Consider the following 56,145-nt stretch of genomic DNA (forward strand, 5'->3'; position numbering starts at 1 on the left):
TGCCCTGTCGGGCAAATTCTGCCTCGCCGAAGCGAGAGCCTCACACCCTTGGGAGGGTCCAGAGAACACCTTTCCGTCCGGCTTTTGACCGGCTGCCACTACGGACAGTGGAGAGGAGAGCTCCGGGGAAGCGCCGTCCCGCCATGCGGCGGCGCCCCGTCAGTGATGTGGCTTATAAGGGTGCCCCTCAGACCTGTCAACACCCTTGTTTTTGAGCCCGATCGGATCTGTTGCCGGCTGTGGAAAACTCAGCGCATCCTGCGTCGATTGGGAGGAAAAAAGCTAGAAAATTCAAATTTCTAAGATCATCCACATGGGCACTGGCGCCCAGTCCCTCCCCCGCCGGCTACCCCTTAGGACCGCCGGAGCCGCCTCAAATTCCTTCGCCGAGATCGACGAATTCGGCGATCAGACGCGCATCTGGACGCTGGCGCCGGCTCGCGGGACGGGCCAGTTCCTCGACGAGCTGATGCACCTGCACCGAGATTTCGGGAACCGCCGTCACCTCCCAGAAGGCCGGACGCGACAAGGGGCCGAGCGCGTGCAGCCATGTGGAGGCGTGTCCGTAGCGATCGAGCAGCGCGGTCCCACGGGTCTCAAGGCCCAGCCCCAATGGGTCCGGCCGTATGCGGCCCGTCTCCCGCAGCCCGTCGAATGGTGGAACGGCGAGCCCGTCGAAGTCCGAGCGCGGGCCGGTGCAATTCACCACCCGCGCCACTTCCAGCGAGAGCGCACGGCCCGAATGGCGCCGGCGGAGCGTCGCAGCAACGCCGCCGGGCACAAGGTCGAGGCTGGCGATGCGGCCCGCGATGACCGTGAGTTGCCCGGATTGGACGAGCGCCCCGAAGGTTTCGGCGATGCGCGGCGCCATCCGGTGGCGGTGGATGTCCCACCAGGTGCGCCCGTGACGCAGGAACTGCGCACGGGCTTTCTGCGGCCAGCCGGCCCAGACCGCGGCCAGGGCCGGGCGTGCGGCATCCATCACCCGCTGCCACGGCACCCCGCGCGCGGCAGCCTGCCGGACCTCCGCGCGGATGAGGCGGAGCGCCTGTATCGGGTCGCGCGCCTTGTCCGGATCAAGGAACGGCTCCACGCCACCGAGCTGACCCGCCACATCCGCATGGACATGGGGCACCAGGCCATGGCGCGACACGCTCCAGATCGGCCCGCGATGGCCGCGCGCCTCGAGCATCAGCGCCACGTCCACCATGGTGAGGCCGGAGCCGATGAGGAGCACCGGCGCATCCGGCCCAAGGCTGTCGATGTCCTGCCATCGCCACGGGTCCGGAACGAACAGCGGACTGTCATAGACGCCGCCGTCGCGGGTCCGCGGCGGGCGGGGCGGAAGATTGCCCGTGGCGAGCACCACATGGGTGCCCTCGATGCGCCGCCCATCGGAAAGGGTGACGCTGGGCACCGGGCGATCGGAAACGCGCACGACCTCGCCGCGAATCCGGCGCAGACGCCCGTTGCGGGCCGCGAGGGCGGCTTCCAGCCGCTCCGCGAGGTAGGCGCCGAACAAGGCGCGCGGCACGAAGGCGCGGGCGAGATCCCCGCCCGCCTCCTCGATGGCGGCGGAAAGATCGGCGCCACTCGTCGTCAGCCACTGGGCGAAGCTCGGCTTGAGACCAACCTCCATGCGCGCCACCGGCACGTTGAGCAGGTGGAGCGGATCGCAGGCGCCATAAGCGAGGCCGGGACCGGCCTTCGCCTCCCGCTCCACCAGCACCACGTCGAGCCGTGCGGCCGCTGCCGCCAGTGCGAACAAGGTCCCGCTGAAGCCGCCGCCCACGACCACCACGGTGGTGCGCGCATCCCGCTGCGGTTCCGCGCCCTGCGTTTCCCAGGCATTCAGCATGGCGTTGCTCCTCGCGAGGCGGTCCGGTCAGGAGGCGGAGACGCGGCGCGCCTCGGGAACGATGGCATTGCCGATGATCTCCCCGAACGGACCGCGATGATTGGTGACAACGCCCGGCGCGCCGGTTCCGGCTGCGCGCGGCAGCAGCGGCAGCACGCTTTCGCCGAAGCGATAGGCCTCCTCCAGGTGAGGGTAGCCCGAGAGCACGAAGGTATCGACGCCCACCGCCATGTATTCCTTGAGCCGCTCGGCCACGGTCTCCGGATCGCCCACGAGGGCGGTTCCGGCGCCGCCGCGCACGAGGCCGACGCCGGCCCAGAGGTTGGGCGCCACCTCCAGCCTGTCGCGCCGGCCGCCATGTAGTGCGCTCATGCGGCGCTGGCCTTCGGAATCCATGCGCGAGAACACCTTCTGCGCCTCGGCGATGGTGGTGTCGTCCACGTAGCGGATCAGGTCGTCCGCCGCCGCCCACGCCTGCGCCGCCGTATCGCGGACGATGACATGGAGGCGCACGCCGAACGTCACCTCGCGTCCGAGCGCGGCAGCGCGGGCGCGGATGTCCCGGATCTTCTCCGCGACCTGCGCCGGGGGCTCGCCCCAGGTGAGATATTTCTGCACCTGCCGCGCCGCCACGTCATGGGCCGGAGCGGAGGAGCCGCCGAAGAACAAGGGCGGGTGCGGCTGCTGGACCGGCGGATAAAGCAGCTTGCCGCCCTCTACCCTGAAGTGCTTGCCCTCGAAGTTCACGTCCTCGCCCTTGAGAAGGCGGGTGTAGATGTCGAGGAACTCGGCGGTGATCTCGTAACGCTCCGCATGGTCGGCGAAGAAGCCGTCGCCCTTGTTCTCCACCGGATCGCCGCCGGTGACGACATTGATCAGGGCGCGACCGCCGGAGATGCGATCAAGCGTCGCCGTCATGCGCGCGGCCACCGCCGGGGAGAGCAGACCGGGGCGCACCGCCACCAGAAAGCGCAGGCGTTCGGTGAGGCCCGCAAGGGCCGAAGCCACGATCCAGCTGTCCTCGCAGCTGCGGCCGGTCGGAATGAGCACGCCGAAATAGCCGAGCTGGTCCGCCGCCTGGGCGATCTGCCGGAGATAGCCGAGGCTCACCTCGCGCGCCTTGTGCGACGTGCCGAGATAGTGGCCGTCCCCATGGGTGGGCAGGAACCACAGCACGTTGGCTTCGGTCGCGGCAGGCAGGGTCGGATCGGCGACAGGAGAGGACGGGGCGAGGGTCATGGACAGGCTCCGGATGGGGCCGGGAGCGTCGGGGCCACGCCCTCCGGCATTAATTCAATAAACTTTATAGAATTTATTGACCAGCTTTGATCTGCCTGTCTATTCTTTTCTCCGATCCACCCCCTCCGGTTTCCTCCGGAGGCGCGCTGGACCGTGTCGCCCCGAGGGGCTGAAACGCGGGCATGACCCTTGTTCTCCCGCACGTTCGAAGAAGGCAGATCGATGAACGCGCACGTCTCCGCCGCCCTGAGCCAGCCGGCCCAAATCGCTCCCGCCCCCGCTCCCGAGCTTTCCGCCGCCTCGCTCGCCTTTCGCAGTGCCATGCGCAAGCTGGCCGGCGCCGTGAGCGTGCTCACGGTGGGCCAGGGCGACGAGCGCACTGGCCTCACCGCGACATCGGTCACCTCCCTTTCGGTGGAGCCGCCGACGCTCCTGATCTGCGTGAACCGCGCCACCTCCTCGGTCGTGCCGCTGCTGAAGGAGCGTGCCTTCGCCATCAACGTGCTGCGGCCGCATCACGAGCCGGTGGCGGACCGCTTCGCCGGCAAGGGCGGTCTCAAGGGGCCGGCCCGCTATGATGGCGCCGACTGGACCCGCCTCTCCACCGGCGCGCCCGTGCTCGCCGACGCGCTCGCCGCCTTCGACTGCGAGCTGGAAGACGCCATCGAGCGGCACTCGCATCTCATCGTCATCGGCCGGGTGGTCGCCTCCCGCATCACCGAGAGCGCCGAGCCCCTCCTCTACTGGGCCGGCAGCTATCGCGGCCTCTCCCTCTGATCCCCATTCAAAGGACCTCCGACATGAGCACGGGCATCACGCGCCGACACTTCGCCGTCCTCGCCTCCGGCCTCGCGGGGGCGCTTGCCCTCGGCGCAGCTCCTGCGCGCGCGCAGGAGAAGGTGGTGCGCATCGGCTACCAGAAGTACGGCACCCTCATCCTGCTGAAGAACAAGGGCCTGCTGGAGCCCCTGCTGAAGCCGCTCGGCTACTCCGTGAAATGGGCCGAGTTCCCCGCCGGTCCGCAGTTGCTGGAAGCGCTCAATGCCGGCGCGGTGGACTTCGGCAACACCGGCGAGGCGCCGCCCATCTTCGCCCAGGCGGCCGGCGCGCCGCTCGTCTATGTAGGCTACGAGCCCGCCGCCCCGCAGGGCGAGGCCATCCTCGTGCCCAAGAACAGCCCGCTCAAGACCGTCTCCGACCTCAAGGGCAAGACGGTGGCGCTGAACAAGGGGTCCAACGTCCACTATCTCTTGGTGAAGGCGCTGGAGAAGGCGGGCGTGCCCTATTCCGACATCAAGACCGCCTATCTCACCCCCGCCGACGCCCGCGCCGCCTTCGAGCGCGGCTCGGTGGATGCCTGGGCCATCTGGGACCCCTTCCAGGCGGCGGCGGAGAAGACCATCGACGCGCGCCAGCTCGCCGACGGCACCGGCATCGTCTCCAACTACCAGTTCTATCTCTCCACCCGCGCCTTCGCGGACCAGGCGCCGCAGGTGGTGGACGTGCTGCTCAAGGGCGTCGCCGAGGTCGGCGCATGGGTGAAGGCAAACCCGAAGGCGGCCGCCGCGGAGTTCTCGCCGCTCATCGGCATTCCCGCCCCCATCCTGGAGGTCGCCCTCGCCCGCCAGCAGTATGACGTGAAGCCCATCACCCCCGAGGTGGCGGCGGCACAGCAGCAGGTGGCGGACGCCTTCCTCGCCCTCGGCCTCATCCCCAAGCCCATCCGCATCGCCGACGCCCTACGCGCGCCGAAGTCGTGACCGGGACGCGAGGAGCCATCCATGAGCCCGCCCGCCCACAGTGAGGCCGCCGTTCTTCCGGCGGCTTCCGCATCCCTCGCCGCGGAACCCGCGGAAATCCGCCGCCTCGCCGGCGCCCGTGCCGCCGCGCTGGGCCGCGCGCTCCTGCCATGGGCGCTTCCCCTCGGGGTGCTGGCCCTGTGGCAGGCGGGGGCGAGCCTTGGCCTTCTCTCCTCGCGCGTGCTTCCGGCGCCGAGCGACGTGGCGGTCGCCTTCTGGCGGACGCTGGGCGACGGCTCACTCCTGACCAACGTCGCCGTCTCCACCCGGCGCGCCTTGATCGGCCTCGCCATCGGCGGCTCCATCGGCTTTGCGCTGGGGGTGCTGAACGGCATCGTGCGGCCGGCCGAGACCGCGTTCGATTCCACCATGCAGATGCTGCGCAACGTGCCGCACCTCGCCATCATCCCGCTGGTGATCCTGTGGTTCGGCATCGATGAGGAGGCGAAGATCTTCCTCGTCGCCATCGGCGTCGCCTTCCCCATCTATCTCAACACCTTCCACGGCATCCGCACGGTGGACCGCGGGCTGGTAGAGATGGCGCGGGTCTATGGCCTGTCCAGCACCGCATTGTTCTGGCGCATCGTGCTGCCCGGGGCGCTGCCCTCGGTGCTTGTGGGACTGCGCTATGCGCTCGGCATCATGTGGCTGACGCTGATCGTGGCCGAGACCATCTCCTCCACCGAGGGCATCGGCTACATGACCATGAACGCCCGCGAATTCCTGCAGACCGACGTGGTGGTGCTCGGCGTGCTCGCCTACGCCCTCCTCGGCAAGCTCGCCGACAGCTTTACCCGCGCCATCGAGCGGCGGGCGCTGGCGTGGCATCCCGCCTATCAGAACGGTTCGGAAGGAGCGGCCTGATGGAAATCTTCGCCGCCGCAGACGCCGACGTCGCCGCGAAGGTGCGTGCGGACGAAATCCGCGCCACTTTCGCCCCGCCCGAACCGCGCGCGAACGCCCCGCGCTGGAAGGGCGAGTCGATCCACCTGTCCGCCGTCACCAAAAGCTTCGGCGCCCGGCCCGTGCTGCGGCGGCTGGATCTGGACGTTCCGGCCGGGCAGTTCCTCGCCGTGGTCGGCCGCTCCGGTGGTGGCAAGACGACGCTCATGCGCCTGATCTGCGGGCTCGACCTCGCCACCTCCGGCACCGTGCGGGTGGGGGAAAGCCCCGTCACCGGCCTGATGCCGCAGGTGCGCCTGCTGTTCCAGGATGCGCGCCTCGCGCCGTGGCAGAGGGTGCTCGCCAATGTGGGCATCGCGCGCGGCCCACATTGGCGCGAAGAGGCCCATGCGGCGCTGCGCGACGTGGGCCTCGCCGATCGTGGCCGGGACTGGCCGTCCGTCCTGTCCGGCGGGCAGAAGCAGCGCGTGTCGCTGGCCCGCGCCCTGGTCTCGCGCCCCGGCGTGCTGCTGCTGGACGAACCCTTCGGCGCCCTTGATGCCTTGACCCGCACCGAGATGCACCGCCTCACCGAGCGCATCTGGACCGAGCACGGCTTCACTGTGGTGCTCATCACCCACGATGTGGCCGAAGCGGTGGCGCTGGCGGATCGGGTGGTGGTGCTGCGGCAAGGCGAGATCGCCCTCGACGTGCCGGTGGACCTGCCCCGCCCGCGCAGCGGCATCGCCTCCACCGAGGCGCTCGACCTCCAGCGGCGCATTCTCGCCGCCGTCTGAACGTCCCCCGGCAAACAGAAAGGGCGCCCGGTGATGAGCCGGGCGCCCTTTTCTTTAGCGTTACAACCTCAGCGCTGGAGACCCCAGGCGCGCACCGTGCGCTGCTCCACGAGGCGGAACAGCACCTCAACCAGAAGGCCAATCAGGATCACCGTGACGAGGCCGGCGAACACCCGGTCGGTCAGCAGTTCATTGCGGTTGCGATAGATGAACCAGCCGAGGCCGCCCGAGCGGGAGGAGACGCCGAATACCAGCTCGGCCGCGATCAGCGTGCGCCACGCAAACGCCCACGCGATCTTCAGGCCCGACAGCAGCGAGGGGAGCGCCGCCGGAACGAGGATGAGCGCCACATAGGCCGGCCCCTTCAGCCCGTAGTTGCGGCCGACGAGGCGCTGCGTCTCCGGCACCTGCTCAAAGCCGGTCAGCGCCGCCAGCGCGAACGGCCAGAGCACCGCATGCACCATCACCAGCAGCAGGCTCGCCTCGCCGAGCCCGAGCCACATCATGGCGAGGGGCAGGAGGGCGATGGCCGGCAGCGGGTTGAACATGGCGGTCAGGGTCAGCAGCACCTCCTTCACGAAGGGCACCGCGATGGCCACCGAGACGAACACCAGCGCGAGGGCCAGCGCCAGCACATAGCCCTTCACCAGCACCGTGAGCGAGGCGACCGAGGCGGGGAACAGATCCTCATGGCGCAGCGCCTCCACCAACGCCGAGATGGTGTCGGTGAAGGTGGGAAAGAGCAGCGGACTGTTCTGCCATGTCGCCGCCACCTGCCACAGCACGGCGAGGCCGGCGAGCACCACCAGCCGGCGCACCAAGGTGAAGCGCCACAGCCCGGCGGGCGAGAAGATCCGGCGCGTGGCGGCGCCCGGCGCGCCGGACAGGGAAACGTCAGTCATGGCGGGCTCCATCGGCGAAGAGAAGGTCGCTCACGTCCCGCACCACGCCCTCGAAGGCCGGCGAGCCCCGCTCGGCAAGGCCGAGGCCGGAGGTGTCGAAGCTGGCGATGGTGCGGCCGGGATGGGCGGCCAGCAGATGCAGCCGCGTGCCGATGAGCACCGCCTCGTCGATGGCGTGGGTGACGAACACGAGCGTGAAGCCCTGTTCCTCCGCAAGCCGCAACAGATCTTCCTGAAGCGTGCGCCGGGTGAGCGCATCGAGCGCCGCGAAAGGCTCGTCCATCAGCAGCACGTCCGGCTCGGCGGCGAGCGCCCGGGCGATGGCGGCACGCTGCTTCATGCCGCCGGAAAGGGTGTGCGGATAAGCATCGAACGCGCGCGCGAGGCCCACCTTGGCGAGGGCCGCCCGCGCCCGCTCGCGGGCTTCCTTCAGTGGCACCTTGCGGGCGACGCGCAGCGGGAAGGCCACGTTGTCCGTGATGCTCTTCCACGGCAGCAGCTGGTCGAATTCCTGGAACACCACGAGGCGATCCGGCCCCGGCCCGGTCACCGCCTTGCCGCGCAGGCTCACCGTGCCGGCGGCGGGCTTCAGGAATCCAGCCAGCGCCTTGAGGATGGAGGACTTGCCGCAGCCCGAGGGGCCGAGCAGCACAAGACGCTCACGCGCGTGGACAGTGAAGCTCACATCCTCCACCGCCCGGTGGCGGCCGGCCTGCCCGACATAGTCGAGCGTCAGGCCACACGCCTCCAGCACGGGCGGCGCGGTGTGGACGACGGGAGGCACGGCGGCGGAAACGGGGGCGTGAATGGTCATCGCTTCCCCCTCAGCTGCCCGACGCGGAGTGCAGGTCCTCGAAGGTGAAGTCCTTGAAGCTCGTCGGCTTCGCCTTGATGGCCCCGATGCGGTTCATGAAATCCGCGAACTTCAGCGTGCCCAGGGGAACGAGCGTGTATTGCGTGTCCGGATCGCTCAGCACCTCGGCGACGAAGGCGGGATCGAGCTTGGATTTCTCGACCTTCACATAGATGTCCGCCGCCTCTTTCTTGTTCTGCTCCACCCATTTGGTCGCTTCCTCGAAGGCTTCGAGGAAGGCCTTGTAGGTCTTCGGATTCTCCTGCCGGAACTTGACGGTGGCATAGGCCACGGTGGGCGTCACCGGGCCGCCGAAGATGTCGTAGGAGGAGAACACCTTGTGGATCTTCGGGTCCTTCAGCGCGTGGTTCTGAAACGGCGCATTGGAGAGATAGCCTGTTATCTCGGTGGAGCCGGAGAGGAGGGCCGCCGTGGCGTCCGGATGGGGCAGCGTCACCATCAGCGCGTCGAGTTTCTTCGCATTGCCCGGCCCGAAGGTCTGCTCGGCGGCGAGCTGAAGGATGCGCGCCTGAACCGACACGCCGGCCACCGGCATGGCGATCTTGTCCTTCTCCGTGAAGTCCTTGATGGTTTTCACGTTGGGATTGTTGGTGAGCAGATAGTTGGGCTGCGCCCCGAAGGCGCCGACGATCTTCACCGCGTTGGAGGAGCCGCGCGTCTTGTCCCACAGAGTGAGGAAGGGGCCGATGCCGGCGGAGGCGATGTCGATATTGCCGGCGAGCAGCGCATCGTTCACCGCAGAGCCGCCAGAAAGCTGGATCCACTCCACCTTGATGTCGATGCCCAGCGCCTTGCCGTGCTGCTCGACGAGGCCCTTCTCCTTCATCACGTGGAAGGGCGTGTAGAGGGTGCCGAACTGCTGGGCGATCCGCAGCACGCCCTCCGCCTGGGCGGGCGCGGCAGCCAGCGCCGGCGCAAGGGCGAGAGCGGCGGCAAGACCGAGGACGGTGCGACGGGTTTTCATCTCGAAGACCTCTCGAATGCTCAGGAAACGGCGGCGAGGCGCCGCTCTGCGCTGTGGGAGCCCACGGCGAATTCGTTGACGATGTTGTCGGAAACCTTGCGGCGGCGGCCGTCGATGCCGAGTTCGGGGAACAGCAGCTCCGCCACCCGGTAGGCCTCTTCCAGATGCGGGTATCCCGAGCCGATGAAGGTCTCGATGCCGATCTCCTGATACTCGCGGATGCGGGCGGCGACGCTTTTGGGATCGCCCACCAGCGCGGTGCCGGCACCGCGACGCACGAGGCCGATGCCGGCCCACAGGTTCGGCGCGATCTCCAGCTTGTTGCGGTCGCCCGGCTGGAGCGCCGCCATGCGCGCCTGGCCGACGGAATCCATCTCCACCTTGAAGCGCTTCTGCGCGTTCTCGATCTGCGCGTCGGAGACGCGGGAGATGAGCCTGTCGGCGGCGGCCCAGGCCTCTGCCTCGGTCTCGCGCACGATGAAGTGGATGCGCAGGCCGAATTTCAACTTGCGCCCGCGCTTCGCGGCACGGGCCTGAACGTCGGCGAGCTTGTCCTTCAGGATGTGGGGCGGCTCGCCCCAGGAGAGATAAGTGGTGACATGCTCGGCAGCGACCTCGTGGCCGGCCTCGGAAGAGCCTCCGAACCACAGAGGCGGGTGCGGCTTCTGCACCACCGGGAAATCGAGCCGTCCGTGGGCGACGCGATAATACTTGCCCTCGAAATCCACCGTCCTGCCGGCCACGAGATCCCGCCAGATCGTCAGGAACTCGTCCGCCTGAGCATAGCGTTCGTCATGCTCCAGAAAGATGCCGTCGGCGCCGAGTTCGGCGGGATGGCCGCCGACCACCACGTTCAACAGCAGCCGGCCGTCGCTGAGCCGATCGAGCGCCGCCGCCTGCCGCGCGGCGAAGGCCGGCGAGGTGACGCCCGGACGCAGCGCCACGAGGAATTTCAGGCGCTCGGTGGCGGTGGCGAGACCCGCGGCGGTGATCCAGCTATCCTCGCAGCTCTGGCCGGTGGGCAGCAACACGCCCTTGAAGCCCAGCCGGTCCACCGCCTGCGCGACCTCGCGGAAATAGGCGAATTCCGGCGGCCGCTGCTGCGTCTCCGAGCCGAGATAGGAGCCGTCTCCATGGGTCGGGATGAACCAGAACAGGTCCGGAGGGGCGGCGGGAGACTGGGACGCGCTCATGGGGAACTCCGTTATTCCCCATCAAGGAAGCGGGCTTTAAAATATAAAGTCAATAGAATTTGTTTTAATTCATTCATCGATCATTCGATGTGATTTGGACGGTCGAAACACCGCCGCGTGGCAGGCCACCATCACGACGCGGAAAGCCACGCGAGCGAAAGCCATGCGCACACGCCGATCCTCAAGGTTCCGCTCCAGCTCTCTTGACCAACACACGGTACAACTTTAGGGAATGACCATACGCCAAGGCATCCTAAGGACCGTCTTGGCCACGGTGCGCACGGCCCCCGGCAAGGAGGGCGCGGCTCGCCGAACCCGGCCCCAGTGTCGTAACCAATGCGCGAGGTTGGACGACCGGAACGGATCGGCAGTCTGATGGCACACCCTTCCTGGGATGAAAGTCACAGTCGGCGCGTGCGCGCGATGACGCTGCTCGAAGCCTTCCTGCTGATGGGCTTCGGCTGCCTCTGGTTCGTTGCCCTGATGGCGATCGACCGGCCGCTTCTGGCCGGAATCAATCTCGCCATGGCCGCCTTCGGGGCATGCCTGCTGGTCCTGTTGCGACGGGGGCGGCTGCGTCTCGCGACGATCCTCGCCGCCCACTTGGCCCTTCTGGCGGTCGCCGCGTCATGCCTGTTCGATAATCCTCCAGCCGGCCTGCCGAAGGCCACGCTCCTGTATTTCCTGCCCATCGCCACCGGCAGCTATTTCGTGTTCCAGCGCGACAACCTCTATCTGCGGCTTGTCCTTCCGGCCTTCTACCTCCTGGCCTTTGTCGCCTTCAGCCTCCTGCCGTTGGCGATCAGCGACCCAGCTCTCATCGTCCCGGCCGAGGCGGCGCTCGTGGCGGCGTGGGTGAATACCGTGTCGGCCCTCGCGGCCCTGGTCTTCACCCTCGGATTGATGCACGCCGATCTCTCCGACCGTCGCGGCTGGGAACACGACCTGCGCCGGGCCATCGCGGGAGCCGAGTTCCGCCTCGCCTACCAGCCGCAGGTGGATCACAGTGGCCGTTTGGTGGGCGCGGAGGCGCTCGTTCGCTGGCACAGTCCCCAGCGCGGCGACGTTCCGCCCAGCCAGTTCATTCCGCTGGCGGAGGAAACCGGCCAGATCGTTCCCATCGGGGACTGGGTGTTGCGCGCCGCCTGCGCGCAACTCGCCCAGTGGAACGCGCAGCCCGGCACCGCGCATCTGACGCTGTCGGTCAACATCAGCGTCGCCCAGTTCCTCCAGCCCGACTTCGTCCGCAACGTCACCGACATCGTGACGCGGAGCGGCTGCGACGTGTCGCGGCTGAAGCTGGAGCTGACGGAGAGCATGCTGGCCGAGAACATGCCCGACATGGCCGCCCGGATGCAGGCCCTGTGCGACATCGGCCTCGTCTGGGCGCTGGATGATTTGGGCGCGGGCTACTCGTCGCTTCAGGCCCTCAGCCGGTTTCCCTTCGCCCAGATCAAGCTCGATCAGTCGTTCGTGCGCGGCCTGCCGGCCGACGAATCCAGCCTCCACATCGTGGAGGCCATGATTTCCCTCGCCGATACGCTCTCGCTCGTGTCCGTCGCCGAAGGCGTCGAGACGCAGGAGCAGTTCAGATGCCTGGTGGAGGCCGGGTGTCAGGTGTTCCAGGGCTATCTGTTCGGCCGCCCCATGGACATCGACCGCTTCGACGCGCTCATCGCATCCGCACCGGACGCGCCCGCCGGGAGCGCGGATGGTGGCGACGCGCCCCACAAGCGGTAGGCGCGGGCCGACGTACCGGGGTGCATTTGCCCGCGATCCTGCCTAAATGGGTGCCGTTGAGCCTTCGCTGCAAGGAGCCGCGCGCCGCCCCATGATCCGTTTCCTGCTCCGCTTCACCGGATTCTGGCTGCTTGCCGGCGGCTTCGTCGCGCTCATCGTGGATGGCACGCGCTCCATTGCGGCCTCCGGCCTCGTCTTCACCTCAGCCGGAGATGCCTGGTTCGCCTTGGCGCCGGGCAGCCTGGAGCGGGCGGAGACCTCGGCCAAGGCCGGGATGCCGGCGGTGTGGAACACGGTTCTGCTCCCGCTCCTCTCCATGCCGGCCTTCGCGCTTCTCCTGCTGATCGGGCTGATCCTGATGGGCCTCGGCCGGGTGCGCGAGCGCTCGCGCTTCGAGATCGGCTGATCTGCCAACCCCTCCCCTCGCGCAAGCACGGCCGCATCCCCATATTGGGGATCCAGCGGGGTTTTTCCCCCTGCCCCATCCAACACCATGCCGTGACCGCAGGGTCCGATGCCCTCCGGTTGCGAGACGAGGAGCCCGCCATGTTCTGGCAGAAGAAGTCCCTCGACCTGCCCACCGCCGCCGAGGCCCTGCCCGGCCGCGCCGCTGCCATCCCCACCGCCGAAGTTCATTACGTCAACGGCCACGCCTTGCAGGGGCCCTATCCGAAGGGCTTCGAGACCGCCGTGTTCGCCCTCGGCTGCTTCTGGGGCGCCGAGCGCAAGTTCTGGCAGCAGGACGGCGTGTGGGCGACGGCGGTCGGCTATGTCGCCGGCCATACGCCGAACCCGACCTATGAGGAGGTCTGCTCCGGCCGCACCGGCCATACCGAGGCTGTGCTGGTGGTCTATGATCCGGCCGTGGTGTCCTACGCCGAACTGGTCAAGCTGTTCTTCGAGAGCCACGACCCCACACAGGGGATGCGGCAGGGCAATGACGTCGGAACGCAGTACCGTTCGGGGATCTATGTCGCCGGGCCGGAGCAGCGCGCCGAGGCGGAGGCGGTGAAGGCGGCCTACGAGCCGGCGCTGAAGGCGCGGGGCTTCCCCGCCATCACCACGGAGATTGTCGATCTCGGACCGTTCTATTTCGCCGAGGGCTATCACCAGCAGTATCTGGCGAAGAACCCCAACGGCTATTGCGGGCTCGGTGGCACCGGCGTCTCCTGCCCCATCGGCACCGGCGTCGCCGCGCAGTAGGGCAAACGCGAAGCTGCGCTGACGCCCCTGACCTTGACGGGGTCTGGCGGCGCTGATGCGCCGGGTATCGACGGTTTTGGCGGCGCTGATGCGCCGCCTTGCCAAATCGACACGCGGCGGGCTTGAGTGGGCGCCTCTCATCTGGTCCCCATCATGCCCGCTGCTCCTTCCCGTACCCTCCTCGCGCGCGGCCACGCCCTGCACCTTGGGCCGCGCACCCTCATCATGGGCATCCTCAATGTGACGCCCGATTCCTTCTCGGACGGCGGCCGCAGCGCTGCGCCCGACGACGCTCTGGCCAATGCCCGGCGTCTCGTCGCCGAAGGAGCTGAAATCCTCGACGTGGGCGGCGAATCGACGCGGCCGGGCCATACTCCGGTTGCGGCGGAGGACGAGTGGGCGCGCATCGCCCCCGTCATTCCCGCCCTTGTGGCGGAGATGGGTGTGCCGGTCTCGGTGGACACCTACAAGGCCGAGGTGGCCCGCCGCGCGCTGGAAGCCGGAGCCAGCATCGTCAACGACGTGTGGGGCTTCACCCACGATCCCGACATGGCCAAAGTGGTGGCCGATTACGATGCCGCGGCGGTCGTGATGCACAATCGCGCCGAGGTAGATGAATCCCTCGATATCGTTTCCGAGATGCTGGGCTTCTTCGAGCGGGTGCTGGAAATCGCCGACCGCGCCGGCGTGAAGCGGGAAAAGCTCGTGCTCGACCCCGGCATCGGCTTCGGCAAGAGCTTCCCGCAGAACCTCGCCGCCATCCGCCGCCTGCCGGAGCTGCGTGTGCTGGGCCTGCCGATCCTCCTCGGCACCTCGCGCAAGTCCCTGATCGGCAAAGTGATCCAGACGACGCCGCAGGAGCGGGTGCCCGGCACCATCGCCTCCAACGTCATCGCCATCATGGATGGGGTGGAGATCATCCGGGTCCACGACGTGGCGGCCCATGTGCAGGCGGCCCGTGTCGCCGAGGCGATCCGGGACGCATCATGACCGTTGCCTATCTCTGCCTTGGCTCCAACGTCGGCGATCGCGCGCAGACCATGGCGCAGGCGCTGGCCACCCTGTGCCGCGCCGGCCTCACCCTGCGCCGCAGCTCCTCCTATTACGAGACACCGCCCTGGGGGCCAGTGCCACAGGGGCCCTATCTGAACCAGGTGGTGGAGGTGGACAGCCCCATCGGGCCGAAAAGCCTTCTAGCGCTGGGCCTTGAAGTCGAGCGCATGCTGGGGCGTGACCGGCCCAACGAGGTACGCTTCGGCCCGCGCCGCATCGATATCGATATTCTGCTGTTCGGGGATGAGACCGTGCGGGAGGAGGATCTCGAAATCCCCCATCCCCGCCTCATGGAACGGGCCTTCGCGCTCGTGCCGCTCACCGAGATCGCGCCCGACATCGTGGTCGGCGGCGTGCGCGCATCGGAGGCGCTGGCAAAGCTGGACCAGAGCGGCATCACGCGTCACGAAGACAGCGCGTCCCATACATGAAAATGCCCCGCGCCGAGAGACGCGGGGCCGGGGCGCGAGGCCCGTCCTTGCAGGAGCGTTCGGCTCACATGGTCCGGATGTTGGTGGACCAGGTATCGACCTGGCGCTTCACCTCGTCCTTCGCATAGCCGTAGCGTTCCTGCAGCTTGCCTTCGAGAACCTCGCGGTTCCCGTTGATCTCGGTGAGGTCGTCGTCGGTGAGCTTGCCCCACTGGGCCTTCAGATTGCCCGTGAACTGCTTCCAGTTGCCTTCAACACGATCCCAATTCATCGGCTCGTCCTCCGTAGCAGTGGAAATATGCGACAACAACGTTCACGCTCGGCCGAGAGTTCCGCTAAGTTTTGCGTAATAGGGGAAGATCGATGAGCGCCGCGGTGTACGACGACGAGAAGCTGGCCGCAGGCGTCGCGAGGGGAGAGAGGGCCGCGCTGGCGCGGGCCATCACACTTGTGGAATCCCGTCGCGCGGACCACCGCCGCCGCGCCCAGGCCCTCCTCCAGTCGCTGCTGCCGAAGACCGGCAACGCTTATCGCATTGGCATCACCGGCGTGCCGGGGGTCGGCAAATCCACCACCATCGACGCGCTCGGCACCTATCTGACAGGGCTGGGCCACAGGGTGGCGGTGCTGGCGGTGGACCCCTCCTCCACCCGCACCGGCGGCTCCATCCTCGGCGACAAGACGCGCATGGCCCGCCTTTCGGTGGACCCCGCCGCCTTCATCCGCCCCTCCCCGTCCGGCGGCACGCTGGGCGGCATCGCGGCCAAGACGCGCGAGACCATGCTTTTGTGCGAGGCCGCCGGCTTCGACGTGGTGCTGGTGGAAACGGTGGGCGTCGGCCAGTCGGAAACGGCGGTGGCCGATCTCACCGACACGTTTCTCGTGCTCATGCTGCCCGGCGCGGGCGACGAGCTGCAGGGCATCAAGAAGGGCGTGCTGGAACTCGCCGACATCGTGGCCGTGAACAAGGCCGATGGCGACAACATTCCCCGCGCCCGGGCGGCGGCCGGCGAATATCGCGCCGCGCTGCACCTCCTCGGGGCGCGGGAGGCGCACTGGTCGCCGCCGGTGCTCACCTATTCCGCGCTGACCGGGGACGGGATTCCAGGCGTTTGGGAGCAGGTCGTCCTGCACCGGCAGAAATGCGAGGCGGCCGGCACCTTCGCCGCCACCCGCCGCGCCCAGCAGGTGCGCTGGATGTGGACGCTGCTGAACGAGCGCCTGGCCGAGAAGGTCGCCCACGATCCCGGCGTAAAGGCCCGGCTGCCGGCGCTGGAGCGGGAGGTCGCCGAGGGTGCCCTCTCCCCGGCCCTCGCCGCGGCCGAAATCGCCGGGCTGATCGGGCTGTAAGGCCGTGAACAGGCCGATGCGCATCCTCATCTGCGCCTTCGGCCCGTTTCCGGGCGTGGCGGTGAACCCCTCGCAGCAGCTCGCGTCGGACCTCCTGCGCCTGCGCCGCCCTGCCCTCTGCGGTATCCAGATCGCGCTGGAAATCCTGCCCACCCGCTGGGACGCGCTGGCGCGGCTCGATGCGCGCCTCGCGGCGTTCGATCCGGACGCGGTGCTGCTCCTCGGCGTTGCAGCCCGACGGAGCCGCGTCTCCATCGAGATGCGGGCGGTCAACGCCACGCGCGCCGCGCCCGATGCCGCCCGGCGGCATCCCCCGGCGCGCCATCTCGCGGCTGACGGACCGCCCCTCCTCCGCGCCTGCGTCCCGGCCGGGCCGTTGGCGAATGCCCTACGCCGGACCGGCATCCCTGCTGCCCCCTCGCAGGATGCCGGGCGATATCTGTGCAACGCCAGCTATTTCCACGCCCTCGCCTGGGCTGGGCGGCAGAGCGGGCGCCCGCGGCCGGTGCTGTTCGTTCACCTGCCGCGGCACGAGGGCCGGCCAGCCGGCGTCTCGCGGGCACGGATGGGGCGCGGCCTGTCGCAGATTGTCCTCGCCCTCGCCGCCCAGGCCCGGCGCCCCTCCGCCGCCGTCCGCTCTGACGCCTTTAAGTCGATGGAATAGCTACAGCTTTCGCCTTCGGGCATGAACCGCTATAGGCTCGCCCATCCCCGCGTACCGAAAGCCGGCCCGTGACGATCTATCTGCCCATCGCCGAGCTGCCCGTCGCCATCTTCTCGATCCTCGCGATGGGCCTCGCGGTAGGCTTCATCTCCGGCATGTTCGGGGTGGGCGGCGGCTTCCTGATGACGCCCCTGCTCATCTTCACCGGCGTTCCCCCGGCGGTGGCCGTGGCCAGCGTCTCGCCCTACATGGCGGCCTCGTCCCTCTCTGGAGCCCTGTCCTACTGGCGCAAGGGCATGGTGGATACGACGCTGGCCGGGGTGCTGCTCTCCGGCGGCCTCGTGGGCACCCTGTCGGGCGTTCTGCTCTTCCTCTGGCTGCGCTCCATCGGGCAGGTGGACCTCGCCATCCGCCTTTCCTACATGCTGCTGCTGGGCGCCATCGGATCCCTGATGCTGGTGGAGAGCGTGCGCGCCATCCTGCGGGAACGATCCGGTGCGCCGCGGCCGGTGCGCCGCCCCGGCACACGCCCCCTGTTCATGCGCCTGCCCTTCAAGATGCGCTTCCGTCGCTCGCGCATCTACATCTCGGCCCTGCCGGTGATCGCCATCGGCTATGTCATCGGCCTGCTCGGCGCGGTGCTGGGCGTCGGCGGCGGCTTCATCCTGGTGCCCGCGCTGATCTACCTGCTGCGGGTCCCCACCCAGACTTCGGTGGGCACCTCGCTGGTGCTGACGCTCGTCACCATGGCGGCCGCAACCGTGCTGCACGCGGTCGCCAACGGCACGGTGGATGCCGTGCTGGCGCTGGTGATGATGATCGGCGGCACCGTCGGCGCCCAGTTCGGAGCCCGCACCGGACAGACGCTGAAGGCGGAGAACCTGCGGCTGCTGCTCGGACTTCTGGTGCTGTCGGTGGCGGTGCGGGTGGGCGCCGAACTGGTGACCGCGCCGGCCGATACCTTCGCCGTCACCGTGGTGGAGACGATCCGATGAGCCCCGTCCGCCGCCGCTCCGGAGCGGGACGGGCATGGCTCGCCCGGTTCGCGATCCTCTCCCTGGCGTTGATTGCTGGCGTGATCACCTCGCCGGCGCGTGCGGACCGGCTGGTGCTGTCGGTGTCGCAGCAGATGGTGAGCATCTCCTCCAGCTTCTCCGGTGCCGAGCTCGTCGTGTTCGGCGTTGCCGAGACCACCGATGGCGCCCCGCTTGACGATGCGCCCGACGTGGTCGTCACGGTGCGCGGGCCGGCTGAGGATTTCACCACCTGGCGCAAGGCCCAGGTGCTCGGCCTGTGGGTGAACACCGACAGCCGCACCTTCATCGGCGTGCCGGCCTTTCTCACTGTGCTGTCAAACCGTCCAACGGACGAAATGGCAAGCCTCACGATCCTGCGCCGGGAACAGATCGGCCTCTCCCGCAACATCTTCGTCCAGCGGGTCGGCAGCGACTTCGCCGACGTGGTGCCCACCGATCCGTTCCGGGCCGCCTTCCTCCGCCTGCAATCGGCGCAGGGGCTTTATGAGGAAAACCCGAAGGGCGTCACCTTCCTCGCGCCCCGCGTGTTTCGCGCCGAGGTCCGCATCCCCGGTGCAGCGCCCATCGGTCAGTACCAGATCGAGGTCAAGCTGCTGCGAAACGGGCTGATTTCCGCGACGGAACAGGCCCATTTCGACGTGCGGAAGATCGGCTTCGAGCAACGTGTAGCAGAGTTCGCCCTCAACGATGCGCTGCTATATGGACTGGCCGTGGCCCTAGGCAGTCTGGTTGTCGGCTTCATCGCCAACATATTGTTCCGCAAGGAATGAGCTGTGAAGAGCGGCCGTCGGATGTGATTTGGTATGCAACCGGAACGAAGATCAACAGACGGATGCGAGTACCAGCCCCGAAATTTAGAGCTGTTCGAACATTTTTTCCTTGAACCTGCTTTGATCCCCGTCCACACAGGGGCAGGGATAGTCATAATAATATAATACCTTCCGAAGGGCATTTGCAGCTGTCGCGCAGCCCTGAAGGACGTGCTTCGGGTGCCAAGCCCTGACCGGCGCCCGTAGGGGACGGGACGGCGCGCATGCGCCGTCCCGGACCCCCTTACCGCATCAAGCGCCAGAATGCGGCCCGGTCATTTCACCGCTCTGCCGCGGGAAATCCCGTTTCGGCCCGATGGCGTTGCAATGGGCTCGGCCCGTGCTCTAGGAACATCTCAGCCACCGGCGATCGCCGACTGGCGAGAAGCCGCGCCCGCAAGGAGCGTCGGCGGGGAGCAGGGAGACGACCTTGGCCGGTAGCATCGCCATCACCGTCGAGGGGGGCATCGCCCGCCTTGCGCTGACCAATCCGGAGCGCCGCAACGCCATCTCCAGCACCATGTGGCGTGCACTCTCGGCCTTTGCACAGGAGGCGACCCGCCGCTCGGACATCCGCGTGGCGGTGCTGCGCGGCGCGGGCGACCTCGCATTCTCCGGCGGTGCGGACATCTCGGATTTCGACAGCGCCCGCTCGGATGCCTCCGGTGCGCAGAGCTATGACGATCTGGTGGAGCAGGCGTGCTCGGCCATCGAGGGGCTGGCCTTCCCGACGGTCGCCTTCATCCGCGGCGCCTGCGTCGGCGCGGGAGCCGCGCTGGCGGCGAGTTGCGACATGCGGATCGCCGCCGACGACGCCTTCTTTGCCATTCCCGCGGCGCGCCTCGGCCTTGGCTACGATCCGCGCGGCCTCGGCCGGGTGCTGCGGGCCTTCGGCAGCCAGGGCGCACGGCAGCTGTTTTTCACCGCCGATCGCCTCCCGGCCGAGCGCGCTCACATGGTCGGCGCGGTGGACCTCATCGCGCCAGCCGCCGAGGTGGAGGCGCTGGCCGAGCGCACGCTCCACCGCATTGCCGAGAACGCACCCCTGACGCTCAAGGCTGCCAAGCTCGCCATCCGCGCGGCCGAAAGCGGCAGCCAACCGCTCACCGCCGAGGCGAAGCGCGCCACCGCCCTCGCCAATGCCAGCTCCGACTATCGCGAAGGCCGCCTCGCCTTCACCGAGAAGCGGGCGCCCCGTTTCACGGGCAGCTGACCCGCACGGCACCCGTACCAGCCGACGCCTGAGAGCCGGCTGGACCTGTTCGTATCGCGCCGTCGGCCGGCAAGGCCCGGACGCGATGCGCCCGGGCCAGCGCCATTACTTTCCCTGCGCCTTGAGGCGCGTGTTGCAGGCGCTCCAGTATTTCGGCCAGGTCTGACCGGCGGGAATCTTCCCCGCGGCCTTCGCCGCGCGCCACTCTGCGCCGCAGGCTTCCTGACGCTGGTGCGCAGCCGTCTTCGCAGCCGAGGGCTGCGCACCCGGCTTGACCGCAGTGCCGGCGCCCGTGGCGGCCGGAGCGGTTGCCGCCGGCTTGGCCGTCGAGGCCGCCGGAGCGGTCGGCGCAGGAGTCGTGGTCGCGGCCGCCGGCGGCGTGGTTGCGGCCGGCTTGGTCGTGGCGGGGGCTGTCGTGCTCTGCGCGAAGGCGGGCATGGCGAAGGCGGCAGCGACGGTGAAGGCGAGGATGGCAGTACGTGCACGCATGGGTGCAGGCCTCCAAAGAGGGCCGCGCGAAGCGGCGCGGCGCACGGTCCGGTTTCGGACGCCGCGTCAGCACGCCATGCGACAAAGGCGAAATCGCGGCACAAACACTTGATGACGCTGCGTAATTTATCCCAATGCACAACTGCCGCGCCGCCGTTGTGCCGGGCACATCAACCACCACGCCCGGCATCCTCCATTCGCATCGGCAATCACACGCCGATCCGTGGACATGAGCCCCCCACGCCTATATGTTCCGCCGCCGCGTTGGGGCGTAGCCAAGTGGTAAGGCAGGGGATTTTGATTCCCCCATTCCCTGGTTCGAATCCAGGCGCCCCAGCCACTTTCCAGTTTTCTTTATATTTCAACCACTTAGTAGCGACAGCGCCGCGCATTCTAGTACATCACTCTAGTACAATTCTCACAGAGCGCATGGTAACTTGTGCACCCTTCCTGCGAAGCTAAGCGCACAGGCCTCCGCCGTGAGTCGGCGCGACCGAGCGCGTGGGTACCGATGGGACCAAAAAAACAGGGGTGCGGATCGCCCCGCCCAGCGCAAAAGCGCCACGCGAAGGGTCCACGCCCCGGTTTCGAGTTTCGTTTCACCTAGACGAGGAAACAGGGAAACGGAGGCGCACCCCCCAAATTCCCCTGCTGAAGGGAGCTACGCTCTCCCTCAGCTCCCCAAGGGCCGCTCAATAGTCCTCGGTGCTGGCCTGCTCCTCTTCGACCGTGTCTAGATCGTCCCCGACGCCCTCCTCCCTCAGACGCCGCGCCTTGGCGAAGCATTCCTTCAAATCCTCCCGGCTGATGAGCTTCCGCTCCACGGCGGTGGCGAGATGCTTGCTGACGGTGCCCTTCGCCAAGCCGAGATGCGCGGCGACCTCCGTCTGACTGACGAACTGGAGCGACTTCACGCAGTGCAAGGCAGCGTTGTCGGCATCCAGATCGACCTCTTCACCGATCTCCCATCCGGCCTCCGTCAGCGACCACAGACGCGGAAGCAGCTGCTCACCCTTCTTCTGCCTGAACTTCCCGAAGTGGGGGGAAAAGCAGGCCGCTCCCATCCGTTCGATCTTCGGCTTCCGCAACTCCAGCACGACCTCGAAGGTGACTTCGATGGAGGCGCTACCGCGCAGAGCGTTCCCATCCTTCCGCGCATGGTGGATGAGGAGGGTGGTGAGCCCGGCCTGCTTCGTCTGCAACAGGAACCGCTGGATCTTCTTGAACGCGTGCGCGGCGTTCTCGTCCTCCAACTGCTCGCTCAACGTGGTGAAGTTGTCGAGGATCAGCACATCGGCGCCAAGCGTGTCGCAAGCGTGGAGTATGCTGTCGCGTCCCTCCTCGGTCGTGAGGTCAAAGAAAACCGCATTGCGTGACTGGGCCTGACGGCTGAAGAAGACGAGGTTGGTGTCCAAGAGGTCGGGTGCACCAAGCGTCACGGCGCCGGTGGTCTTCAGCATGTCGACTCGGTCGCGGACATCCTGAAGGTGCATCTCGCCGTCGATATAGACCACCTTGCTCGGCTTCTCGGCCCTCCATCCGCCGACACTGCCGCCCGTCGCCATGGCCATCGCCATGCTCAGGCTCAACATGGTCTTGCCGACACCGGAAGCTGCCCAGATCAGGGCCGTCTCTCCTTCACGAAGCCAAGGATCGACGACAAACCGACGCGGCGGGAACGACTTGAGCAGAAGGGCGCCAGCCGTGATTGCCTCCAGACCGGCGATCTTTCCCAGATGCAAGGGCGGCGGCGGGGAAGGCGGATACCAAGGCACGAGAGCCGTGCAAGAGACGTTGACGGGGATAGCACCAGGTTGGTTATCGAGCATGGGGGTTCACCTGCGCACTGTGTCGGGCTGCCCATGTGCTGGCAAATCCACAACGTGCGCCGTTTGGGTTGACGGGGGCCGCGAGCGGTCGCGCGCGCGATGCTGGGCAGTAGGGTCGACAAAATCTCCGATTGCGCCCAGTCAGCAGCACACGCGACGCGCACATCTGGCAGTAGGAGGCAAAAAACCGCCCGCCCGCGCAGCCCGCCAATCCCGTCGCTCAACCCATGACGGCGCCCTGCCCCTGAACGATGCGGTAGACGCTCCCCCGGCCGATCCCGACAGCCGCAGCGATCTCGGTGGGCGTCTTCCCCTCGCGGTGGAGCTTCAACACCTCTTCCGACTTCGCCCGCGCGGTGGGCTTGCGACCGAGATACTTCCCCTCTGCCTTCGCCTTGGCGATGCCTTCCCTCTGCCGCTCCAGCATCATCTCACGCTCGAACTGGGCGAAGCCCGCGAAGATGGTGAGGATCAAGCGCCCCGTCGCGCTCTTGGTGTCGACCACCTCGCCACCGAGGTTCAGCACCCGCAGACCCACGCCCTTCGCGTCGAGGTCGCGGACGATCTCCCACAGGTGGATGGTGGAGCGGGCAAGCCTGTCGATCTTGGTGATGACGAGGGTGTCGCCTTCCCGCACGAATTCCAGTGCCTGCCTCAGTCTGTCCCGCTCCCCAACCGAGGACACATGCTCGGCAAACACCTTGCCGCAGCCCGCCGCATCAAGGTCGCGTCGCTGGGCTTCAAGCCCTGCTTCCTGTTCGGTGGTGGAGGTCCGCGCGTAACCGACCAGCATCGCCATGTGCCCTGTCTCCCAGCCTTCGGCGTCCAAAAGGTCTAGGGATGAGAGTCGGAACTGTCCAGAATGTGAAGGGCATCCTATTGGACGCAATCGCGAGCGTCACCGGACGCGTCCGCATGGGCAGGGTCTATTGGGCGACAGTGCGCTTTCTTGAACGTCTCTCGCTAGGTTCAGATGTGTCACTTCCATCTGAAGTGCCGTCGACGGGGGGCGCAAGGGGGACTTGGTGACTTCGCGCAGAACCAAGATAGGTCCACAAATCAGCTCACAATTTTCGATCTCCGGCGGAAGCGGACGGTCATCCTTGCCGTGGAGCGTTGGTCCGCGTTGACCCGTAATGCGAAAGCTGGGCTGAAACGATCAGCAAGTGGGCTGCTGGTCCAAAATCGCGGCCCGCGGTTGATTGGCCATCTAACTCGGCTAGATTGTATTCAAAGCTCGGCTCTAGGCTGAGATTCGTGACCTTGGCGCTATACGGGCTCAGAGTTTGGAACCAGAAGTCGCTCACCTGGAGTATGCTGATGAACGCTTCCAAGACGCCACGCGATATTAAGCGGGAGAGTGACAGAGGTTCGCTGTGGCGCAAGTGGGACCTTCATCTGCACGCCCCCGGCACCAAGCTAGCGAATAGTTATGGAAATCCTGATGAGTCTACATGGAAGCGCTTTATAGAAATCCTCCATGCTTCAGATGTGCATGCATTTGGAATAACCGACTACTTTTCGTTTGATTGTTACCACAACACGCTGCAATGGTACAAAAATATCTACCCTGATTTTACTAAATTGTTGATCCCGAACCTGGAACTTCGTCTGACAGAGACCGTCAGCATAGATGGAAAAAACGTCAACACGCACATTCTGATCGACCCGAAAGCCGCCACACGAAATAAATTGGATAAGCTTCTCAACGATCTTGAGACGCATATAAGCGTAGACGGAAAAAAACTTCGCTGCTGTGAACTATCCGCACAAAATTTCAAAGCAGCCACGGTCAGTATTTGGGACGTAAAAACGTCACTCAATGATTGCTTCTCGGCGGAAGAGTATATTATCGTCACGGCAGCAGGAAGCGACGGCCTTCGCGGGGCTGCGAAAACCCAGCGCAGCAAGTCCATATCCGATGAACTGGACAGGAGCAGCAACGCATTTTTTGGAAAGGCGAAGAACACCGAATTCTTTTTGGGCGCTTCCCGATACGATGATGGAAGCCCCTCCGACCCCAAGCCCGTTTACGACGGCAGTGACGCCCATTCTTTTCAGGACCTCGACCGACTGACCGGAGATGAGCCGCACTTCCAATCGACGTGGATAAAAGCCAATCTGAGCTTCCGAGGGCTTCGACAGACTCTCTTCGAGCCGAGGGACCGCGTATTTATTGGCGATCGTCCGCCTGTCCTCATCCGGCTTGAGCGCGAGGCCACGCAATTCATCGATAGGCTGGAAATAACGCCAGTCTCTGGTTACTCCGGCCACAATGGACAGTGGTTTCAGAGCGTCGACATTCCGTTCAATCCTGAGCTTACGGCGGTCATAGGGAACAAGGGAAGTGGAAAGAGCGCTATCGCGGACATTGTCGCGCTGCTCGGAAATACACGACAGGCGAAACATTTTTCATTTCTGGTTGACAGCCCAAACAACCGAAAATTCAAACGGAAGGGGTTCGCCGATAATTTTTTGGGGCGTCTAGTTTGGAAAAGTGGATTCGACTTTGAGCGCCCCCTCAACGCTGACACTGATGAAACCCAACCTGAATCAGTAAAATATCTCCCACAAAACTATTTCGAATCTCTGACCAACGAAATCGAAGTCAAAGATCTACGCCGCGAGATCGAAGACGTTGTTTTTTCCCACGTCGACATCAGCGACAAAATGGATGCCAATAGCTTTCACGATCTTCAGGAAAGGATGACATCCATCAGCCGCCAGGAGGCAAGCCAAATCAAGGCTAAGCTTCGCGAGTTACATATAAATATCGTGGATCTAGAGAGCCGTAGCCAGCCAGAATTTAAGGCAAAGATACAGGCGGACATTGAGGTGCTTCGCAAACAGGTGTCCACGCTCGAAGCGTCGAAACCTCCGGAGGAATCGGCCCCGCCCACGCAGAGTGCAGAGCAGGAAGCGGCGACGGCGAAAGTCGCCTCCCAAACGCAACTGCTAGACGAGCTTGCCCAACGTGAGGAATCCGCCGCCGTCCTGCTAACGCGAAGCAAAAAAGAACTGCAAGACTCTGTTGAATTAAGAGATTCCGTGAACGCGTTGAAAACGCGATTCGATAGCGAAAAATATTCGTTCAAAGCAAAGTATGCGAACCTCGGGTTCGACATTGATCGTATGCTGAACCTCACCATAAATTTGCAGGAGGTTGAGGATATGATTGTGGAATTGAAAAAAAGAATCTCTTATTTAGAAAACGATGGCGCCGTCGATTTCGGTTCAAAGACCGATTTTTCGACGATCGTCAGCATTCCAGATTTACGCGCTGCGAAGCAGCATATCAACAATGGAATTGCCGCTATGCGTGCTGCCCTTTCGGCACCGCATCAACGCTATCAACGCTATCTGCAGGACATTCGTGAAATCAATCAGCAGATCGCCGATATCGAGGGGCAACGAGAGTCACCTAAATTGGGGACCATCGCGGAGTTGGAGGCTCGTATTTTTTGGATCGAGAACGATCTGCCGAAAGAATTGCGTAAAGCGCACGAAGAACGCAAGACGCTATGCCTGAGCCTATTCGAAAGCAAACGTAAAATCAAAACGTTCTACGAGGCGCTTAAATCAAAGGTCGAATCTCGACTTGACGCGATGAGCAGCGTCGACTTTGTCGTATCTATCGACGCATCATTTGTTCAGTCTTCAGAATTTTCCGAAAATTTCTTCAATCATTTGAACCAAAACGTTAGTGGCCCATTCCGCGGCGTAGCGGATGGCACACGAAATTTTCAAAATCGACAATCTTTTGTAGACTGGAACGACTTTGATAGCATATTTGTTTTCATAGAAAACATAGTTCGCGATATGGACATATGGAAAAATTCGCGTCAGGTTAAGGATGTTAAGAAATTTTACGACTTCCTGTACTCTTTGGAGTATTTCGAGGCAGGATACGAGCTTAGACTAGGAGGAAAGAGCCTAAATCAACTGTCACCCGGTGAAAAAGGGCTTCTTCTTCTTGTATTTTATCTACAGCTTGACATGGACAACTCGCCGTTGGTGATCGATCAACCAGAAGACAATCTCGATAACGACAGCATTTTTATGGTGCTTGCAAGGTGCATTCGCGAGGCGAAGAAAGCGCGTCAGGTCATATTGGTTACGCACAATCCAAACCTTGCGGTTGGTGCCGATGCGGAACAGATCGTATATGTGCGCCTCGACAAAATGAACGACTACAAGTTCAGTTACGAGTGCGGCGCGATTGAAAACCCTAGAACCAACGACCATATCGTCAAGGTACTCGAGGGCTCGCGACCAGCCTTCATACAGCGCCGACTCAAGTATCAAATCACTTGATAGCGCACCAGATTCAGAGAGCCATCCCTAACTTCTGTTCACCTTCAAGCTCACAATGGCTCTCCATCTATTCAAACCCTTTGCCCGGCAACCTCAGCAACTCCACCAACCCCTGCTTCTGCTCGATCCTCAGCCCGATCGGCGAATAAACCCCGTAGGTCATGCCAGGCTTCTTGTGGCCGATGATCTGGGCCGCCTCCGTCTCGGCGATGCGGTATCGCTCGAATGCCTGGGCGACGTTCTTGCGGAAGCCGTGGAAGGTGGAGCGCTGCTCGGCCTTCAGTGAACCGGCCTTAACCGCCGCGAGCGTGACCCGCCCGAACTTCTTGCCGATGTTCCAACCGCGTTTCTTATCGGGACCGCCCGGCGCCAGACTGGGGAACAGAAAGCCGGACCGGGGGCAAAGGTCGAGGAAGGGGGCCAAGGCGCTATGGACTGGCACGACACGAACGCTGCTTTCCGTCTTGCCCTCGGGAATGTCGAAATAGGTCACGCCCTCCTCCGTCTGAACGTCCGCCCATTCCAGCGAGCAGATCTCGTTCAGGCGCATTCCCGACAGCAGGGCGATGCGGGGGAGCCAATACAGAGGGTTTGGCTTGCCCTCGCTCCCAGGGCTCGACTGCAAGCTCAGCACCACCTTCAGCGCCTCGTCTGTCCACGGGGCATGGGCGTTTCTCCGCGTTTTCACCTTGGTCCAGTGGCCGGAGAAGGGGTTCTTGCCCGACACCTCCCCCCTGCTGTCCGCCCACTCCCACAACCCGTTCAACGAAGAGACGTAGCGGTTCAGGGTCCGGCTGCTGAGCACCTTGCCGCCCGCCTTCGCATAAAAGGCGAGCAACTGATCGAGGGTCCGCCCTTTCGTGTCCGGCGACCGGCCCCAGTTAGGGTCAAGCCGCTTCACCTTGTCGAAGAAGGCGGCGACCACCTTGCCCTTCACGATGGCTAGGGGCTTGTTGTCGATGTGGTCCCGAAACAGGCGAAAGACGGCTTCCATCTGCGAGATGGTTTGCATGGTGCGACGGTTAGCCGTGTCCCGCTGTATGTCGGTGATGTAGCGTGCGGAAAGATCAGAGAACGGCGCGCGGAACTCCGCAGGTGCCTCGACCTTGCCCGCCCGCGCGGCCTTGATCGCTTCCAGCGCGGCCGCCACCTCGGGATGGACCTCGTCCGGATCGGTCTCGCTCAGTTCGCCCACGCCGAGACGGCGCGCCTCGGGATCGGCATAGCCATCCCAAAGGAGGTCCAGTTGTTCGTCCAGATCGTCGGGATCGCGGAATTTCTGCTTCAGCCAGTTGATGCGCTGGACCACCTCCTCGAAGACGACATGGGGAGGCTGTGTCTCCACCTCCGACGCCCGGAGCAGGTCGAACTCCCGCTTCCAATGAGCCGCCCTCGCAAGCGCCAGATGCTGGGCCAGACGCCTGTCGGCCGTCTTCAAGTTCTCGGCAACGACCTTCTTCCCGACAGCGGATTGCACCGCCGCCGGGACCGCCATCTGAAACCACCAGACGTTCACCCTACCCTTCAGCCAATTGCCCCTCGGCGCCATTCCGTACCACCACGACCCGTCGCTCTAGTACATCGTTCTAGTACATCGATGGACCATAACCAACTGATTTCATTGATATGAAAGGGCAAGAGGGCGCGCTGGCTGGGGATCCAGGCGCCCCAGCCACCGCGCCATGCAGCCTACTCCCAGCCCTCCAGCACGATCTTGCCGATGGACCGCCCGCTCTCCAGCGCGAGATGGGCGCGGCGGAGGTTGTCCGGGGTAATGGGGCCGAAGTGGGCGCCGAGAGTGGTGCGCAGGAGGCCTTCGTCCACCAGTCCCGCGACTTCGGAGAGGATGCGGTGCTGGGTGTCCATGTCCGGGGTCTCGAACATGGAGCGGGTGAACATGGACTCCCAGGCAAGCGCCCCGCTCTTGGGCTTCAGGAGGGTGGCGTCGAGCGCGGCGGGATCGTCGATGACGCAGATGGCGCCCTGGGGCACCAGCGCCTCGACCAGCTGCGGCCAATGCTGGTGGGTGCCGGTGATGCTGAAGATGCGATGCGCGCCGCCAAGGCCGAGCGCCTTCAGCTCGCCCGCGAGCGGCTTGGTGTGGTCGATCACGTGGTCGGCGCCGAGTTCCTTCACCCAGGCGATGCTCTCGGGGCGGGAGGCGGTGCCGACGATGGTGGCGGAGGCGAGCCGGCGCGCCAGTTGCACCGCCATGGAGCCGACGCCTCCGGCGGCCCCGACGATCAGCAGCACCGTCTTGTCGTCGGCGATACCGCGCGGCAGACGCAGGCGGTCGAACAGGCTCTCATAGGCCGTGAGCGCCGTGAGCGGCAGGGCAGCGGCCTCGGCAAAGGAGAGGGTACGCGGCTTGCGCGCGGCGATGCGGGCATCCACCAGATGAAGCTCGGCATTGGTGCCGGGCCGGGTGATGGCACCGGCATAATAGACCTCGTCGCCCACCGCGAACGCTCCGGCGTCGGCACCCACCGCCTCCACCACGCCGGCCGCATCCCAGCCGAGGATCACCGGTGCCTCGGCCGTCCCCTGGCGGCGCATGCGCACCTTCGTATCCACCGGATTGACCGAGATGGCCTTCACCCGCACCAGGAGGTCGCGCGGGCCCGGAACGGGGTTCGGCGCCTCGAAGGCGAACAGGGCATCCGGACTGTCGGCGGGACGGGAGGTAACGTAACCGATGGCCTTCATGACGATCTCTCTCGAAGCTGGCGCGGGGCGCGCCGGTGTCCCCTAATCTTGATTGTCCGGCGTGCGGCGCAAGACGGCACAATCGGGTGGGCTGGTATCAGTCATGATACGTTGTGTGGCGCGGGCGATCGCCCTCCGCCATACTTCGCTGCCATTGCGGTGGTTGGAGGGATGAGCATTGGCAACGCGCCACATGACCTATCCGGGAACGGGATGCCCCGTGGAAGCGACGCTGGCGCTGATCGGCGCCAAGTGGAAGGGCGCGACGCTCCATCACCTCATGGGCGGCGAGCTGCGTTTCTCCGAGCTGCGCCGGAGGATGCCGAACGTCACCCAGCGCATCCTCTCCAAGGCGCTGCGCGAGCTTGAGGCGGACGGGCTGGTGCCGCGCCGGGTCTATCCCACGGTCCCGCCGCAAGTCGGCTACCGGCTCACGCAGAAGGGCGAAGCGTTGCGCGGCGTCGTGGAGGCGCTGGCCGATTTCGGCCGCGGCCATCTGCAGGGCGCGGCCTGCCCGTTTCCCCATGCCGAGCACGCGCTGGCCGCCGAATAGCGCGCCAGCACCACCAAATTCGGCTAGTGTCGGGCCATGCCCCGTCCGTACCATCATGGCCCGCCCTCGGATCATTTCGACGGCACGCGCTTCTTCAATCCTGACCACCCCTCCACCGACAAGAGCCTGAAGGATCTTCTCGCCTGGCGCCGCGCCAAGCGGGGACAGGAGCCCGTGCCCGTCGGTTGGCCGGCCGAGCCACGACTCCCCGCACGGCAGGAGACGCCGCCTCCGCGCGTGACGTCCGGCATCCGCATCACCATGGTCGGGCACGCCAGCGTGCTCATCCAGGTCGCGGGGCTGAACATCCTCACCGACCCGGTCTGGTCGGAGCGCGCAGGCCCGCTCCGGTTTCTGGGGCCTAAGCGGCACACCGCGCCCGGCATCGACTTCGGCGCGCTGCCGCCCATCGATTGGGTGCTGCTCAGCCACAACCACTACGACCACATGGATCTCGCGACGCTGCGTCGCCTCCAGCGCACCCATCGCCCGCGCGTGCTGACGCCGCTCGGCAACGACAAGATCCTGCGCCCGCAGATCAAGGCCCTCGACATCACCACCGGCGACTGGGGAGAACGCTTCGATCTCGGCGCGGGCGTAGAGGCGATCCTCCATCCCGCTAACCACTGGTCGGCGCGCGGCATAAGGGACCGGCGGTTTGCCCTGTGGGCCGGCTTCGTGCTGGCGACGCCCGAGGGGCTGATCTATTTCGCCGGCGATACGGGCTATGGCACCGGCGCCATCTTCCGGTCGGTCAAAAGCGCGTTCGGCGCGCCGCGCGTGGCGCTGATCCCCATCGGCGCCTATGAGCCGCGCTGGTTCATGGCGCCCCAGCACACCAATCCCGCGGAGGCCGTCCGCATCCTGGAGGACACCGGCGCCACGCAGGGCCTGGGCATCCACTGGGGTACGTTCCGCCTCACGGACGAAGCGCAGGATGCGCCGAAGCGGGCGCTGGGCGAGGCTCTCGACGCCGCAGGCATCGCGCGGCACCTTTTCCTGCCGCTTCACCCGGGGCAGGTGTGGGAGGCGCGCGCTTAGCCGAGCGCCGCTTCCAGGCGGTCGGCGATGGTCTTCAGCACCTTCACCCGGCCGTAGCGCTTGTCTTCGGATTCCACCAGCGTCCACGGGGCGACGCGGGTGGAGGTCCGGTCCACCATCTCGGTCACGGCCGCCTCGTAGAGCGGCCATTTCTCGCGGTTGCGCCAGTCCTCGGGGGTCAGCTTGAAGCGCTTGTAGGCGACGGTCTCGCGCTCCTCGAAGCGGCGGGCCTGCTCCTCCTGGCTGATGGCGAGCCAGAACTTCACCACCACATAGTGCGCGGCCGAAAGCTGGGCCTCGAAATCGTTGATCTCGCCATAGGCGCGGCCCCAGTCGTCCGGCCCGCACAGGCCCTCCACGCGCTCCACCAGCACGCGGCCGTACCAGGACCGGTCGAAGATAACCGTGCGCCCATGGGCCGGAATGTGCCGCCAGAAGCGCCAGAGATAGGGCCGCGCCCGCTCCTCGTCGGTCGGGGCGGCGATGGGATGGACGCGGAAGCGGCGCGGATCGAGCGCTCGCCGCAGCCGCATGATGGTGGAGCTCTTGCCCGCCGCATCCGAGCCCTCGAACGCCACCACCAGCCCCGCATCGGCAAAGCGCGGGGAATTGGTGAGGCGGGTGATGCGGCTCTGTTCCTGCGCCAGTTGGCGGTCGTAATCGTCCTCACTGAGCGATTTTGACAGGTCCAGCGTGGAAAGGATGGAGAAGGTCGGCAGCGCCGGGGGCAGCCGCGTGGGGTTGGGCGCGAGCGGCTGGGGCGCCGGCTCAGGCTCAGCGACCAGGGCGCGCAGCTTTTCCAGCAGCAGGCTGCCGGCCATGGCGTCGCGATACTCCTCGTCGGCCGCCGGAACCACATGCCAGGGCGACGTTTCGGTGGAGGTGGCCCGGGCGGCGTCCTCGGAGATGGCGAGTAGCCGTTTGCGCGGGCCGGCGCCTTTCAGCTCCTCCCATTCCCGCACCACGGGGCGCTGCCAGTCGCCTTTGGTGACGCCCTTGAGGCGGACGCGCGCCTCCTCCGCGTCGAGATAGAGCCAGATCTTGAGCAGGCTCACGCCCTCGGCGTGGAGCATCGCCTCGAAGCGCTGGATTTCCTCCAGCGCCGCCATGAAGTTGCCGCGCTTCATCTCGTCCAGTGCCCGCCTGCAGAGGGGCGCGTGGTACCAGGAACCGAGCATGATGCCGATCTGGCCGAAGGGCGGCAGCTCGCGCCAGTATTTCCACATGGCCGGGCGATCTTCCGGCGCGCAGGGCATGTCGAAGGTCAGCGTCTGGAGCTTGCGCACATCCAGCCAGCCATAGAGGCGGTTCAGCACCGCCCCCTTGCCGGCGCCATCGGGGCCATGGATGAGGACGATGAGGCTGCGCCGCTTCTGCTCGATCAGCTGGAACTGCGCGGTGAGCAAATCCTCGCGCAGGCTGGGCTCCATCGCCTTGAAGGCGGCCTTGTCGAGATGATGCGCGAACGTCGCGGATTCGAACATGCCGCCTCTCCTCGTGCCGGGGGAGGCAACGTGGACGACCGCTCAGGCCGATGCAACCTTCTGGGTGGCGGCGGACGGCACCTTCACCCACGCCTCGCCGTCCAGCACCACCTCGCCCTTCACCGTGCAGATGCAGGAGAGCCGCGCGCGGAAGCGCTCGGGGATCAGTTCCACCACGCGCACTTCCACCTCCACCGTGTCGTCGATGCGCACGGGGGCACGGAAGTTCAGCGTCTGGGAGATGTAGACCGCGCCCGGACCCGGAAGGCGGGTGCCGAGAACGGCGGAGATCAGGCTCGCCGTATAAAGGCCATGGGCGATCCGGCCACCGAAGGGCGTGCGCGCGGCGAAATGCTGGGACAGATGGATGGGATTGCGGTCGCCGGTCAGCTCGGCGAAGCCCACGATGTCGGAGGAAGACACCGTCTTCGACATGCGCTCGATGCGCCCAACCGTCAGGTCTTCAAAAAAGAGGTTCTGCAATTCGAGGAACATGGGCGCGCTTCCGTTATGCTTGTCGGGGCGCGCACTCTAGAAGGCAGCCGCACGGGTGGAAAGTCGGCCGAAATGGTAAGCCGGAACGTCGCAGGCAAGCCGGATGGCAGAAGGAGGCGGCCTTAAGCCGCCTCTCCCTTGAGCTTGCGCATCAGCTCTTCCAGCTCCGCGCTCTTCTCCGCCGGCAGCACCACGTTCACCCGTGCCAGCAAGTCGCCGTGGCCCCCTGTCGCATTGGGCAGGCCCTTGCCGCGCAGGCGGAAGGTGCGCCCGCCGGAGGTCCAGGCCGGGATGGCGAGTTCCACCGCGCCGGTGAGCGTCGGCACCCGCACCTTGGCACCGAGCACTGCATCGGCGAGCGGCACGTCCAGAGACTGCCTGAGGTCGTCGCCATCACGCTCGAACAGCGGATGGCTGGCATAGGAAATAGTCACGTAGGCATCGCCGGCCGGGCCGCCCATGGGGCTCGGCTCGCCCTGCCCCTTGAGGCGCATCCGGTGCCCCTCGCGGGTGCCGGGGGCGATCTTGATATCGATCTGCTTGCCGTTGGGCAGCCCGACACGCTTCGACGCCCCCTGCGTCGCCTCCTCGAAGGAGACGGGGAGCGTGATTTCCATGTCGGCGCCCGGCTGGGGCGCGAAACCGCCACCGGCGGACCGGCGCTGCCGACCGAAGCCGAAGATGTCGCCGATATCCTCGAACCCGCCGCCACCGCCACGGGACGTGCGCCGGGCTCCTTCGGGACCGAAGGAGAAGCTCTCGAAAATCGTGTCACCGTCGAAGCCGGAAAAGCCGCCGGGCCCGCGCCGGGGGCCGCCGCCGCCGAAGCCGGTGAATTCCGGAGCGCGCGGCTTGCCCTCCGCGTCGATCTCGCCGCGGTCGAACTGGCCCCGTTTCTCCTTGTCGGAGAGAATCTCGTGCGCCGTGTTCAGCTCGGCGAAGCGGTCCTGGGCCTTGGGATCGGACGCATTGGCATCCGGGTGGAGCTTCTTCGCGAGCTTGCGGTAGGCGCGCTTGATCTCTGCCTCGTCGGCGGTCTTGGAAACACCGAGGACGTCGTAGGGATCACGCATGAATAGTCACCTCGCCGGCCGGCACTCAGGCGGCCAGCCGCAGGGAACATGTGGTTCGCGGCGCAGAAAATGCAACGGCACCGCTCAACCCGATTGCGCTTTTGTGCGCCATGCCCGTTTTCCGCGCCACTCCTCGGGAGAAGGCTCAGGCGCGACCGAGCAGGCGGACCTGGTTGAGCGTTGTGCCGGTGCGGCCCTTGCACGCCTCGCCCTGCACCCAGCGGTCGGCGGACTTGCCGTCCACCAGCGAGATCATGAAGCCGCGGCAACCGGCCTGGGTCGGGCCGACCGGGGTCGCCGTGCCACGGGCGCCGGTCTCCGGATTGTCCCACGGCACCGACACGTCGCCATCCCGGGCGGCGAGCGCCTGGTCGAGGGCGAGCTTGGCCTGCGTCCAGTCGCCGGCGGTGATGCCCTTCGGGGCCGGCCCTTCCGGCACCGGCAGGGAGACCTGCGTCGCCTTGATGGAGCCGGTGACGAGCGAATCGTCGTCATGGAACGGCGCGCTGGCGCAACCGGACAGGAGCGCGGCGAGAAGACACGCGCCTGCCATGGCCGCGAGCCCTTCGCGCGGGCGCCCGACACTTCTATATAGAACGATGAAGCCGCCCGGAGAGGCGTGCGAACGGTCAGACACGAGGGGCTCCACATGACGGCGAGCGACACCATGGAACCCCGTGATCCCTTAACATCCGGTGATTTCACCGAATCTTCTGAGCCTTTCCGTCTTTTTGCCGAATGGCTCGAGGAGGCCGGCAAGTCCGAGCCCAACGATCCGAACGCCATGACCCTCGCCACCGTGGATGAGGACGGGCTGCCGGACGCGCGCATGGTGCTGCTGAAGGGGCTGGACGAACGCGGCTTCGTCTTCTTCACCAACACCGGCAGCGCCAAGGGACGTGAACTGGCGGCCCATCCGAAGGCGGCGCTGGTGTTCCACTGGAAGTCGCTGCGCCGGCAGGTGCGGGTGCGCGGTCCGGTGGAGCAGGTGAGCGACGCGGAGGCGGACGCCTATTTCGCCACCCGCCCCCGCCTCTCGCAGATCGGCGCCTGGGCCTCGACCCAGTCGCGCCCGCTGGAAGGCCGCTTTGCGCTCGAGGCCGCCGTGGCGACGACGACCGCGAAATATGCCCTCGGCACCGTGCCGCGCCCGCCCCACTGGACCGGCTTCCGCATCCTGCCCGTGGCCATCGAGTTCTGGCACGATCGGCCCTTCCGCCTGCACGACCGCGTGGTGTTCCGCCGCGCCGGCGAGGGCGAGGCCTGGACCAAGACGCGGCTCTATCCCTGACCGAAAGGGTTGGCGGCGGGGCTGACGGGACTTGACCCGGACGTGGGCGGATGCTGCATCACGTTCGCCCGCTGTGGCCGAGGCTGACATCATGACATCCGAAACCGAAGACCGGCCGCGCATCATGCTCCTCACCGGGGCCTCGCGCGGCATCGGCCACGCCACGGTGAAGCGCTTCTCCGCCGCCGGCTGGCGCGTCATCTCCTGCTCGCGCCATGCTTTTCCGGAGAAGTGCCCGTGGGGTGCCGGCCCCGAAGACCATCTGCAGGTGGACCTTTCGAGCCCTGCCAGCACCAAGGCGGCCATCGCCGAGGTCAAGAGCCGCCTGCCAGAGGGCAAGCTCGACGCGCTGGTCAACAACGCCGCCATCTCGCCCAAGGGCGAGGGCGGCACCCGCCTCGGTACGCTGGACACCGACCTCGAGACCTGGGTGGACGTGTTCCAAGTGAATTTCTTCGCCCCCATCATCCTCGCCCGCGGGCTTTCGGCGGAACTGGAGAAGGCGCAGGGCTCGGTGGTGAACGTCACCTCCATCGCCGGATCGCGGGTGCACCCCTTCGCGGGGGCGGCCTATGCCACCTCGAAGGCGGCGCTGGCCTCCCTGACGCGGGAGATGGCTTCCGACTTTGGTCGCAGGGGCATCCGGGTGAACGCCATCGCGCCGGGCGAGATCGACACCGCCATCCTCTCGCCGGGCACGGACAAGATCGTGGCGCAGATTCCCATGCAGCGCCTCGGCACGCCGGACGAGGTGGCGAAGATCATCTACGTGCTATGCACGGAGACCTCCTCCTACCTCAACGGCGCCGAGATCCACATCAATGGTGGCCAGCACGTCTGACGCGGCGGTCTACAGCCAGCCGCGCCACTTGAAGAAGACGTAGGGCAGGATGCCGGAGATCACCATCGCGACGAGCGCCGCCGGATAGGCATAGGTCCAGCTCAGCTCCGGCATGTGCTGGAAGTTCATGCCATAGATCGAGGCGATCAGCGTCGGCGGCATCAGCACCACCGAGAGCACGGCGAAGATCTTGATGATGTTGTTCTGTTCCAGGCCCACCATGCCGATGGTGGCGTCCAGCAGGAACTGCAGCTTGTCGCCGAGGAAATTGGCGTAGTCGGACAGTCCGGCCACGTCCCGGCTCATGGACTTGATGTTGGCCTTGCCGTCTTTCGCGATGGTCGAGCCGTCGGTGTCCGCGCCGAGGAAGGAAATGAGCCGCTGCAGGGAAGCAAGGCTTTCCCGGGCGTAGGAGACGAGACCCTCCTTGCGGCCGATGTGGGACAGGATGGCGCGGTAGCGCTGGTTGGCATTCTCCCGACCGCTGGAACGCTCGAAGATGCGCCGAGAGATGCGCTCCACGTCCGCACCGATCTGTTCCAGCACGTCGGCGGAACGGTCCACCACGGCCTCCAGCAGTTCGATGAGGATATCCTCGCCCTTCACCGTTGCAGGGCACGACTTGCCCAGCCGGTTGGAGACCGAGGGGAATGCCCGGGGCTCGCCGTAGCGCACGGTGATGAGGCGGCCGCGGGTGAGGATGAAGGTGACGGCCAGCATCACCGGCGTCTCGGTATCGGCGCCGCAGAGTATGGTGGCGGTCATGTAGCGCGCGCCGTCCTCCACATAGAGGCGGCTCGACTGCTCGATTTCGCCCATCTCCTCGCGCGTGGGCACGGAGATGCCGGCGAACGATTCCGCCCGGTCGTCGTCCGCCTCGGAGGGGGAGATCAGGTCGACCCAGACCGCGGCCTCGGGGATGGGTCCGTCCGTGACCGGAACGGCCTCAAGGCTTCCTTGTCTGGCGATATAGGCGAAGAGCATGCGGCGGTCCTTGATCGGCCCGCCCTTCTAGCCCGCCGCGAGGCGTGTGGGAACCGAGCCGATCGGGAGGTGCGACCGCCGCCGCTTCCACTCCCCGCTACGGATACCACCCATCCGGACGTCCGGCGGCAAAACGGTGTCGCCGCCGATCGGGACGTGGGGGTGTCGATGCGTGACATCTTGCGGCCAGCGCACCGCTTTCACCACCCCGGTCCGGCCCCCGCGCCGGTTCCGGGTGGACCATCGCTCCCGCCTCAGGCGGCGAGGAAGTCGATGTCCTTGAGGGTGACGACCTTGTTGGCCTGCGCCGCCTTGGCCTCGACCGCCTTCTTGTCGCTCGCCTGCTGGGCGGCCGCGGCTACGGCGGAAATGCCGATGTCGCGCCACTGCTGGCTCTGCGCCGTACGCTTCAGATCCGATTCCTCCCGGGGGCTGAGCCCTTGGTGTCCGGTAGACATGTCCCAACTCCTGTGTGGTGCGCCGTTACGCAGCGGCACCTTCGCGTGACCCCTTCAGAGATGGCGATCAACTGCGTCAAAACTGTGCAGCCGATGCGACTTCTCCGCGGTCATACGAAGAGTAGGCGCCCCAAAGCTTGCGAAACTCCAAAGAGGGTGCCGAAAGGGCAATCTGTGAGGCATTTCTGCAACGCTTTCTCACAAGCATCCGCTCCTCAACTGAACACCCTTCTAGCGGAGCGGACATTGGGTTAATTCATTTTTGCGGGTCGAATCCTCCTTGTGCGTCAAGGGAAGAGTTAAAGAGGCGAGCTATGATGTGGCGGGTCGTCGGGGCACTGCTGACGGGATTGATGCTCAGCGGCTGCGTGTCCGAGACAATTGCGCCGGCGCCGGAAACGGCGATGACGGCGCGTGACAAGCAGCTTCTTGCAAACAAGCCGTACCCGAATGTGAAGCCTTCGGGTCAGTATGCGCGGCATATCGTTGAGTATCCGACCAACAAGAAGCCGGGAACGGTGGTCGTCGATACCCCGAACAAGTACCTTTACTACGTGGAAGGCAACGGTAAGGCGATCCGCTACGGCGTGACCGTCGGCGAGGAAAGCCTCGCCTTCCGCGGCCAGGCCAAGGTCGGTCGCAAGACCGAATGGCCGAGCTGGACTCCCACGCCGGAAATCCACCAGCGCATTGCCGGCCTGCCCTCCTATGTGGCGCCCGGTCCCCACAATCCCATGGGCGCCCGCGCCCTGTACCTCTACCAAGGCAATCAGGACACCCTGTTCCGTATCCACGGCACCAACCAGCCGGAATACATTGGCCAGGCAATCTCCTCGGGCTGCATCCGCATGCTCAATGAGGACGTGATCGATCTCTACAGCCGGGTTCCGGTTGGTGCCGAGGTCGTGGTGCTCTGAGCCCGACGGCTGTCTGACGCAAAAAGGGCGCGGCTTGGCCGCGCCCTTTTTTGTTTGCGTGCTCTCCTTACGGAAGATGGCAAAGCCTTCAGTCGGCCTGCCCCTGCTTTGGCTGGGAGCCCTTTGAGCCACCATCCTTGGTCTGAGTATTCTTGGCTGGGGATGTCTTCGTCTGGCCGGGCTTTGCGGCGCGATCCGCGCCCGGCGCGTCACTTTTCGCCGTGCCCTTCCCGGTAGCGGGTTTGCCGGTGGCGGGTTTGCCGGATGCAGCCCCGCCCTTGGGCGGGGGAAGTGGTGCACTCTGGGCCTGGGGCTCGGACTCGGCATTCCCGGCGGCGGTTGCCCCGACCTTCTCCGCCGCCTCGTCATCTCCTCCCCCGGTCGAAGCCGCCGGAGCGGTCGCCGCAGGCTTGTCCTTGCGCGACGCCACGGCTGAACCGGCGTCGAGATTCCAGTGGCACAGCTTGAAGTCATTCCGGCGCTGGGCGAGGTCCACATGGATGTGATCCTCGTGATAACCGTCTGAGCCGGGGCCGAGCACCGTGGCGAAACGGGTGCAGGCACTGTCCTTCATGGACGCACGCAGGGCCATCGGCAGGCCCCCCTTCGCGACCGTCCACACCCGCCCGTCGCCCAGCTCGAAGCCGCCCACATCCACCGCATTGCCGCGGCCGTGCTCACTCATCTTGGCGCCCGCCACCCGGTTGCGCGGGCGGCAATTGTAGGAATCGGCGATGCGGATCGCCGTCAGCTCCCCGCCGGCGTCAGCGACGGCGGGGGCCAGAGCCTCACTCATCCACGCCGCGGCAGCCATGGTCATTTCACATCGCGAGATCGCCGCCGGCTTCAGCGGAAGCATCCGTCCATCGGCCAGCCGAACCGCGGTCAGTCTGACCGGGATGAACGTGCCGCAGACTGGACTGGGAGTGAGGGACGTCTCGAGGCTGGCCTCGATCGCCCCCTCCGCGATCAGATCGGCGCAGGCGGCGGGCATCACCATGGGGCCGGCCGGTGCCGACGGCACCACGCTCGGAGATACGGCCGATGGAGTCGGGACTCTCGGGCCGCCGGAGGTCACCGCGGCGTCGGGCGCCGTCTCCCGCGAGGCCACCTGCGGCCGCTGCGCAGGCCGTACGGGATCCCGCACGAAGCGATCGGCCCTGCCTACGTCCACCGGTCCCTCCTGCCGCGCGGCGTCCTGCCCATCGGCCTCAGCCGCGCTGTCCTCTTCCGCCAGCTCCGGCGGACGCCGCGGCGGAAGCGGGGCCGCGCGCAGGGAGGGCACCCGCGCAACCGCCGAAGAGGAGGACGCCTTGAGATCCTTGGGCTTGACGGGTGGCAGCGGGGTCGCCGCGCTGGATGGGCCGGGCATCGTGAATGCGACCAGGCCGATGCATACGGCGAGCGGTATCCCCGCCGTCCACGGCACCGCCCTCCGCAGCGCTGCGTCGGGCATGGTCAGGGAACGGCTCGGAGCGGCGGGTCGTCTGGATGACATACACGTGATACTAAAGACGTCCTCCGCCGCGGTCGAGCCGGCCTGCGGGAGCCCCTCCCCGCCCAGCGGATGAACCCATGCAGGATCTGACCGCGCTGCTTTTCGACAAGGACGGCACCCTGGTGCACTTCGACCGCACCTGGGGTCGGGCGGCCGGTGCGGTCATGCGGCAGATGGCACGCGATGACGCCCATGCCGTCGCCCGGCTCGAGGCGGTGAGCCACTATCTCCCCGACGAGGAGCGCTTCCTGCCCACCTCGCCCCTCGTTTCCGGCTCGTCGGCCCATTATGGCCCGCTCTGGGCTCACGCTCTGGGTCGCCCCGCCGATGCCGGTTTCCTCGCGGAGATTGATCGCCTGTTCGCGGCCGAGGGCCTCGCCAACCTCACGCCCATTGGCCATCCCGCCCGGGCGTTGCAACGGCTGAAGGCGGCAGGCTTCGCCCTCGGTATCGTCACCAATGACGCGGAAGAGAACGCCCGTCAGCAGGCGGCAGCCCTCGGCTTTCTCGATCTTCTCGACGCGGTTCACGGCTATGATTCCGGCTTCGGCTCAAAGCCGGGTCCGGGAATGGTGGCGGCTTTCGCCGAGCGGTTCGGCCACCGCCCATACGCAATGGCAGTGATCGGCGACAGTGCCCACGACCTTGCGGCCGCACGTGGGGCGGGCGCGCGCTTCATCCTGGTGCGCAGCGGGCCGGCGCCGGTGGACGATCTCGTCACCGATGCGGATCTCGTGGTGGACAGCGTGGACGACCTGCCCGAGGTCCTCCTCGCCTCGGGGGGCAAAGCCTCTTCCCTCGCCGCCGAAAACGCGGTCTAACCAACCGGCAACGGCGCAGGACGCGCACCACAGGCCGCAGGATGATCAGACGCCGGCTTTACACCGAGGAGCGCTATTCACCGCTGGCCCGCTGGAGCTTCCGGCTGGCGCTGTTCTCGGTGCCCGTGGTGGCGCTTGCAGCCGGTCTCTATCGCGCGGGAATGCTGGATTTCCAACCGGCCATCGCCACGCTGTCGGCGGGGCTCGGCATGGCGCTCATCGCCGCCGCCATGGGTATCGTCGCCTTCTTCATCACCTGGGAAACGGGATGGCTCGGCATAGGCCGCGCCATTGCTGCGGTCGCCATAGGCGGCCTGGTTCTCGCGGGGCCTGCCGCCGTTCTCGCGCGTGGCATGATGCTGCCGAAGCTCACCGATATCGCGACGGACCCCACCGATCCGCCCCGCTTTCGCGCCCTCATGCTGGCCCACCCCCGGGATGCCAACAGCCTTGCCTTCGGCGGGTCGGCGGCGGCCGAGACCCAGCGTATGGCCTATCCCGGCATCAAGCCTGTCGACCTCACGGCGACGCCGGAAGAGGCGTTCAATACGGTCCTTGCCCTGGTGCAGAAGCGGCGCTGGCACATCCTCGATGCGATTCCCCCGCGCGGAACCCGGCGCGACGGTCAGATCGAGGCCGTGGCGGTTTCGCCCGTCATGGGTTTCCGCAGCGATGTCTCGATCCGCATTCGGCCAACCGCGAAGGGGGCGCGGGTCGATGTGCGGTCCTCCGCCCGCTATGGCATCCATGACCTTGGCACCAACGCCCAGCGCATCGAGGCGCTGATGGCGGACTTGGCGGCCGAGCGGCGGCGGCGCTGAGTCTCAGACCGCAGGCGTTCCCAGAAGCGCGACGGCAGCCGCCGCCTCTTGCGGTGGCAACGGTTCCACCAGACCCGGGCCTTCATTGCGGACGGAATTGACGCTGGCCGAAACCGGGGTCAGGCGAAGAGCCCCGCCGGGATAGGAGTGCATCAGGGCGGCGCCCTCCTCCCCCTCCAGCCAGGCTGAGATTTCCGAGTCGTGCAGGATCACCGGCATGCGCTCGTGCAGCGGGCGCAGGCGTTCTGTGGCGGGGCAGGTGAGAATGGTGAAGGTGCGGAGCCATTGGCCCGTGCCGGGATCCTTCCAGCCCTCCCACAGACCGGCAAAGGACATGGGAGAGCCATCGGCGCGGGAAATGACGAAGGGCTGGCGCCGCTTGTCCACGGCCTTCCACTCATAGAAGGCGTCGGCAGGGACGATGCAGCGGCGCCGGGCGCGCCAGGCCCCACGGAAGGTCGGCTTTTCGGCAACAGTCTCCGAACGCGCGTTGATGAGGCTGCCACCGCCGGATGGGTCCTTGGCGAAAGACGGCACCAATCCCCAACGCAGCAGATCGAGATGACGTCGCCCCGTCTCGGGATTTCGGCGGACGACCATGAGAGTCTGAGTCGGCGCCGCGTTGTAGCGGGGCGGGACGTTGGGCAGAGGCGCCAGCGTCGGATCAACCCCGAACAGGGCGGCGAGGGCCGCTGGGGGCGTCAGCTGGACGAACCGTCCGCACATGGCCGCGCCGGTCTCTCTCGCGTCAGGCCGCCCGGCGGAATCGGCCGGTGATGGCTGCCGTCCCGTCGGTAACGACCCGGCCGCTGGCCACCAGATGCTCGAGATGCGCCAGAACAGTGAGCGATGCCGCTCCCACCAATCGGGGGTCGAGGCCGATATAGATGCCCCGCACCAGATCGGGAATCGTCTCCACGTCCCGGTCCAGCGCCCGCAGGATCGCGGCCTCCCGCGCCACGCGATGGGCGAGGTAATCGCGCACGAACGCCGGGGCGCCGCGCACGGGCCCGCCGTGGCCGGGGAGGTAGACCGACTCGGTACGCGCCGCGAAGCGCTCGAGCGATCGGATGTAGTCGCCCATGGAGCCGTCAGGGGGCGCGACGATGGAGGTGGCCCATGCCATCACATGATCGCCGGAGAAGATGAGATCTTCCTCGGCCAGCGCGAAGGCCATGTGGTTGGCGCAATGCCCCGGGCTCGCGATACCCGTCAGCGTCCAGCCCGGACCACCCACCGCCTCACCGTCGGGCAGGACGACGTCCGGCCGGAAGTCCATGTCGGCGCTGGCGTCCAATGGGTTCACCTCGCCGATGGCGAGCGGGCGGGCGGCGCGATGTTGCCCCTCCGCAACAGTCGGCGCACCGGTGGCGGCCTGGATGGCGCGCGCCGCGGGGGAATGGTCGCGATGGGTATGGGTGATGACGATGTGGCTGACGGTCTCGCCGCGCACGGCATCGAGCAGCGCCGCAATATGGGTGGGATCATCCGGCCCCGGATCGATGATCGCCACCGTGCCTCTGCCTACGATGTAGGAGCAGGTTCCGGTGAAAGTGAAAGGCGAGGGATTGGGCGCCACGATGCGCCGGACCAACGGCGTCACCTGATCGAGGCGGCCGGCTGGAACGTCAAAGCTTCGGTCGAAGGCGATTTCGTCGCTCATGGGGCAACGCTAGCCCAGTTGAGGCTTCAGCGACAACCCGCGGCGGTGGCGGGCTCCGGGCGGATCGGCGCGCGCTGATGCGCTTTGATGGTTCGGAAACGGCGGCCTGGACCGGAACGGGATCGGATCGCCAAGCCGGGGTCGCGCAGGCAAAAGAAAAGCCCGCTGCCGAGGCAGCGGGCTTCACGATGAAGCAGAGCTTCGATCAGAACTTGTAGTTCACACCCGCGCGGAACGAGTTGAACTTGGAGTCCGTACCAGCGCTCAGGCCGGGCGCGATCGCGACGGCGTCCACGTTGGCAGAGCCGAGGTCGACGTAGAGGTATTCGGCCTTGAACGTCCAGTTGTTGGTGATGGCGAACTCGCCGCCGGCACCGATGGTCCAGCCCCAGTTGGTGCTGGACTGGTCGAACACCTGCACGCCCAGGATCGAAGCCGTGGTCGCGGTCTTGCCGTAGGCCACACCACCGGTGATGTAGGGCAGGAACCGGTCGATCGCGTAGCCGAGGCGGGCGCGGATCGTGCCGAAGTAGTCGATGGTGGTGCCAGCGCTCACGACCGGCAGGCCGAGGACGGAAGCGCTGACGGTGCCAGCGATGTTGGCCCACTGCAGGTCGGTCTCGATGCCGAGCACGACGTTGTTCGCGAACTGGTAGTTGTAGCCGATCTGGCCACCGGCGTAGAAGCCGGAGGAGTTCAGGCTGGCCGAGGCGACCGGGGCGCCGAAGTAGTTGACGTCGTAGGTGAACGAGTCACCGCCGTAACCGACGTTGCCACCGATGTAGAAGCCGGTCCAGGAGAACACCGGAACGACGGCAACCGCCTTGACGGGATACTTCGTCGCCAGGTCAGCAGCCGCGGCCGGAGCCGAGAGCGCCGCCAGCGCGACAGTGGCGAGAAGGAACCGCTTCATGACCAAAACCCCCTTGCTTGGGTAACTTGTGCTTTGGGCGAAATCACCGACGACCGTCTCGGGCCACAAGTCCTTTCGTCCAGTGACATCTATCTAGCAGGGGTCTCGCCGGAATGCCGTAACATTCTTGCCACAGTCGCCCCAAATCAGCACGCCTCGGAGCCAAATTCCTAGTATGCTACCGCTACATAGCGGTGTTCGCCGCCCTTCGCCGGCTATCGGCGCGGTCACCGGATCCGAAAGGTAAATTGTTCGTAAAAACAATCGCCTTCAAGCTGCGTTCAGAGGCCCGGATTTAGTCTGGATTCGTAGGTCTCCCGAAGGAGGACGCCATGCAACCTTACCGATTCCCCGCTTTTGCGCGGTCGGTCGCGGCCGGGGCGGCGCTCGCCGCAATCACCTCCGGCGCCGCGCTGGCGCGGCCAGACAGCCTCACGATGACGTGCGCCGCCGCGGCCGGCCTCGTCTCGAGCCAGGGCGCCGTCGTCATGGGTACCGGCCCCAACATATTCGACCGCTACGTGATTTCGCTGCGCTACTGCTCCGGCTTCGAGCAGTTGAAGCCGGAATGGATCAAGACGAAGGACAATCCGCAATGCTTCGTAGGCTACACCTGCTACGTGCCGACTCGGGACAATTCCTTCCGGTGAGGAACGACCGGCTCGAAAGGTCCGTCACGAAGGAGGATGCCATGACGACGTGCACCACCAGCCGGGTCCGCCCGGTTCTCGGCCTTGTGATGGCGGCCGGCCTTGCCGCTCTCGCCGGGCCTGCGGCGGCGCAGACGCAGAGCCGATCCTTCACCTGCACCCAGGCCGCGGCCCTCATTCAATCGAAGGGCGCCGTGGTGCTCGCCACCTCCCCCACCCTCTATGATCGCTACGTGCGGGACCAGAGCTTCTGCGTCTACGACCAGGAGACCCGCCCGGAATGGGTGCCCACGCGCGACAATCCCCAGTGCTTCATCGGCTACAGCTGCTATGTGCCCTCCCGCGGCGGCGGTCGGCGTTAAAGTTTTGGGGCCGAAATCCCGGCTGTCGGACGCAAAAAGGCCGGGCAATCGCCCGGCCTCGATAGGGTCAAAAAGCGGCACCTTGCTCAGGCGATGCCGCGCTCCTTGAGCACGCCCTCGATCTCCTCCAGCACACCCGCGTCGTCGATGGTGGCGGGCACGGTCCAGGGATCGTGATCGGCGATCTTCTTCATGGTGCCGCGCAGGATCTTGCCCGAGCGGGTCTTGGGCAGGCGGTTCACGGTGACCGCGAGCTTGAAGGCCGCCACCGGCCCGATGCGGTCGCGCACCAGCCCCACCAGTTCCTTCTCGATCACGTCCGGCGCGCGCCGCTCGCCGGCCTTGAGCACGACGAAGCCGCAGGGCACCTCGCCCTTCAGCTCATCCTTCACGCCGATGACGGCGCACTCGGCCACGTCCGGATGGGAGGCCAGCACCTCCTCCATGCCGCCGGTGGAGAGACGATGGCCGGCGACGTTGATGATGTCGTCGGTGCGGCCCATGACGAAGACATAGCCGTCATCGTCGACGAAGCCGGCGTCGGCGGTCTTGTAGTAGCCGGGGAACTCGGCGAGGTAGCTCTCGGCGAAACGGTCGTCCTGCTGCCACAAGGTGGGCAGGCAGCCGGGAGGCAAAGGCAGCTTGACCACGATGGAGCCCATGGTGCCGGCCGGAACGGGCTTGGACGCCTCGTCCACGATCTGCACGTCGTAGCCGGGCATGGGCACCGTGGGCGAGCCGAGTTTTATGGGCAGGAGGCCGAGGCCCACGGGGTTGGCGGCGATGGCCCAGCCGGTCTCCGTCTGCCACCAGTGGTCAACCACCGGCACCTTCAACTGCTCCTGTGCCCACACGACGGTATCAGGATCAGCCCGTTCGCCGGCGAGGAACAGGGTGCGGAAGCGCGAAAGATCGCGCCCCTGCTTCAGGAGGCAGTCCGGGTCGTCCTTCTTGATGGCGCGGAGCGCGGTCGGCGCCGTGAACAGCGCGACGACGCCGTGCTCCTCGATCACCCGCCAGAAGGCGCCGGCGTCGGGCGTGCCCACCGGCTTACCCTCATAGACCAGCGTGGTCGCGCCGAGGATCAGCGGGGCGTAGACGATATAGGAATGGCCGACCACCCAGCCGATGTCGGAGGCGGTCCAGAACACCTCGCCGGGCTTGATGCCGTAGAGGTTCTTCATGCTCCAGTCGAGCGCCACCATGTAGCCGCCGGTGTCGCGCACGACGCCCTTGGGCTTCCCGGTCGTGCCTGACGTGTAGAGGATGTAGAGCGGATCGGTTGCCAGCATGTCGGCGCAGAGGGCGGCCTTGCCTGCCGCGGCTGCGGCATCGACCGCCGCCTGCCAGTCGAGATCACGGCCCTCCACAAGCGCGCCCGGCCCCTGGGTCCGCTGCAGCACCAGACAGTGCTCCGGCTTCACGGCCGACATGGAGATGGCGAGGTCGAGGAGCGGCTTGTAGGGCACCACGCGGTTCGGCTCGATGCCGCAGGAGGCCGCGAGGATCACCTTCGGCTCGGCATCCTCGATGCGGGTGGCGAGCTCCTTGGCGGCGAACCCGCCGAACACCACGGAATGAATGGCGCCGATGCGGGCGCACGCCAGCATCGCGCAGATCGCTTCCGGCACCATGGGCATGTAGATCAGAACGCGGTCGCCCTTGGTGACGCCCATGTCCTGAAGCACCGCGGCCAGCGTCGCCGTCTCCTTCAGCATCTCGCCATAGGTGAGCGTGCGCTTGGTGCCGGCAACCGGGCTGTCGTAGATCAGTGCCGCCTGATCGCCACGGCCGGCCGCGACATGGCGGTCGAGGGCGTTGTGGCAGACATTGCCCACCGCATCGGGAAACCAGCGGCCATAGACGCCGGCATCGGCATCGAAGATGGTCTCCGGCGGCCGGGTCCAGTCGATGCCGCGGGCAGCCTCGGCCCAGAAGGCGGACGGATCGGTCTTCCAGCCGGCATAGGCCTGCGCGTAGCGGCTCGCGCGATCAATGGACATGGACGTCTCCCTCAAGGGTCTTCTTTGGCCCGGTAGTGCCGGGTGCTTTTTTACAGCGCAAGCTCGCACAAATGCGTAAGACGTTTGTCGCCCGGGTCTGCAACCACATGCGGCGAACTGGTACTTTGGTATCGGGCACCGCTGATTGCACCGCCCTGCCGCCCTCGGCTAGGTTCGCGCTCCAATTCGACCGGAATCCCGGCGCGAACACAAGCTTTCGGACGAGGGGGGAGACACGATGGCCGGCATCTACGACCAGGATCTCGATCGGAATGCGGCGAACTACCAGCCGCTGACGCCCCTCGGCTTCCTCGAGCGGGCGGCGAGCGTCTTTCCGGACCACACCGCCATCCTGCACGGCAATTTGAAGCGCAATTACCGCGATTTCTACGCCCGCAGCCGGCGCCTTGCCTCGGCGCTCGCAAAGGTGGGCGTCGGCGTCGGCGACACCGTTGCGGTGATGCTGCCCAACGCGCCGGCCATGCTGGAAGCCCATTACGGCGTGCCCATGGTGGGCGCGGTGCTCAATTCGCTGAATACCCGGCTCGACGCCGCCATCCTCGCCTTCACCCTCGACCACGGCGAGGCGAAGGTGCTCATCACCGACCGCGAATTCTCTCCGGTCATCAAGGCGGCCCTCGCCCTCGCCGTCTGCAAGCCGCTCGTCATCGACTATGACGATCCCGAGTTCACCGGTCCGGGCGACCGCATCGGGGTGATGGAATACGAGGATTTTCTCGCCACCGGCGACGAAGACTTCGCCTGGAAGACGCCGGCCGATGAATGGGACGCCATCGCCCTGAATTACACGTCCGGCACCACGGGCGATCCGAAGGGCGTCGTCTATCACCACCGCGGCGCGCATCTGCTGGCGGTCGGCAATGTGGTGACGTGCGCTCTGGGCAAGCATCCGGTGTATCTGTGGACGCTGCCCATGTTCCACTGCAACGGCTGGTGCTTCCCCTGGTCCATCACGCTGGTGGCCGGCACCCATGTGTGCCTGCGTCAGGTGCGGGCGAAAGCCATGTTCGACGCCATCGCCGACCACAAGGTGACGCACATGTGCGGCGCGCCCATCGTGATGTCCACGCTGCTCAACGCGGCCGAAGCCGACAAGCGCCCCCTGCCCGGCCGGGTGGAGTTCATCACCGCCGCCGCCCCGCCGCCGGAGGCCGTGCTCGCCGCCATGCAGGACGCCGGCTTCAACGTGGTCCATGTGTACGGCCTCACCGAGGTGTACGGCCCGGCGGTCGTCAACGACTGGCATGCGGAGTGGGATGCGCTCGACGCCAAGCAGCGGGCCTTCCTCAAGTCCCGGCAGGGCGTGCGTTACAGCGCGCTGGAGGCCCTCGACGTGATGGACCCCGAAACCATGGTTCCGGTCCCCGCCGATGGCGAGACGCTGGGCGAGGTCATGTTCCGCGGCAACGTGGTGATGAAGGGCTATCTCAAGAACCCCTCGGCCACCGAGAAGTCCTTCGCAGGCGGCTGGTTCCACTCGGGCGACCTCGGGGTGAAACATCCCGACGGCTATATCCAGCTCAAGGACCGCTCCAAGGACATCATCATCTCCGGCGGCGAGAACATCTCCTCCATCGAGGTGGAGGATGCCCTCTACAAGCATCCCGCGATCGCCGCGGCCGCCGTGGTGGCCAAGCCCGACGAGAAGTGGGGCGAGACGCCCGTCGCCTTCGTCGAGCTGCGCGACGGCATGAGCGCGACGGCCGAGGACATCATCGCCCATTGCCGCGCTCATCTGGCGGCGTACAAGTGCCCCCGCCACGTGGTTTTCGAGGAAATCCCCAAGACCTCCACCGGCAAGATCCAGAAGTTCCGCCTGCGCGAGCTGGCCAAGGAGGTTTGAGGAAGATGTCCGACATTGAAGTCCGCGACGCCAACGGCGCCGTCCTGAAGGACGGCGACAACGTCACTCTCATCAAGGACCTCAAGGTGAAGGGCACGTCCGTGACCCTGAAACGCGGCACGCTGGTCAAAGGCATCCGCCTCACCGGCGACCCTGAAGAAATCGACTGCAAGGTCGAGAAGGTGAAGGGCCTCGTGCTGCGCACGGAGTTCGTGAAGAAGGCCTGAGCGCGTCGCCTGGACGATGCGAGCCATGTCCAGCGCGACCCATTTCGGGAGGACTGGTCAGGCTCCCCGTGCGTGACTGTCCGATGACCCGGGGTTACAGACTCGACTTGCAATCCTGTCTGTAACCCCGCCTCCCCTGCCCCACCGGCACCTTTCCAATCCTTCATCCTGCGGCCATGGTTCAGTCATGCGCGGGGGTTCAATGCTTGCCGCGAAGCCCTCCCGGAGAGCCCGGCCTTGCGTGCCCTTCTATCCCTTCTCGGCGACATCCGCCGCCTCGCCGTGCCCTATTTCAAGAGCGAGGAACGCTGGATCGCCATCGGCCTTCTCGCCGCGGTGATCGCTCTGGAGCTCGCGTGGGTGTTCGCCACGGTGATGCTGAACGAGTGGAACGTCGCCTTCTACAACGCCATACAGGAGAAGGACTTCGCCGCGTTCAAGACGCAGATCCTGATCTTCTGCGCCATCGCCGCAGGCGCCATCGTCGTGGCGGTCTACCAGATCTACCTGAAGCAGTGGCTGGAGGTGCGCTGGCGGCGCTGGCTCACCCGGCGCTATCTCAACGCGTGGCTGGGTGACGACGTGCACTATCGCCTGCGGCTCGGCGGCGATGAGGCGGACAATCCCGACCAGCGCATCGCCGAGGATGTGCAATCCTTCATCAGCCGCACGATTTCGGTCGGCGTCGGCCTGCTCGGCACCGTGGTGTCCCTCATCTCCTTCTCCGTCATCCTGTGGAATCTCTCCGGCTCGCTGCCGCTCCATCTGTTCGGGCGCGAGCTGAACGTGCCGGGCTACCTGTTCTGGGCGGCGCTGATCTATGCTGCGGGCGGAACGCTCCTCGCCCATTTCATCGGCCGGCCGCTGGTGAAGCTCAATTTCGAGCAGCAGCGCTATGAGGCGAACTTCCGCGTCGATCTCGTGCGGGTGCGCGAAAACGGCGAGCAGATCGCCCTTCTGGATGGCGCCAAGGCCGAAGAGCGCAAGCTCGAGGGGCGCTTCTCCCACATCTTCGGCAATTTCGTCGAGCTGATGAAGGCGCAGAAGCGCCTTACCTGGTTCACCGCCGGCTACAACCAGATCTCGACCATCTTCCCCTACGTGGTGGTGGCCCCCGCCTATTTCTCCGGCCAGATCCAGCTCGGCCAGCTGATGCAGACGGCGAGCGCCTTCTCCTCGGTGCAGGGATCGTTCTCCTTCTTCATTTCCAGTTACGTGACGCTGGCGGAATGGACCTCGGTCGTGCAGCGGCTCACCGGCTTCGAGAAGGCCATCGCGGCGGCGCAGACCAACCGCCCCACCGAGAGCCTCGCTTCCCTTCCCGCCACCAAGGCCCTGGCGCTGCGCGGGCTTGATGTGCGCCTGCCGGGCGGCGCGCCCCTTCTCGCCACCGACGAACTGCACATCGCGCACGGGGAATGCGTGCTCATCACCGGCCCTTCCGGTGCCGGCAAGACCACCCTGCTGCGCGCCATCGCCGGTATCTGGCCCTACTCGACGGGCTCCGTGCACCGGCACGCCGAGCATCGCCTCATGGTGCTGCCGCAGAAGCCCTATGTCCCCGCCGGGCGGCTGGATGTGGCCCTCGCCTATCCCCGCCCCGTCGCCGACGTGCCGCGGGACCGCATCGCCGAGGCCTTGACCGCCGTCGGCCTCGCCGACCTCGCCGGCCGGCTGGATGCGGAAGCCCTGTGGCCGCACGAGCTTTCGCTGGGTGAGCAGCAGCGCATCTCCATCGCCCGCGCACTGCTGGAAGAGCCCGAGGTGCTGCTGCTGGACGAGGCCACGTCCGCCGTCGACGAGGCGACCGAAGCGGCGCTCTACCGCCTGCTGCGGGAGCGTCTGCCGGAGAGCACCTTCATCTCCATCGGCCACCGCAACACCCTGGTGGACCTGCATGACCGGGTGCTGCACCTCCACGGCGAGGAATCGCCGCGAATGCTGGGACCGGCCGCGCCCCCGGCGCTCAAGGCGGTTTGAAAGCGGGCGGGGCGGGGCGAGGACGGGTCGGTAGTCCTTGCCCCCCACCGCACGCCTCAGCTAAGTCTGTTGCTGCAGTGCATCAGGCTGCCCAGCTGCCCCGCCCCGAGGTCCCGCGTGACAACCGCCGAGCCCGCCCAGAAGCCCCGTGACATCGTCTATTACGCCCTCGCCGCTCTGGTGGGCTTCATCGGGGGCGGCGGCGGCGCCGGTTTCCACTGGGCGACGGTGAAGGCCGGCGAGTGGCCGCTGCTGCTGCGCGAGCATTTCCAGGGACCGGAGCTTTATGCCGCCCTCTCGGCCGGCGCCGCTTTGATGGTGGCCCTCGCGGTCTTCCTGGTGCGCCGCTTCGCCCCAGAGGCGGCGGGCTCCGGCGTTCAGGAGATCGAGGGCGCACTGGAAGGCCTGCGCGAGGTGCGCTGGAAACGGGTGCTGCCGGTGAAGTTCATCGGCGGCGTGCTGGCCCTCGGGTCGGGGCTGGTGGCGGGCCGGGAAGGTCCGACGATCCACATGGGCGCCTCCATCGCCAAGGCCATCTCGGACGCCGCCGGCCTCAGCACCCGCGACAGCCGGGGCCTGCTGGCGGCCGGAGCCGCGGCGGGTCTGGCGGCGGCGTTCAACGCGCCGCTGGCGGCCATCCTGTTCGTCATCGAGGAGACGCGGCGGCAGTTTCCCTATGGGTTGCGGACCTATAGCGCGGTCATCATCTGCTCGGCGGCGAGCGCCATCGTGGCCCAGGTCATCGGCGGCACCGCGCCGGACATGCAGATGGATGTGGCCGCCGTGCCGCTGCATTTTCTGCCCGCATTCATCGGGCTTGGCGCGGTGCTCGGGGGGGTGGGAATCGCCTTCAACGCGGCGCTGGTCTTTTCGCTGGATGCCGCACGGGGACTGGCTTTGAAGGTCTCGCCCTATGTCCTGCCGGTGGTGGTCGGCGCGGCGGTGGGGCCGTTGCTGGTGCTGCGGCCGGAGGCGACGTTCGGCGGGGAGATGCTGGCGGTGTCCTTGCCGGGCATGGGGTTGCCGGCGCTGACCTTGGCGGGGATCGTCCTGATCCGGTTCGCCATGACCATGGCGAGCTATTCCACCGGCATTCCCGGCGGCATCTTCGCCCCCATCCTGGCGCTGGCGACGGCGGTCGGGGTGCTGTTCGCGACCTTGCTCGGGAACCTTTTTCCCCTTCCGCCCCAGATGCTTGCGGCCTGCGGGATCGCCGCCATGGGTGGCCTGTTCTCGGCCACGGTGCGGGCGCCGCTGGTGGGGATGGTGCTGGTGGCGGAGCTGACCGGGGCCTACGATCTCCTGCTGCCGACAATCCTCACCTGCGTCACCGCAAACCTTGTGGCAGAAGGACTTGGCGGCAGGCCGATCTACGAAGTCCTGCTCGACCGCACCCTGCGCCTCGCCGGAATGCCCCGTCCGCCGGAGCCGGAACAGGACGTCATCGGCGGCTGGGACGAGCGGGAGCGGCGGCCGCAATAGGGGCCGATATCGGCAGGTTCAGTGGGGGTAGCACCAGGGGTATCGGCGGGATTCGGGACCGGTTCGGGACGGGTTCAGCTCCTGCCGGGTCCAAGATCGGGACCGTCGCGCCCAACCTCCCCTCAAACGGTATCAAATTACATCCCCGCCCCCACCCCGAGTCCCCGCTGCGCGTCCGGGCGGGAGGCATCGGGACGCGACACGGAGGCCCCCATGGCGGTACGCCAGATCGTGAAATTCCCCGACCCGCGGCTGCGGCTGCCGGCCGCGCCGGTGACGGTGTTCGACGCGGCGCTGGCGGACCTCGCGGCGGACCTCCTCGACACCTTGCGCGCCGCGCCGGGCATCGGCATCACCGCGCCCCATGTGGGTGTGCCCGCGCGGGTGGTGGTGCTGGAGCTGTCCCATGAGGACGGCCCGCGCACCTATATCAATCCCGAGATCGTGTGGTCCTCGCCCGAGACCATCCGCCATGCCGAGGGCAGCGTCTCCATGCCCGGCGCGGTGGAGGAGGTGGAGCGGAAGGCCCGCGTGCGGGTGCGCTACCAGGATCTCGCCGGCGCCTTTCAGGACGAAGAGGCCGAGGGGCTGCGTGCCGTCTGCCACCAGCACGAGTGTGATCAGCTCGACGGCATCTTCTGGCTGCAACGCCTGTCGCGCCTCAAGCGGGAGCGGGTCGTCCGCAAATACGAGAAAGCACAACGCTCCTCCGCCGATTGAGGGCTGAAAGCGGCATCCACGGGGCAAGCTTGTGCTTGCGCATCGCCCGCCCATGCGCTCACTCTCACAGGAATATCCCTTCCCGGCGTTGCGGTTCGGGGCGGGCGGCTGGCCTGAAGGCGGGGCCGGAAGATGCGGGCGCGACGCGGGCGGAAGGCGGTTCACGGGCGAATCGGGACGGCACGGGCGGGCCTGCGGCAGCTCATGGCCGCCCTCGCCCTCATCCTCATGGCCCTGTCCCCGGTCTCTCCCGCGCGCGCCAAGAATGAGCCCATCCGGCTGCAGGTGGTGGGCGGGCTCGGCGGTGTCACCCAGTTCACCCGGCTGGAGCAGCCGTTCTGGGAGCGCGAGATCACCGAGCGCACCAGCGGGCGCGTGGTCGCCACCATCATCCCCAACGACAGCGGCGGCCTGCGCGGGCAGGAGATGCTGCAGCTCATGCAGCTCGGCGTGGTGCCGTTCGGCACCGGCCTCATGTCGGTGGTCTCGGCGGAGGAGCCGGAGCTCAACGCCGTGGACCTGCCCATCCTCAACCCTGACATGGCGACCCTGAAGAAGACGGTCGCCGCCTTCCGCGTGCATCTCATCAACATCCTGCGCGACCGGTGGGACATCGAGCTGCTCGCCATCTACGCCTATCCGGCGCAGGTGCTGTTCTGCCGCTCCGGCTTCCGCGGCCTCGACGACATCGCCGGCCGCCGGGTCCGCACTTCCTCGGTGGCCCAGTCCGATCTGATGAAGGCGCTCGGGGCCATTCCCGTGGTGGTGCCGTTCGCGGATGTGGTGGATGCGGTGCGGCAGGGGGTGGTGGATTGCGCCATCACCGGCACCCTCAGCGGCCACGAGATCGGCCTCGGCGACGTCACCACCCACGTCCACAGCATGGCGATCAGCTGGGGCCTTTCCTTCTTCGGCGCCAACGTCAACGCCTGGATGGCCCTGCCGGAGGACGTGCGGGCCCAGATCCGCGGAGGCCTCGCCGATCTCGAAGGCCGCATCTGGCAGCAGGCCCAGGCCGACACCGCCCGCGGGCTCGACTGCAACACCGGCGCCGTCGCATGCGGCCGGCCGATGACCCACCGGCTGGCGGTGGTGCCGCAATCCGAGGCCGACGCCGCCCGCCGCCTGACCCTGCTCTCCAATACCATCCTGCCGCGCTGGATCGAGCGGTGTGGCGCGGCTTGCGCCGATGCATGGAATGCCTATCTTGCCGAATTGCACGCGACGACCGCCAAAGCCGAGTGATCGCAGCCGGCCGGATGATCCGGGCGGAAGGGCCTCCCCCGGCGGGGACGGCGGCGCCCTCAAGCCTGGGGACTGGCGCCGACGATGATCTGGCACCGCCTCAAGCTCTCCGTCATCGCCGGGACCATCGTCATCCTGGGCCTGCTGATGGTCGGGACGGCCCTGCTCGCCCATCGCGGCCTCATGGCGACGCGGCTCATCGCCGAGGCGGACATCGAGCGCTCCGCCCAGGGCGTGGAAAATGCGCTCAACCGTCAACTGCTCCAGATCCATGGCGCGCTCGCCGCCATCCGGCCGCTGTTCGCCGCCGCCGGGGTCACGGCCACCTCGCCCGCCGCCAACGAGCTGCTGCGCGGCTTCAACCTGCAGACCATCGCCTATCGCGACATGATGCTGGTCGCCCCCGACGGCACCATCATCGCCTCGGCCCGGCCACGCGGCGCGCTGCGCTCGCTGCCCATGGTGACTCAGCCCACCAGCATCCAGCCCGCCGCCATGATCGGGCCGGTGCAGAATCCGGTGAACGGCGACTGGTCGCTCTATGCCGTCCGGGCGGTTCCCGGATGGGACGGCGTGGTCGCCGTCGCCGACGTCTCGACCCAGTCCCTCATGAAGATCCTGGCGGAGACCGGCCTCGCCCCGGGCATGCGCATCCGCATCGAACGGCCGAACGGCCAGCTGGTGGCCTCGCTGCCCCATGACGAGCTGGCCGTCGGCGAGTGGCGGCACGGTGCGCTGGGCACGCGACCGCCCGATGGCAGGGCCTTCGTCGCCACCGGCGACAAGGGCCAGCCGGAACTGGCCGTGGTGCGGAGCTCCCTGCCCGGGGACCTGCGCGTGGTGCTGGTCACCGACCTCGACGAGGCCCTCGCGCCATGGCGGCGCTTCCGCGATCGCCTGACCGCAGCCGCCGCCATGGGCGGGACGCTCGTGACGGCCTTCGCCGGTGCCCTCTTCCTGGCACTGCGCCAGCGCGAAAGGGTGGATGCCGAGCGCGCCCGCGCCACGGCCGTGCTCGCCAATGCGGTGGAAGCCATGTCCGATGGCTTCGCCCTGTGGGACGGCGAGGACCGGCTCGTCGCCTGCAACCAGCGCTACCGCGAGCTGTTCGCCATCACCGCGCCGTTTCTGACGCCGGGCGCCCGCTTCCAGGAGATCATGCGGGCGAGCGTCGCGGCCCGTCATCTCCCCACGGCCGGTCCGCTGAGCGAGGAGCAGGTGGCCGAGCGGGCCCGCTGGCATCGTCCCGAGTACAGCCCGGTGGAGCGGCGGCTGTCCTCCGGGCGCTGGCTGCTGATGACCGACCGGCGCACCGCGGACGGCGGCGTGGTCGCGATCCGCACCGACGTCACCGCGCTCAAGGCGGTGCAGGCGGAGCTTGCCGAGGCCAACCTGCGCGCCACCGAGGCCGCC

The 56,145-nt window shown here is 66.6% G+C and carries 54 protein-coding genes and 1 tRNA gene (1 of these 55 only partly in view); 32 read left to right on the top strand and 23 right to left on the bottom strand.

Features of this window, described 5'->3' with window-relative positions; all coding sequences use genetic code 11:
• Positions 1-373 precede the first annotated feature (373 nt).
• Both V5F74_RS25355 and ssuD (V5F74_RS25360) read right to left on the bottom strand, forming a co-directional pair.
• Positions 374-1,858, bottom strand: coding sequence for an FAD/NAD(P)-binding protein (locus V5F74_RS25355; RefSeq protein WP_051678815.1), 1,485 nt, complete (start codon positions 1,856-1,858; stop codon positions 374-376).
• A gap of 27 nt (positions 1,859-1,885) precedes the next feature.
• Positions 1,886-3,097, bottom strand: coding sequence for an FMNH2-dependent alkanesulfonate monooxygenase (gene ssuD, locus V5F74_RS25360; RefSeq protein WP_051678816.1), 1,212 nt, complete (start codon positions 3,095-3,097; stop codon positions 1,886-1,888).
• Between the two features lie 222 nt (positions 3,098-3,319).
• Here ssuD (V5F74_RS25360) and V5F74_RS25365 point away from each other — a divergent pair, with 222 nt between their 5' ends.
• From V5F74_RS25365 to V5F74_RS25380, 4 genes are read left to right on the top strand one after another with little or no spacing between them, the layout of a single operon-like run.
• On the top strand, positions 3,320-3,874 hold the full coding sequence (locus V5F74_RS25365) for a flavin reductase family protein (RefSeq protein WP_374253267.1): 555 nt from the start codon (positions 3,320-3,322) through the stop codon (positions 3,872-3,874).
• A gap of 23 nt (positions 3,875-3,897) precedes the next feature.
• On the top strand, positions 3,898-4,857 hold the full coding sequence (locus V5F74_RS25370; RefSeq protein ID WP_029555731.1) for a sulfonate ABC transporter substrate-binding protein: 960 nt from the start codon (positions 3,898-3,900) through the stop codon (positions 4,855-4,857).
• A 21-nt stretch (positions 4,858-4,878) separates the two neighbouring features.
• Positions 4,879-5,760, top strand: a complete 882-nt coding sequence (gene ssuC, locus V5F74_RS25375; RefSeq protein ID WP_081837470.1) for an aliphatic sulfonate ABC transporter permease SsuC — start codon at positions 4,879-4,881, stop codon at positions 5,758-5,760.
• A complete protein-coding gene (locus tag V5F74_RS25380; protein WP_029555733.1) occupies positions 5,760-6,575 on the top strand; it encodes an ATP-binding cassette domain-containing protein in 816 nt (271 codons plus the stop codon). Before ssuC ends, V5F74_RS25380 begins: the two co-directional genes overlap by 1 nt.
• 68 nt (positions 6,576-6,643) lie before the next feature.
• Here the strand turns inward: V5F74_RS25380 and V5F74_RS25385 are convergent, their stop codons facing one another.
• Genes V5F74_RS25385 through ssuD (V5F74_RS25400) form a run of 4 tightly spaced genes read right to left on the bottom strand, consistent with a single transcriptional unit; the run spans position 6,644 to position 10,508 of the window.
• The gene (locus tag V5F74_RS25385) at positions 6,644-7,477 is read right to left on the bottom strand and encodes an ABC transporter permease (protein WP_029555734.1); all 834 of its coding nucleotides are present in this window, start codon (positions 7,475-7,477) and stop codon (positions 6,644-6,646) included.
• Positions 7,470-8,291: an ABC transporter ATP-binding protein gene (locus tag V5F74_RS25390; protein ID WP_029555735.1), complete on the bottom strand. Its 822-nt coding sequence runs from the start codon at positions 8,289-8,291 to the stop codon at positions 7,470-7,472. The genes V5F74_RS25385 and V5F74_RS25390 overlap by 8 nt, the downstream gene beginning before the upstream one ends.
• 10 nt (positions 8,292-8,301) lie before the next feature.
• Positions 8,302-9,315 (bottom strand): ABC transporter substrate-binding protein, encoded by a 1,014-nt coding sequence (locus tag V5F74_RS25395; RefSeq protein WP_029555736.1) that lies wholly within the window; start codon positions 9,313-9,315, stop codon positions 8,302-8,304.
• Between the two features lie 20 nt (positions 9,316-9,335).
• On the bottom strand, positions 9,336-10,508 hold the full coding sequence (ssuD, locus tag V5F74_RS25400) for an FMNH2-dependent alkanesulfonate monooxygenase (protein WP_029555737.1): 1,173 nt from the start codon (positions 10,506-10,508) through the stop codon (positions 9,336-9,338).
• A 423-nt stretch (positions 10,509-10,931) separates the two neighbouring features.
• On the opposite strand from ssuD (V5F74_RS25400), the gene V5F74_RS25405 reads away from it, so the two are divergent.
• From V5F74_RS25405 to folK, 5 genes are all read left to right on the top strand, one after another.
• Positions 10,932-12,248, top strand: coding sequence for a putative bifunctional diguanylate cyclase/phosphodiesterase (locus V5F74_RS25405; RefSeq protein ID WP_051678817.1), 1,317 nt, complete (start codon positions 10,932-10,934; stop codon positions 12,246-12,248).
• Positions 12,249-12,339: 91 nt separating this feature from the next.
• Positions 12,340-12,654 (top strand): hypothetical protein, encoded by a 315-nt coding sequence (locus tag V5F74_RS25410; protein WP_024280838.1) that lies wholly within the window; start codon positions 12,340-12,342, stop codon positions 12,652-12,654.
• Positions 12,655-12,794: 140 nt separating this feature from the next.
• Entirely contained in the window at positions 12,795-13,451 is a 657-nt protein-coding gene (msrA, locus tag V5F74_RS25415; RefSeq protein WP_029555739.1) for a peptide-methionine (S)-S-oxide reductase MsrA, read from the top strand.
• Between the two features lie 153 nt (positions 13,452-13,604).
• The gene (gene folP, locus V5F74_RS25420; protein WP_029555740.1) at positions 13,605-14,441 is read left to right on the top strand and encodes a dihydropteroate synthase; all 837 of its coding nucleotides are present in this window, start codon (positions 13,605-13,607) and stop codon (positions 14,439-14,441) included.
• On the top strand, positions 14,438-14,935 hold the full coding sequence (gene folK, locus V5F74_RS25425; RefSeq protein WP_394010468.1) for a 2-amino-4-hydroxy-6-hydroxymethyldihydropteridine diphosphokinase: 498 nt from the start codon (positions 14,438-14,440) through the stop codon (positions 14,933-14,935). The genes folP and folK overlap by 4 nt, the downstream gene beginning before the upstream one ends.
• Before the next feature lie 64 nt (positions 14,936-14,999).
• Here the strand turns inward: folK and V5F74_RS25430 are convergent, their stop codons facing one another.
• Positions 15,000-15,206: a CsbD family protein gene (locus tag V5F74_RS25430; protein ID WP_029555742.1), complete on the bottom strand. Its 207-nt coding sequence runs from the start codon at positions 15,204-15,206 to the stop codon at positions 15,000-15,002.
• A gap of 92 nt (positions 15,207-15,298) precedes the next feature.
• Between V5F74_RS25430 and meaB the strand changes: the two genes are divergently transcribed.
• From meaB to V5F74_RS25455, 5 genes are all read left to right on the top strand, one after another.
• Positions 15,299-16,285, top strand: a complete 987-nt coding sequence (gene meaB, locus V5F74_RS25435) for a methylmalonyl Co-A mutase-associated GTPase MeaB (protein ID WP_029555743.1) — start codon at positions 15,299-15,301, stop codon at positions 16,283-16,285.
• A 4-nt stretch (positions 16,286-16,289) separates the two neighbouring features.
• Complete coding sequence (locus tag V5F74_RS25440) at positions 16,290-16,949, top strand: pyroglutamyl-peptidase I family protein (RefSeq protein ID WP_394010469.1); 660 nt, start codon at positions 16,290-16,292, stop codon at positions 16,947-16,949.
• Between the two features lie 68 nt (positions 16,950-17,017).
• Positions 17,018-17,944 (top strand): sulfite exporter TauE/SafE family protein, encoded by a 927-nt coding sequence (locus V5F74_RS25445; RefSeq protein ID WP_029555745.1) that lies wholly within the window; start codon positions 17,018-17,020, stop codon positions 17,942-17,944.
• Positions 17,941-18,756, top strand: coding sequence for a TIGR02186 family protein (locus V5F74_RS25450; protein ID WP_038192678.1), 816 nt, complete (start codon positions 17,941-17,943; stop codon positions 18,754-18,756). Before V5F74_RS25445 ends, V5F74_RS25450 begins: the two co-directional genes overlap by 4 nt.
• A 469-nt stretch (positions 18,757-19,225) precedes the next feature.
• Positions 19,226-20,008 carry an enoyl-CoA hydratase-related protein gene (locus tag V5F74_RS25455; RefSeq protein ID WP_029555747.1) on the top strand — a complete coding sequence of 261 codons (783 nt, stop codon included), beginning with the start codon at positions 19,226-19,228 and terminating at the stop codon, positions 20,006-20,008.
• Positions 20,009-20,113: 105 nt separating this feature from the next.
• Here V5F74_RS25455 and V5F74_RS25460 read toward each other — a convergent pair whose 3' ends face one another.
• Entirely contained in the window at positions 20,114-20,497 is a 384-nt protein-coding gene (locus V5F74_RS25460) for a hypothetical protein (RefSeq protein WP_156026248.1), read from the bottom strand.
• Between the two features lie 265 nt (positions 20,498-20,762).
• On the opposite strand from V5F74_RS25460, the gene V5F74_RS25465 reads away from it, so the two are divergent.
• Positions 20,763-20,837 (top strand) — tRNA-Gln (locus V5F74_RS25465).
• A 352-nt stretch (positions 20,838-21,189) separates the two neighbouring features.
• Here the strand turns inward: V5F74_RS25465 and V5F74_RS25470 are convergent.
• Positions 21,190-22,326 (bottom strand): AAA family ATPase, encoded by a 1,137-nt coding sequence (locus tag V5F74_RS25470; RefSeq protein WP_394010470.1) that lies wholly within the window; start codon positions 22,324-22,326, stop codon positions 21,190-21,192.
• A gap of 220 nt (positions 22,327-22,546) precedes the next feature.
• A complete protein-coding gene (locus V5F74_RS25475; RefSeq protein WP_394010495.1) occupies positions 22,547-23,119 on the bottom strand; it encodes a recombinase family protein in 573 nt (190 codons plus the stop codon).
• Positions 23,120-23,646: 527 nt separating this feature from the next.
• On the opposite strand from V5F74_RS25475, the gene V5F74_RS25480 reads away from it, so the two are divergent.
• Positions 23,647-26,640 carry a TrlF family AAA-like ATPase gene (locus V5F74_RS25480; RefSeq protein ID WP_394010471.1) on the top strand — a complete coding sequence of 998 codons (2,994 nt, stop codon included), beginning with the start codon at positions 23,647-23,649 and terminating at the stop codon, positions 26,638-26,640.
• 67 nt (positions 26,641-26,707) lie between these two features.
• Here V5F74_RS25480 and V5F74_RS25485 read toward each other — a convergent pair whose 3' ends face one another.
• Positions 26,708-28,156: a tyrosine-type recombinase/integrase gene (locus V5F74_RS25485; RefSeq protein WP_394010472.1), complete on the bottom strand. Its 1,449-nt coding sequence runs from the start codon at positions 28,154-28,156 to the stop codon at positions 26,708-26,710.
• Between the two features lie 173 nt (positions 28,157-28,329).
• The gene (locus V5F74_RS25490) at positions 28,330-29,346 is read right to left on the bottom strand and encodes a zinc-binding alcohol dehydrogenase family protein (protein ID WP_394010474.1); all 1,017 of its coding nucleotides are present in this window, start codon (positions 29,344-29,346) and stop codon (positions 28,330-28,332) included.
• 178 nt (positions 29,347-29,524) lie between these two features.
• Here V5F74_RS25490 and V5F74_RS25495 point away from each other — a divergent pair, with 178 nt between their 5' ends.
• Together V5F74_RS25495 and V5F74_RS25500 are read left to right on the top strand one after the other, a co-directional pair.
• Positions 29,525-29,899, top strand: a complete 375-nt coding sequence (locus V5F74_RS25495) for a winged helix-turn-helix transcriptional regulator (protein WP_394010475.1) — start codon at positions 29,525-29,527, stop codon at positions 29,897-29,899.
• A gap of 36 nt (positions 29,900-29,935) precedes the next feature.
• A complete protein-coding gene (locus tag V5F74_RS25500) occupies positions 29,936-30,940 on the top strand; it encodes an MBL fold metallo-hydrolase (RefSeq protein WP_394010476.1) in 1,005 nt (334 codons plus the stop codon).
• On the opposite strand, the gene pap is transcribed toward V5F74_RS25500, so the two are convergent.
• From pap to V5F74_RS25520, 4 genes are all read right to left on the bottom strand, one after another.
• A complete protein-coding gene (gene pap / locus V5F74_RS25505) occupies positions 30,937-32,424 on the bottom strand; it encodes a polyphosphate:AMP phosphotransferase (RefSeq protein WP_394010477.1) in 1,488 nt (495 codons plus the stop codon). The two genes, V5F74_RS25500 and pap, sit on opposite strands and share 4 nt — an antisense overlap.
• A 42-nt stretch (positions 32,425-32,466) precedes the next feature.
• Positions 32,467-32,919: a MaoC family dehydratase gene (locus V5F74_RS25510; protein ID WP_029555753.1), complete on the bottom strand. Its 453-nt coding sequence runs from the start codon at positions 32,917-32,919 to the stop codon at positions 32,467-32,469.
• A 122-nt stretch (positions 32,920-33,041) separates the two neighbouring features.
• The gene (locus V5F74_RS25515; protein WP_029555754.1) at positions 33,042-33,992 is read right to left on the bottom strand and encodes a DnaJ C-terminal domain-containing protein; all 951 of its coding nucleotides are present in this window, start codon (positions 33,990-33,992) and stop codon (positions 33,042-33,044) included.
• Between the two features lie 145 nt (positions 33,993-34,137).
• Complete coding sequence (locus V5F74_RS25520) at positions 34,138-34,545, bottom strand: RT0821/Lpp0805 family surface protein (RefSeq protein WP_024280855.1); 408 nt, start codon at positions 34,543-34,545, stop codon at positions 34,138-34,140.
• Between the two features lie 96 nt (positions 34,546-34,641).
• Between V5F74_RS25520 and pdxH the strand changes: the two genes are divergently transcribed.
• The gene (pdxH, locus tag V5F74_RS25525) at positions 34,642-35,283 is read left to right on the top strand and encodes a pyridoxamine 5'-phosphate oxidase (protein WP_029555755.1); all 642 of its coding nucleotides are present in this window, start codon (positions 34,642-34,644) and stop codon (positions 35,281-35,283) included.
• Between the two features lie 124 nt (positions 35,284-35,407).
• Positions 35,408-36,124, top strand: coding sequence for an SDR family NAD(P)-dependent oxidoreductase (locus V5F74_RS25530; protein ID WP_155982467.1), 717 nt, complete (start codon positions 35,408-35,410; stop codon positions 36,122-36,124).
• Between the two features lie 9 nt (positions 36,125-36,133).
• Here V5F74_RS25530 and V5F74_RS25535 read toward each other — a convergent pair whose 3' ends face one another.
• Positions 36,134-37,108 carry a magnesium transporter CorA family protein gene (locus tag V5F74_RS25535; protein ID WP_029555756.1) on the bottom strand — a complete coding sequence of 325 codons (975 nt, stop codon included), beginning with the start codon at positions 37,106-37,108 and terminating at the stop codon, positions 36,134-36,136.
• Positions 37,109-37,362: 254 nt separating this feature from the next.
• The gene (locus tag V5F74_RS25540; RefSeq protein WP_024280859.1) at positions 37,363-37,566 is read right to left on the bottom strand and encodes a hypothetical protein; all 204 of its coding nucleotides are present in this window, start codon (positions 37,564-37,566) and stop codon (positions 37,363-37,365) included.
• A 314-nt stretch (positions 37,567-37,880) separates the two neighbouring features.
• Between V5F74_RS25540 and V5F74_RS25545 the strand changes: the two genes are divergently transcribed.
• Positions 37,881-38,483, top strand: a complete 603-nt coding sequence (locus V5F74_RS25545) for a L,D-transpeptidase (protein ID WP_029555757.1) — start codon at positions 37,881-37,883, stop codon at positions 38,481-38,483.
• 88 nt (positions 38,484-38,571) lie between these two features.
• On the opposite strand, the gene V5F74_RS25550 is transcribed toward V5F74_RS25545, so the two are convergent.
• Positions 38,572-39,483 (bottom strand): extensin-like domain-containing protein, encoded by a 912-nt coding sequence (locus V5F74_RS25550; protein WP_197022935.1) that lies wholly within the window; start codon positions 39,481-39,483, stop codon positions 38,572-38,574.
• Positions 39,484-40,058: 575 nt separating this feature from the next.
• Here V5F74_RS25550 and V5F74_RS25555 point away from each other — a divergent pair.
• Positions 40,059-40,802, top strand: a complete 744-nt coding sequence (locus V5F74_RS25555) for an HAD family hydrolase (RefSeq protein WP_029555759.1) — start codon at positions 40,059-40,061, stop codon at positions 40,800-40,802.
• Between the two features lie 41 nt (positions 40,803-40,843).
• Positions 40,844-41,623, top strand: coding sequence for a DUF1499 domain-containing protein (locus V5F74_RS25560; RefSeq protein ID WP_024280863.1), 780 nt, complete (start codon positions 40,844-40,846; stop codon positions 41,621-41,623).
• A 3-nt stretch (positions 41,624-41,626) separates the two neighbouring features.
• On the opposite strand, the gene V5F74_RS25565 is transcribed toward V5F74_RS25560, so the two are convergent.
• The 3 genes from V5F74_RS25565 to V5F74_RS25575 form a co-directional block, all read right to left on the bottom strand.
• The gene (locus tag V5F74_RS25565; RefSeq protein WP_051678819.1) at positions 41,627-42,349 is read right to left on the bottom strand and encodes an SOS response-associated peptidase; all 723 of its coding nucleotides are present in this window, start codon (positions 42,347-42,349) and stop codon (positions 41,627-41,629) included.
• A gap of 22 nt (positions 42,350-42,371) precedes the next feature.
• Positions 42,372-43,286, bottom strand: coding sequence for an MBL fold metallo-hydrolase (locus tag V5F74_RS25570; RefSeq protein ID WP_029555761.1), 915 nt, complete (start codon positions 43,284-43,286; stop codon positions 42,372-42,374).
• Between the two features lie 205 nt (positions 43,287-43,491).
• Positions 43,492-44,199, bottom strand: coding sequence for an outer membrane protein (locus V5F74_RS25575; RefSeq protein ID WP_029555762.1), 708 nt, complete (start codon positions 44,197-44,199; stop codon positions 43,492-43,494).
• A gap of 332 nt (positions 44,200-44,531) precedes the next feature.
• On the opposite strand from V5F74_RS25575, the gene V5F74_RS25580 reads away from it, so the two are divergent.
• The gene (locus tag V5F74_RS25580; RefSeq protein WP_029555763.1) at positions 44,532-44,849 is read left to right on the top strand and encodes a hypothetical protein; all 318 of its coding nucleotides are present in this window, start codon (positions 44,532-44,534) and stop codon (positions 44,847-44,849) included.
• A gap of 41 nt (positions 44,850-44,890) precedes the next feature.
• Positions 44,891-45,211 (top strand): hypothetical protein, encoded by a 321-nt coding sequence (locus tag V5F74_RS25585; RefSeq protein ID WP_029555764.1) that lies wholly within the window; start codon positions 44,891-44,893, stop codon positions 45,209-45,211.
• An 86-nt stretch (positions 45,212-45,297) separates the two neighbouring features.
• Here the strand turns inward: V5F74_RS25585 and V5F74_RS25590 are convergent, their stop codons facing one another.
• The gene (locus V5F74_RS25590) at positions 45,298-47,214 is read right to left on the bottom strand and encodes a propionyl-CoA synthetase (RefSeq protein ID WP_029555765.1); all 1,917 of its coding nucleotides are present in this window, start codon (positions 47,212-47,214) and stop codon (positions 45,298-45,300) included.
• Positions 47,215-47,452: 238 nt separating this feature from the next.
• On the opposite strand from V5F74_RS25590, the gene V5F74_RS25595 reads away from it, so the two are divergent.
• The 7 genes from V5F74_RS25595 to V5F74_RS25625 form a co-directional block, all read left to right on the top strand.
• Positions 47,453-49,078, top strand: a complete 1,626-nt coding sequence (locus V5F74_RS25595; protein ID WP_029555766.1) for an acyl-CoA synthetase — start codon at positions 47,453-47,455, stop codon at positions 49,076-49,078.
• A 14-nt stretch (positions 49,079-49,092) separates the two neighbouring features.
• Positions 49,093-49,305: an alkylphosphonate utilization protein gene (locus V5F74_RS25600; RefSeq protein WP_024280870.1), complete on the top strand. Its 213-nt coding sequence runs from the start codon at positions 49,093-49,095 to the stop codon at positions 49,303-49,305.
• Between the two features lie 237 nt (positions 49,306-49,542).
• Positions 49,543-51,285, top strand: a complete 1,743-nt coding sequence (locus tag V5F74_RS25605) for an ABC transporter ATP-binding protein/permease (RefSeq protein WP_394010478.1) — start codon at positions 49,543-49,545, stop codon at positions 51,283-51,285.
• A gap of 117 nt (positions 51,286-51,402) precedes the next feature.
• Positions 51,403-52,767 (top strand): H(+)/Cl(-) exchange transporter ClcA, encoded by a 1,365-nt coding sequence (gene clcA / locus V5F74_RS25610; RefSeq protein WP_394010479.1) that lies wholly within the window; start codon positions 51,403-51,405, stop codon positions 52,765-52,767.
• 213 nt (positions 52,768-52,980) lie between these two features.
• Entirely contained in the window at positions 52,981-53,487 is a 507-nt protein-coding gene (locus V5F74_RS25615; RefSeq protein WP_394010480.1) for a peptide deformylase, read from the top strand.
• Positions 53,488-53,691: 204 nt separating this feature from the next.
• On the top strand, positions 53,692-54,732 hold the full coding sequence (locus tag V5F74_RS25620) for a TRAP transporter substrate-binding protein (protein WP_394010481.1): 1,041 nt from the start codon (positions 53,692-53,694) through the stop codon (positions 54,730-54,732).
• A gap of 84 nt (positions 54,733-54,816) precedes the next feature.
• Positions 54,817-56,145, top strand: the beginning of a protein-coding gene (locus tag V5F74_RS25625) for a bifunctional diguanylate cyclase/phosphodiesterase (protein ID WP_394010482.1). 1,374 nt of this gene lie beyond the right edge of the window; the window shows 1,329 of its 2,703 coding nt (coding positions 1-1,329); the start codon lies at positions 54,817-54,819; the stop codon falls past the right edge of the window.

Origin of the sequence: Xanthobacter aminoxidans (genome assembly GCF_043193615.1) — a bacterium.
Lineage (GTDB): Bacteria > Pseudomonadota > Alphaproteobacteria > Rhizobiales > Xanthobacteraceae > Xanthobacter > Xanthobacter aminoxidans.

Coding starts and splice junctions, on each gene's coding strand:
- V5F74_RS25355 (WP_051678815.1), bottom strand. CDS start 1,858: ATGCTGAATGCCTGGGAAACGCAGGGCGCGGAACCGCAGCGGGATGCG.
- ssuD (WP_051678816.1), bottom strand. CDS start 3,097: ATGACCCTCGCCCCGTCCTCTCCTGTCGCCGATCCGACCCTGCCTGCC.
- V5F74_RS25365 (WP_374253267.1), top strand. CDS start 3,320: ATGAACGCGCACGTCTCCGCCGCCCTGAGCCAGCCGGCCCAAATCGCT.
- V5F74_RS25370 (WP_029555731.1), top strand. CDS start 3,898: ATGAGCACGGGCATCACGCGCCGACACTTCGCCGTCCTCGCCTCCGGC.
- ssuC (WP_081837470.1), top strand. CDS start 4,879: ATGAGCCCGCCCGCCCACAGTGAGGCCGCCGTTCTTCCGGCGGCTTCC.
- V5F74_RS25380 (WP_029555733.1), top strand. CDS start 5,760: ATGGAAATCTTCGCCGCCGCAGACGCCGACGTCGCCGCGAAGGTGCGT.
- V5F74_RS25385 (WP_029555734.1), bottom strand. CDS start 7,477: ATGACTGACGTTTCCCTGTCCGGCGCGCCGGGCGCCGCCACGCGCCGG.
- V5F74_RS25390 (WP_029555735.1), bottom strand. CDS start 8,291: ATGACCATTCACGCCCCCGTTTCCGCCGCCGTGCCTCCCGTCGTCCAC.
- V5F74_RS25395 (WP_029555736.1), bottom strand. CDS start 9,315: ATGAAAACCCGTCGCACCGTCCTCGGTCTTGCCGCCGCTCTCGCCCTT.
- ssuD (WP_029555737.1), bottom strand. CDS start 10,508: ATGAGCGCGTCCCAGTCTCCCGCCGCCCCTCCGGACCTGTTCTGGTTC.
- V5F74_RS25405 (WP_051678817.1), top strand. CDS start 10,932: ATGACGCTGCTCGAAGCCTTCCTGCTGATGGGCTTCGGCTGCCTCTGG.
- V5F74_RS25410 (WP_024280838.1), top strand. CDS start 12,340: ATGATCCGTTTCCTGCTCCGCTTCACCGGATTCTGGCTGCTTGCCGGC.
- msrA (WP_029555739.1), top strand. CDS start 12,795: ATGTTCTGGCAGAAGAAGTCCCTCGACCTGCCCACCGCCGCCGAGGCC.
- folP (WP_029555740.1), top strand. CDS start 13,605: ATGCCCGCTGCTCCTTCCCGTACCCTCCTCGCGCGCGGCCACGCCCTG.
- folK (WP_394010468.1), top strand. CDS start 14,438: ATGACCGTTGCCTATCTCTGCCTTGGCTCCAACGTCGGCGATCGCGCG.
- V5F74_RS25430 (WP_029555742.1), bottom strand. CDS start 15,206: ATGAATTGGGATCGTGTTGAAGGCAACTGGAAGCAGTTCACGGGCAAT.
- meaB (WP_029555743.1), top strand. CDS start 15,299: ATGAGCGCCGCGGTGTACGACGACGAGAAGCTGGCCGCAGGCGTCGCG.
- V5F74_RS25450 (WP_038192678.1), top strand. CDS start 17,941: ATGAGCCCCGTCCGCCGCCGCTCCGGAGCGGGACGGGCATGGCTCGCC.
- V5F74_RS25460 (WP_156026248.1), bottom strand. CDS start 20,497: ATGCGTGCACGTACTGCCATCCTCGCCTTCACCGTCGCTGCCGCCTTC.
- V5F74_RS25470 (WP_394010470.1), bottom strand. CDS start 22,326: ATGCTCGATAACCAACCTGGTGCTATCCCCGTCAACGTCTCTTGCACG.
- V5F74_RS25475 (WP_394010495.1), bottom strand. CDS start 23,119: ATGCTGGTCGGTTACGCGCGGACCTCCACCACCGAACAGGAAGCAGGG.
- V5F74_RS25480 (WP_394010471.1), top strand. CDS start 23,647: ATGAACGCTTCCAAGACGCCACGCGATATTAAGCGGGAGAGTGACAGA.
- V5F74_RS25490 (WP_394010474.1), bottom strand. CDS start 29,346: ATGAAGGCCATCGGTTACGTTACCTCCCGTCCCGCCGACAGTCCGGAT.
- V5F74_RS25500 (WP_394010476.1), top strand. CDS start 29,936: ATGCCCCGTCCGTACCATCATGGCCCGCCCTCGGATCATTTCGACGGC.
- pap (WP_394010477.1), bottom strand. CDS start 32,424: ATGTTCGAATCCGCGACGTTCGCGCATCATCTCGACAAGGCCGCCTTC.
- V5F74_RS25510 (WP_029555753.1), bottom strand. CDS start 32,919: ATGTTCCTCGAATTGCAGAACCTCTTTTTTGAAGACCTGACGGTTGGG.
- V5F74_RS25515 (WP_029555754.1), bottom strand. CDS start 33,992: ATGCGTGATCCCTACGACGTCCTCGGTGTTTCCAAGACCGCCGACGAG.
- V5F74_RS25520 (WP_024280855.1), bottom strand. CDS start 34,545: ATGGCAGGCGCGTGTCTTCTCGCCGCGCTCCTGTCCGGTTGCGCCAGC.
- pdxH (WP_029555755.1), top strand. CDS start 34,642: ATGACGGCGAGCGACACCATGGAACCCCGTGATCCCTTAACATCCGGT.
- V5F74_RS25530 (WP_155982467.1), top strand. CDS start 35,408: ATGCTCCTCACCGGGGCCTCGCGCGGCATCGGCCACGCCACGGTGAAG.
- V5F74_RS25535 (WP_029555756.1), bottom strand. CDS start 37,108: ATGCTCTTCGCCTATATCGCCAGACAAGGAAGCCTTGAGGCCGTTCCG.
- V5F74_RS25540 (WP_024280859.1), bottom strand. CDS start 37,566: ATGTCTACCGGACACCAAGGGCTCAGCCCCCGGGAGGAATCGGATCTG.
- V5F74_RS25545 (WP_029555757.1), top strand. CDS start 37,881: ATGATGTGGCGGGTCGTCGGGGCACTGCTGACGGGATTGATGCTCAGC.
- V5F74_RS25550 (WP_197022935.1), bottom strand. CDS start 39,483: ATGGTGATGCCCGCCGCCTGCGCCGATCTGATCGCGGAGGGGGCGATC.
- V5F74_RS25555 (WP_029555759.1), top strand. CDS start 40,059: ATGCAGGATCTGACCGCGCTGCTTTTCGACAAGGACGGCACCCTGGTG.
- V5F74_RS25560 (WP_024280863.1), top strand. CDS start 40,844: ATGATCAGACGCCGGCTTTACACCGAGGAGCGCTATTCACCGCTGGCC.
- V5F74_RS25565 (WP_051678819.1), bottom strand. CDS start 42,349: ATGTGCGGACGGTTCGTCCAGCTGACGCCCCCAGCGGCCCTCGCCGCC.
- V5F74_RS25570 (WP_029555761.1), bottom strand. CDS start 43,286: ATGAGCGACGAAATCGCCTTCGACCGAAGCTTTGACGTTCCAGCCGGC.
- V5F74_RS25575 (WP_029555762.1), bottom strand. CDS start 44,199: ATGAAGCGGTTCCTTCTCGCCACTGTCGCGCTGGCGGCGCTCTCGGCT.
- V5F74_RS25580 (WP_029555763.1), top strand. CDS start 44,532: ATGCAACCTTACCGATTCCCCGCTTTTGCGCGGTCGGTCGCGGCCGGG.
- V5F74_RS25585 (WP_029555764.1), top strand. CDS start 44,891: ATGACGACGTGCACCACCAGCCGGGTCCGCCCGGTTCTCGGCCTTGTG.
- V5F74_RS25590 (WP_029555765.1), bottom strand. CDS start 47,214: ATGTCCATTGATCGCGCGAGCCGCTACGCGCAGGCCTATGCCGGCTGG.
- V5F74_RS25595 (WP_029555766.1), top strand. CDS start 47,453: ATGGCCGGCATCTACGACCAGGATCTCGATCGGAATGCGGCGAACTAC.
- V5F74_RS25615 (WP_394010480.1), top strand. CDS start 52,981: ATGGCGGTACGCCAGATCGTGAAATTCCCCGACCCGCGGCTGCGGCTG.
- V5F74_RS25620 (WP_394010481.1), top strand. CDS start 53,692: ATGGCCGCCCTCGCCCTCATCCTCATGGCCCTGTCCCCGGTCTCTCCC.